General features: G+C 42.4%; 45 protein-coding genes, 1 tRNA gene, 2 pseudogenes and 1 other annotated feature. Of the genes and pseudogenes, 21 read left to right on the top strand and 27 right to left on the bottom strand.

Features of this window, described 5'->3' with window-relative positions:
- Positions 1–27: 27 nt before the first annotated feature.
- Positions 28–234 (bottom strand): annotated as a pseudogene (locus A9Y75_RS26075) (photosystem II D2 protein (photosystem q(a) protein)); the annotation flags it as partial.
- A 428-nt stretch (positions 235–662) separates the two neighbouring features.
- Here A9Y75_RS26075 and A9Y75_RS03425 point away from each other — a divergent pair.
- From A9Y75_RS03425 to A9Y75_RS03455, 7 genes are all read left to right on the top strand, one after another.
- Positions 663–1,232 carry a photosystem I assembly protein Ycf4 gene (locus A9Y75_RS03425; protein ID WP_071188805.1) on the top strand — a complete coding sequence of 190 codons (570 nt, stop codon included), beginning with the start codon at positions 663–665 and terminating at the stop codon, positions 1,230–1,232.
- Positions 1,233–1,367: 135 nt separating this feature from the next.
- Positions 1,368–2,126, top strand: coding sequence for a peptidylprolyl isomerase (locus A9Y75_RS03430; protein WP_071188164.1), 759 nt, complete (start codon positions 1,368–1,370; stop codon positions 2,124–2,126).
- An 88-nt stretch (positions 2,127–2,214) separates the two neighbouring features.
- Positions 2,215–3,357 (top strand): beta-ketoacyl-ACP synthase, encoded by a 1,143-nt coding sequence (locus A9Y75_RS03435; RefSeq protein WP_071188165.1) that lies wholly within the window; start codon positions 2,215–2,217, stop codon positions 3,355–3,357.
- 357 nt (positions 3,358–3,714) lie between these two features.
- Positions 3,715–4,461, top strand: a complete 747-nt coding sequence (locus tag A9Y75_RS03440; RefSeq protein ID WP_071188166.1) for a DUF928 domain-containing protein — start codon at positions 3,715–3,717, stop codon at positions 4,459–4,461.
- Between the two features lie 12 nt (positions 4,462–4,473).
- Positions 4,474–6,690 carry an adenylate/guanylate cyclase domain-containing protein gene (locus tag A9Y75_RS03445; protein WP_071188167.1) on the top strand — a complete coding sequence of 739 codons (2,217 nt, stop codon included), beginning with the start codon at positions 4,474–4,476 and terminating at the stop codon, positions 6,688–6,690.
- Between the two features lie 76 nt (positions 6,691–6,766).
- Complete coding sequence (locus A9Y75_RS03450) at positions 6,767–7,792, top strand: alcohol dehydrogenase catalytic domain-containing protein (protein WP_071188168.1); 1,026 nt, start codon at positions 6,767–6,769, stop codon at positions 7,790–7,792.
- Between the two features lie 107 nt (positions 7,793–7,899).
- The gene (locus tag A9Y75_RS03455; protein ID WP_071188169.1) at positions 7,900–8,511 is read left to right on the top strand and encodes a hypothetical protein; all 612 of its coding nucleotides are present in this window, start codon (positions 7,900–7,902) and stop codon (positions 8,509–8,511) included.
- A 48-nt stretch (positions 8,512–8,559) separates the two neighbouring features.
- On the opposite strand, the gene A9Y75_RS03460 is transcribed toward A9Y75_RS03455, so the two are convergent.
- The 5 genes and pseudogenes from A9Y75_RS03460 to A9Y75_RS26080 form a co-directional block, all read right to left on the bottom strand.
- Complete coding sequence (locus A9Y75_RS03460; protein ID WP_071188170.1) at positions 8,560–8,931, bottom strand: Dethiobiotin synthetase; 372 nt, start codon at positions 8,929–8,931, stop codon at positions 8,560–8,562.
- A 169-nt stretch (positions 8,932–9,100) separates the two neighbouring features.
- Positions 9,101–9,646 (bottom strand): GIY-YIG nuclease family protein, encoded by a 546-nt coding sequence (locus A9Y75_RS03465; protein WP_071188171.1) that lies wholly within the window; start codon positions 9,644–9,646, stop codon positions 9,101–9,103.
- Positions 9,647–9,727: 81 nt separating this feature from the next.
- Positions 9,728–10,051: a hypothetical protein gene (locus A9Y75_RS03470; protein WP_071188172.1), complete on the bottom strand. Its 324-nt coding sequence runs from the start codon at positions 10,049–10,051 to the stop codon at positions 9,728–9,730.
- A gap of 367 nt (positions 10,052–10,418) precedes the next feature.
- Positions 10,419–12,308: pseudogene (locus A9Y75_RS03475) on the bottom strand (DNA-directed RNA polymerase subunit beta''); the annotation flags it as partial.
- Entirely contained in the window at positions 12,239–15,394 is a 3,156-nt protein-coding gene (locus A9Y75_RS26080; RefSeq protein WP_236721318.1) for a DNA-directed RNA polymerase subunit beta'', read from the bottom strand. The gene A9Y75_RS26080 and the pseudogene A9Y75_RS03475, both read right to left, overlap by 70 nt.
- Before the next feature lie 20 nt (positions 15,395–15,414).
- Between A9Y75_RS26080 and A9Y75_RS26085 the strand changes: the two genes are divergently transcribed.
- A complete protein-coding gene (locus A9Y75_RS26085) occupies positions 15,415–15,774 on the top strand; it encodes a hypothetical protein (RefSeq protein WP_177176089.1) in 360 nt (119 codons plus the stop codon).
- 146 nt (positions 15,775–15,920) lie between these two features.
- Here A9Y75_RS26085 and A9Y75_RS03485 read toward each other — a convergent pair whose 3' ends face one another.
- The 4 genes from A9Y75_RS03485 to rpsT all read right to left on the bottom strand — a co-directional run bounded on the left by A9Y75_RS03485 (position 15,921) and on the right by rpsT (position 23,206).
- Entirely contained in the window at positions 15,921–17,798 is a 1,878-nt protein-coding gene (locus A9Y75_RS03485) for a DNA-directed RNA polymerase subunit gamma (RefSeq protein ID WP_071188173.1), read from the bottom strand.
- A 92-nt stretch (positions 17,799–17,890) separates the two neighbouring features.
- Positions 17,891–21,235, bottom strand: a complete 3,345-nt coding sequence (gene rpoB / locus A9Y75_RS03490) for a DNA-directed RNA polymerase subunit beta (protein WP_071188174.1) — start codon at positions 21,233–21,235, stop codon at positions 17,891–17,893.
- Between the two features lie 861 nt (positions 21,236–22,096).
- Complete coding sequence (locus A9Y75_RS03495; RefSeq protein ID WP_071188175.1) at positions 22,097–22,882, bottom strand: TatD family hydrolase; 786 nt, start codon at positions 22,880–22,882, stop codon at positions 22,097–22,099.
- A 36-nt stretch (positions 22,883–22,918) separates the two neighbouring features.
- Complete coding sequence (gene rpsT / locus A9Y75_RS03500; RefSeq protein WP_071188176.1) at positions 22,919–23,206, bottom strand: 30S ribosomal protein S20; 288 nt, start codon at positions 23,204–23,206, stop codon at positions 22,919–22,921.
- A gap of 658 nt (positions 23,207–23,864) precedes the next feature.
- Between rpsT and hisD the strand changes: the two genes are divergently transcribed.
- Complete coding sequence (gene hisD / locus A9Y75_RS03505) at positions 23,865–25,184, top strand: histidinol dehydrogenase (protein WP_071188177.1); 1,320 nt, start codon at positions 23,865–23,867, stop codon at positions 25,182–25,184.
- 180 nt (positions 25,185–25,364) lie between these two features.
- Complete coding sequence (locus A9Y75_RS03510) at positions 25,365–25,793, top strand: universal stress protein (protein WP_071188178.1); 429 nt, start codon at positions 25,365–25,367, stop codon at positions 25,791–25,793.
- 380 nt (positions 25,794–26,173) lie between these two features.
- Here the strand turns inward: A9Y75_RS03510 and A9Y75_RS03515 are convergent, their stop codons facing one another.
- From A9Y75_RS03515 to A9Y75_RS03525, 3 genes are all read right to left on the bottom strand, one after another.
- The gene (locus A9Y75_RS03515) at positions 26,174–26,764 is read right to left on the bottom strand and encodes a hypothetical protein (protein WP_143046350.1); all 591 of its coding nucleotides are present in this window, start codon (positions 26,762–26,764) and stop codon (positions 26,174–26,176) included.
- 156 nt (positions 26,765–26,920) lie between these two features.
- Positions 26,921–27,931 carry a ricin-type beta-trefoil lectin domain protein gene (locus A9Y75_RS03520; protein ID WP_071188180.1) on the bottom strand — a complete coding sequence of 337 codons (1,011 nt, stop codon included), beginning with the start codon at positions 27,929–27,931 and terminating at the stop codon, positions 26,921–26,923.
- 514 nt (positions 27,932–28,445) lie between these two features.
- The gene (locus A9Y75_RS03525) at positions 28,446–28,832 is read right to left on the bottom strand and encodes a hypothetical protein (protein ID WP_071188806.1); all 387 of its coding nucleotides are present in this window, start codon (positions 28,830–28,832) and stop codon (positions 28,446–28,448) included.
- 124 nt (positions 28,833–28,956) lie between these two features.
- On the opposite strand from A9Y75_RS03525, the gene hslO reads away from it, so the two are divergent.
- Together hslO and A9Y75_RS03535 are read left to right on the top strand one after the other, a co-directional pair.
- On the top strand, positions 28,957–29,856 hold the full coding sequence (gene hslO, locus A9Y75_RS03530) for an Hsp33 family molecular chaperone HslO (RefSeq protein WP_071188181.1): 900 nt from the start codon (positions 28,957–28,959) through the stop codon (positions 29,854–29,856).
- Between the two features lie 159 nt (positions 29,857–30,015).
- Positions 30,016–32,097, top strand: coding sequence for a chromosome segregation ATPase (locus tag A9Y75_RS03535; RefSeq protein WP_071188182.1), 2,082 nt, complete (start codon positions 30,016–30,018; stop codon positions 32,095–32,097).
- Between the two features lie 195 nt (positions 32,098–32,292).
- Here the strand turns inward: A9Y75_RS03535 and crtD are convergent, their stop codons facing one another.
- Positions 32,293–33,807: a C-3',4' desaturase CrtD gene (gene crtD / locus A9Y75_RS03540; RefSeq protein WP_071188183.1), complete on the bottom strand. Its 1,515-nt coding sequence runs from the start codon at positions 33,805–33,807 to the stop codon at positions 32,293–32,295.
- 158 nt (positions 33,808–33,965) lie between these two features.
- On the opposite strand from crtD, the gene A9Y75_RS03545 reads away from it, so the two are divergent.
- Together A9Y75_RS03545 and A9Y75_RS28195 are read left to right on the top strand one after the other, a co-directional pair.
- Positions 33,966–34,694, top strand: coding sequence for a hypothetical protein (locus tag A9Y75_RS03545; RefSeq protein ID WP_071188184.1), 729 nt, complete (start codon positions 33,966–33,968; stop codon positions 34,692–34,694).
- 305 nt (positions 34,695–34,999) lie between these two features.
- Positions 35,000–35,155: a hypothetical protein gene (locus tag A9Y75_RS28195; RefSeq protein WP_177176090.1), complete on the top strand. Its 156-nt coding sequence runs from the start codon at positions 35,000–35,002 to the stop codon at positions 35,153–35,155.
- A gap of 292 nt (positions 35,156–35,447) precedes the next feature.
- On the opposite strand, the gene A9Y75_RS03550 is transcribed toward A9Y75_RS28195, so the two are convergent.
- Entirely contained in the window at positions 35,448–36,311 is an 864-nt protein-coding gene (locus A9Y75_RS03550; RefSeq protein WP_071188185.1) for a DUF4388 domain-containing protein, read from the bottom strand.
- Between the two features lie 377 nt (positions 36,312–36,688).
- Here A9Y75_RS03550 and A9Y75_RS03555 point away from each other — a divergent pair, with 377 nt between their 5' ends.
- Together A9Y75_RS03555 and A9Y75_RS03560 are read left to right on the top strand one after the other, a co-directional pair.
- A complete protein-coding gene (locus A9Y75_RS03555; protein WP_071188186.1) occupies positions 36,689–37,966 on the top strand; it encodes a pitrilysin family protein in 1,278 nt (425 codons plus the stop codon).
- A 128-nt stretch (positions 37,967–38,094) separates the two neighbouring features.
- Entirely contained in the window at positions 38,095–38,964 is an 870-nt protein-coding gene (locus A9Y75_RS03560) for a fructosamine kinase family protein (RefSeq protein WP_177176091.1), read from the top strand.
- A gap of 20 nt (positions 38,965–38,984) precedes the next feature.
- Here A9Y75_RS03560 and A9Y75_RS28200 read toward each other — a convergent pair whose 3' ends face one another.
- Positions 38,985–39,458 carry a hypothetical protein gene (locus tag A9Y75_RS28200; protein WP_071188187.1) on the bottom strand — a complete coding sequence of 158 codons (474 nt, stop codon included), beginning with the start codon at positions 39,456–39,458 and terminating at the stop codon, positions 38,985–38,987.
- Between the two features lies 1 nt (position 39,459).
- Between A9Y75_RS28200 and A9Y75_RS03570 the strand changes: the two genes are divergently transcribed.
- Positions 39,460–40,080, top strand: coding sequence for a 2OG-Fe(II) oxygenase (locus tag A9Y75_RS03570; RefSeq protein WP_071188188.1), 621 nt, complete (start codon positions 39,460–39,462; stop codon positions 40,078–40,080).
- Positions 40,081–40,218: 138 nt separating this feature from the next.
- On the opposite strand, the gene A9Y75_RS03575 is transcribed toward A9Y75_RS03570, so the two are convergent.
- Positions 40,219–41,058: a hypothetical protein gene (locus A9Y75_RS03575; protein ID WP_083389481.1), complete on the bottom strand. Its 840-nt coding sequence runs from the start codon at positions 41,056–41,058 to the stop codon at positions 40,219–40,221.
- Between the two features lie 423 nt (positions 41,059–41,481).
- Between A9Y75_RS03575 and A9Y75_RS03580 the strand changes: the two genes are divergently transcribed.
- Positions 41,482–43,344, top strand: coding sequence for a serine/threonine-protein kinase (locus A9Y75_RS03580; RefSeq protein ID WP_071188189.1), 1,863 nt, complete (start codon positions 41,482–41,484; stop codon positions 43,342–43,344).
- 228 nt (positions 43,345–43,572) lie between these two features.
- Here the strand turns inward: A9Y75_RS03580 and rplL are convergent, their stop codons facing one another.
- The 8 genes from rplL to rplS all read right to left on the bottom strand — a co-directional run bounded on the left by rplL (position 43,573) and on the right by rplS (position 47,868).
- A complete protein-coding gene (gene rplL / locus A9Y75_RS03585; RefSeq protein WP_071188190.1) occupies positions 43,573–43,962 on the bottom strand; it encodes a 50S ribosomal protein L7/L12 in 390 nt (129 codons plus the stop codon).
- A 103-nt stretch (positions 43,963–44,065) separates the two neighbouring features.
- A complete protein-coding gene (gene rplJ / locus A9Y75_RS03590) occupies positions 44,066–44,653 on the bottom strand; it encodes a 50S ribosomal protein L10 (RefSeq protein WP_071188191.1) in 588 nt (195 codons plus the stop codon).
- 92 nt (positions 44,654–44,745) lie between these two features.
- Positions 44,746–44,913: a sequence feature (ribosomal protein L10 leader region), on the bottom strand.
- Between the two features lie 50 nt (positions 44,914–44,963).
- On the bottom strand, positions 44,964–45,680 hold the full coding sequence (gene rplA / locus A9Y75_RS03595) for a 50S ribosomal protein L1 (protein ID WP_071188192.1): 717 nt from the start codon (positions 45,678–45,680) through the stop codon (positions 44,964–44,966).
- 111 nt (positions 45,681–45,791) lie between these two features.
- Complete coding sequence (gene rplK, locus A9Y75_RS03600; RefSeq protein ID WP_016950740.1) at positions 45,792–46,217, bottom strand: 50S ribosomal protein L11; 426 nt, start codon at positions 46,215–46,217, stop codon at positions 45,792–45,794.
- A gap of 6 nt (positions 46,218–46,223) precedes the next feature.
- Positions 46,224–46,874: a transcription termination/antitermination protein NusG gene (gene nusG / locus A9Y75_RS03605; RefSeq protein ID WP_071188193.1), complete on the bottom strand. Its 651-nt coding sequence runs from the start codon at positions 46,872–46,874 to the stop codon at positions 46,224–46,226.
- Complete coding sequence (gene secE, locus A9Y75_RS03610) at positions 46,874–47,095, bottom strand: preprotein translocase subunit SecE (protein ID WP_071188194.1); 222 nt, start codon at positions 47,093–47,095, stop codon at positions 46,874–46,876. The genes nusG and secE overlap by 1 nt, the downstream gene beginning before the upstream one ends.
- A 187-nt stretch (positions 47,096–47,282) precedes the next feature.
- A tRNA-Trp gene (locus tag A9Y75_RS03615) sits at positions 47,283–47,355 on the bottom strand.
- Between the two features lie 150 nt (positions 47,356–47,505).
- The gene (rplS, locus tag A9Y75_RS03620) at positions 47,506–47,868 is read right to left on the bottom strand and encodes a 50S ribosomal protein L19 (protein ID WP_071188809.1); all 363 of its coding nucleotides are present in this window, start codon (positions 47,866–47,868) and stop codon (positions 47,506–47,508) included.
- A gap of 903 nt (positions 47,869–48,771) precedes the next feature.
- On the opposite strand from rplS, the gene A9Y75_RS03625 reads away from it, so the two are divergent.
- On the top strand, positions 48,772–49,827 hold the full coding sequence (locus A9Y75_RS03625) for a glycosyltransferase family 4 protein (RefSeq protein ID WP_071188195.1): 1,056 nt from the start codon (positions 48,772–48,774) through the stop codon (positions 49,825–49,827).
- Here A9Y75_RS03625 and A9Y75_RS03630 read toward each other — a convergent pair whose 3' ends face one another.
- Both A9Y75_RS03630 and A9Y75_RS03635 read right to left on the bottom strand, forming a co-directional pair.
- The gene (locus tag A9Y75_RS03630) at positions 49,828–53,043 is read right to left on the bottom strand and encodes an efflux RND transporter permease subunit (RefSeq protein ID WP_071188196.1); all 3,216 of its coding nucleotides are present in this window, start codon (positions 53,041–53,043) and stop codon (positions 49,828–49,830) included.
- A gap of 253 nt (positions 53,044–53,296) precedes the next feature.
- Complete coding sequence (locus A9Y75_RS03635) at positions 53,297–54,670, bottom strand: efflux RND transporter periplasmic adaptor subunit (protein ID WP_071188197.1); 1,374 nt, start codon at positions 54,668–54,670, stop codon at positions 53,297–53,299.
- A gap of 444 nt (positions 54,671–55,114) precedes the next feature.
- Between A9Y75_RS03635 and A9Y75_RS03640 the strand changes: the two genes are divergently transcribed.
- Both A9Y75_RS03640 and A9Y75_RS03645 read left to right on the top strand, forming a co-directional pair.
- Complete coding sequence (locus A9Y75_RS03640) at positions 55,115–55,657, top strand: phycobiliprotein lyase (protein ID WP_071188198.1); 543 nt, start codon at positions 55,115–55,117, stop codon at positions 55,655–55,657.
- Between the two features lie 680 nt (positions 55,658–56,337).
- On the top strand, positions 56,338–56,637 hold a 300-nt coding region (locus A9Y75_RS03645; protein ID WP_071188199.1), incomplete at its 3' end, for an RNA-binding protein.

Genomic DNA, 56,637 nt, shown 5'->3' on the forward strand with positions numbered 1-56,637 from the left:
CACTCGTCATTACGGTGGCACAGTAGCTCCTTCTAGGTAGGAGGATGCTAATCCGTGGGTATACCAGGATGTGACGAAGGTTGTACCGGTTAGCCAACCGCCTAGTGCGAGGAAGGCGCAGGGGAATAATAATATTCCTGACCAACCTACGAATACGAAGCGATCGCGCTTTAACCAGTCGTCTAATACGTCAAACCACCCTCTCGACGGGGCGCGTCCAACTGCGATGGTCATTGAACTACAATCCTCTTTTTTACTAAAATTGCCACGTTTTTAAGGCTGTGCAATCTTGGGATCAAATCCCATGAACGACTGCCGCGAGGAATTCAACGTTTTTTTTGACACACTTAGCCCTTTATAAGCGGCTAAAATGCTGAGAATTGACAACGTGAGTAGTTGGGTATTTCTCAGGATTATGCCATTATACGTACCAGTCACTAGTAATCTAGCTTGTAGTAACTTAATGATTCTTAACTTATCACATTAGTCAGAATTTGTGCTGTAGATGCGGAAGGTAATCAGATATTTCAAACTATATAAATATATGAATATCAGAAATTTAACAATTTGACACAGATTTTCTCATAATCTTACAACTTGCAATACACACTGCTCAAGTGGCAGACTTTGAGAGAGAATATCTCACAGGCCAAGGTAGTTCCATGACGGCATCAACAACGATTAATAAAGGCGATAGCCTCTTGCATCAAAACGTTCTCGGTTCTCGTCGGTTTAGCAACTACTGGTGGGCAACTATCGTTACTTTGGGAGCAAGTGGCTTTTTGCTGGCTGGTATCTCCAGCTATCTCAAAGTTAATTTACTCATAGTTACAGATGCAACTCAACTGATATTTGTCCCTCAAGGATTGGTGATGGGGTTATACGGCACAGCTGGAGTGCTATTAGCATCATACCTGTGGTTAGTGATTTTATGGGACGTTGGCGGCGGCTACAACGAATTTAATCAGGAAACTGGCAAATTCAAAATCTTCCGCTGGGGTTTTCCTGGTAAAAACCGCCAAATTGAGATTGAAAATCGCATCCAAGATGTGCAATCTGTACGTATCTCTATCAAGGAAGGTCTCAATCCCCAACGCGCTCTTTATCTAAGAGTTAAGGGACGAAGAGACATCCCCCTGACGCGGGTAGGTCAACCTTTATCTTTAGCTGATTTGGAAACTCAAGGTGCTGAATTGGCAAGATTTTTGGGAGTACCCTTAGAAGGACTCTAAGAATTGAGGCAGGGAGCAGGGAGGAGGGAGCAGGGGGTAGATTATCCATAACCTCTTCCCAGTCCCTGTTCTAAAATCCAAAATCTAAAATTGCGAAGAGAAGCTAAGATACTCTGGTTGAGTCAGTAACTGGCAATGCGATTAAAATTTTCACAATTTCTGGTTGCTCTGTTGATGATTGGTGGTCTGATGTTGGGGGGATGTTCAGCAGAAAACGTAGCTTCTAATACATCTCCCACTTCGACAGCTACCTCAAAAGCAACTGAGGTAAGCCCCAAGTCAACTACTGAAGCGACAACGGTATCAGAAACTAGCAATGAGAAGATTCCGGGAATAAAAGATTTACCACGGCTTGAAGGTCAAGCTACTGTGGTGATGACAGTTAAAGGCTCACCAATTACCATCGAAGTGGATGGTACTAATGCGCCAATAACTGCTGGTAACTTCGTTGATTTAGTACAGAAAGGTGTTTACAACGGGTTGGTATTTCATCGCGTTGTGCGTGAACCTCAACCGTTTGTGGCTCAAGGTGGTGATCCTAAAGGAAATGGAACTGGTGGCTATATAGACCCCAAAATTGGAACTGAACGCCGTATACCCTTAGAAATTAAGCCAAAAGGCGCGAAAGACCCAATTTATGGTAAGACTATTACTGAGCAGCCTGAATTACAGCATAAGCAAGGAGCGGTAGCAATGGCGCGATCGCAAACGCCTGATTCAGCTTCTTCTCAGTTTTACTTTGCTTTGGCTGATCAGGGATTCTTAGATGGTAGCTATGCTGTATTTGGCTATGTCACCGAAGGCTTTGATGTAGTTAACAAAATCGAGCAGGGCGATACCATCGATTCTGCTAAAGTTACCAAAGGTGCAGAAAACCTGAAAACTCCTCAGTAGTAAGTAGGGGCGTATTGCAATACGCCCTAAAAATTACGTTGGCGTAGCCTGCTGGAAGCACTATTAGGAACTACGAATTACGAATTGTGTGAAGGTTGTTGTTACTGGTATTGGTTTAGTTTCCGCTTTAGGCACAAGCTTAGAAGATAGCTGGCAAAATTTGTTAGCGGGTAAAACGGGCATTAAATTACATCAACTTTTTCCAGAACTGGGGATAATTCCTTTAGGCTTAATTGCTCAACAACCATCTGATTTGAATACGCTGACTCAGATGGTTGTTACTTCTGCTTTGCGAGATGCCCAACTAATCGCACCTCTACCTGACTGTGCTGTGGTAATTGGTTCTAGTCGTAGTTATCAAGCCGATTGGGAGTTATGGGCGCGGCAGATGTATGGTCAAAATGCCTGCCAAAAACCTTTAAATTTAGAAAATTGGTTGAATACCTTACCGCACATGAATGCGATCGCTGTAGCCAGAAAAATCGGGGCAACAGGGACAGTTTTAGCACCTATGGCGGCTTGTTCTACAGGAATTTGGGCAATTTCTCAAGCGGCTTTTGGGATTCAAACTGGGCAATATCAAAGAGCGATCGCTGGTGCAGTAGAAGCACCAATTACACCTCTCACCATCTCTGGATTTCAGCAAATGGGTGCTTTGGCAAAAACAGGCGCTTATCCTTTTGATTTACACCGAGAAGGCTTAGTACTAGGAGAAGGTGGGGCTGTGTTTGTTCTCGAATCTGCGGAATTGGCAAAGCAGCGCCAAGCGAAGATTTATGGGGAAATTCTCGGTTTTGGCTTGACAGCAGACGGATATCATGCTAACAAACCCGAACCAGAAGGTAAGAGTGCGATCGCAGCCATCAAGGAATGTTTAAAACGTAGTAGCTTAACACCAGCAGATATAGACTACATTCATGCTCATGGTACAGCTACTCTCCTCAATGACCATATAGAAAGCCAGATAATACAGCATTTATTTCCTCAAAAAGTAGCTATTAGTTCCACCAAAGGTGCTACAGGGCATACATTAGGCGCATCCGCAGCCTTGGGTGTGGCTTTTTCGCTTATGGGTTTAAAGTATAAAAAGTTTCCACCTTGTGTGGGATTGCAGCAACCAGAATTTGATTTAAATTTCGTTACAGCAGCAAGAAATAGTGAAATGCAGCGGTTGCTATGTTTGAGTTTTGGCTTTGGTGGACAAAATGCTGCGATCGCTTTAGGCAATTGAAATTTTGTTACTGAGTAATCAATTTGAGATTATAAGAGGGAACTCTTCCTCAGAAAATTTACGTCTGCAAGATTTTAACCTTTGTATATAAAAAATTATCAAATAATCCAAGCTGGTTCGTAAAACATTCAAAACACGCTGTATTCCATAGTATGCAGTTGGTGAAACTAGTGCAGAGTTATAGACTCTTAATGAGTTAAAAATACTTTCAAATCTAAGTAGCCATCATGAACTGCGTACACCAGGACACATGAAAAACTTCTTATTCCACTCCACGAAACAGCAGGGAGGGGTTAGGGGTGGGGTCTTATTTTCAAGTCAGGGGAGTAACAAACAATAATCAAGGGGTAAATAATCATGAAATGGCTCCAGGCATCTTTGTGTTTACTGATGGTTTCTTTAACTGCGTATACTACCACGGCATCAGTGTTAGCTCAGTCACACCCAACACCAAAAACTTGGCGAATTAGTCAGAAATTTAAGCCACAAAGAGGAAAAGATCCAAATCCCCCAACGGTGGGTGCTGCAACCCGTAGTGCCTCATGTCTCCAAGGCAAAAAAGAAATAACGCCCTTAATCCCTGCCGATAAATTAGGGCTGACTTTAAATGGGCATCCTACATTTTATTGGTCTGTGCCTACTCTCCCAGTCAGAACCGCCCAGTTTACTATCGAGATAAATGGAGATGAACAACCATTTTATGAAACAGACATAACGCTTCCTAAACAACCAGGAATTCTTAGCTTTACCCTCCCTAAAAATACACCTGAATTAGCAATAGGTAAAACTTACCGCTGGTATCTAACAATAATTTGTGATGGCGAAGACTCTAGCAACAATCCTTATGTAGCGGGTTTAGTAAAACGTACACAAGCAGACTTAACTTTATTAAATGCTTTAGCAAAAGCAACCGCATGGCAACTACCAAGTATCTACGCAGAATCCGGTATTTGGCATGAAGCACTAACTACTTCAGTAGAGTTACGCTGTACTCAGCCAAATGACTTAGTAATCAAGCTAAATTGGAGACAATTGTTAACATCAGTGGGATTAAATGACATCCTATCTGAGCCATTACTCGATTCTTGTCAGACCAAGAATTAATAACTGACTGTTATGTGGGAAAAGCTGAAACAGCGAATATGGGAATGGCGTGGGGTTGTAATAGCTGTTCCCAATGTCACATTGATTGTGATCGCCTTACGGTTGATTGGATTGCTTCAATCTCTAGAATTGACAGCCTTGGATCAATTTTTTCTGCTTCGTCCACAAGAGCCAGTTGATAACCGCATAGTTATAGTTGAAATTAATGAAGCAGATATCAAAAAACAGAAAAGTTGGCCTATTTCTGATGCAGTACTTGCCACCTTATTAAATAGGATTAAGCAACAACAACCCAAAGTGATCGGTTTAGACATTTATCGTAACTTAGTTGTCAATCCTGGTTATCAAGACTTGGTGAAAGTATTTGAGTCTACCCCCAACTTGATTGGAATCCAAAAAGTTCTTGAGAGCGTTGATAGTTCGCCCGTGGAACCACCACCTCTATTGAAGCAACGTCAGCAGGTAGGGGGAAATGACGTACCTGTAGATGGAGATGGTAGAGTTCGTCGAGGAATGCTCTACCTGTTTTCAGATGATGATAATTTCATAGAAAGTTTTAGTCTGAAACTAGCATTATCGTATTTAGCATCGGATGGGATTACAGAGAAAGAGGCTACCACTAACCCAAATTACTTACAATTGGGTAAGGGTATTTTTCCGAGATTCCAAGCTAATGATGGTGGTTATGTCGGGGTAAATGCTGGCAGCTACCAAGTACTATTAAACTACAGAGGACGGATAGATAAGTTTACCAAGGTTTCCCTCACCGCAGTTCTAGAAAACAGTATTGAACCAGATTTGATGCGGGGAAAGGTAGTAATAATTGGTTCAACTGCGGAGAGTTTGAGAGATACTTTTTTTACACCATATAGTAGTAAAGTATTTGCCGCACCTGAACGGATGGCAGGTGTAACAATTCATGCTAATTTAACCAGTCAAATTTTGAGTTCGGCTTTAGATGGTCGTCCATTAATTAAATCTGGAAATGAGCCTTTTGAATGGCTGTGGATTTTCCTGTGGTCAACTATTGGCGCTATATTATCTTGGCAGCAACGCCACAATATCTTTTTGATTATTGTCAGTATTTCTGTTGCTGGTACTGGTTTAATTGGCGGCTGCTTCTTAGCATTTTTAGTTGGATGGTGGATTCCTATAGTTCCACCAGCGTTAGGATTAGCAGGAGCGACCATAGCTATTACTCAGTATATTGCCCATAGTGCTGCCAGTCTGCAAAAAACCTTTGGGCGTTACCTCACAGAAGAAGTGGTCGCTAATTTAATAGAAACTCCTTCTGGTTTGAAGCTAGGGGGAGAACGTAGAAAAGTCACAATTCTAGTGTCTGATGTCAGAGGATTTTCAGCTATTTCTGAGGAATTTCCTCCTGAACAGGTGGTGAAAATTCTTAATCTTTATTTGGAAGTGATGACAGATATCATTAATCAGCATAAAGGTACGATTAATGATTTTATGGGCGATGGGATTTTGGTGATGTTTGGTGCGCCTATTAGTCGTGAAGATGATTCTCAAAGAGCGATCGCTTGTGCTGTGGCTATGCAATTGGCTATGCAACAGGTAAATGCAAAAAATCAACAAATGAATCTCCCAATTCTAGAAATGGGAATTGGCATTAATACAGGTGAAGTTGTAGCTGGAAATATTGGTTCCCAAAAACGCGCTGAATACACAGTTATTGGCAGTCATGTCAATTTAGCGGCTCGGATTGAATCATATTCAGTAGGAGGACAAATTCTCATTTCTGAGCATACTTGGAAAGATGCCAATATTGATTTAAGAATTGATAATCAATTGCAAGTGGAACCGAAAGGAATCAAACATCCGATCACTGTTTATGAAATAGGTGGTATTGGCGAAAAATATAATCTGTTTTTGCCAAAAATTAATGAAGATATAGATATTTTAAGTGAAGAATTACCTATTGAATTTATTGTTTTACATGGCAAACACGTAGATGGGAAAATATTTACAGGTGCAATCGTTGGACTTTCAGAGAACGGCGCACAACTACGCTCTAGCTTGGATTTACAGCTATTAAGTAATCTCAAACTTAAGTTATCAACAGAAACAGCACTGTCTACGGAAGCACCAGATATTTATGCCAAAGTCATGAAAAAATCGGCTGTTGAGGAAAATCATTTTTTGATTCGATTTACAGGAATTCTTCCCAAGGGGATGAAACGACTTAAGAAGGTAGGGCAAACATTGCCTTAGCGGACAGAGGAAAATTTCATAGTTGGCGCATTTTTTTGTAAAATCAGTTGGCAGCTTCATTCTTGGGTGAACAGCTTTGTTAGCAGCTTTACTTTATGGACAGGAAGATTTACGTCTAGAACAAGTCCCTGAACCAATTCCAGCAGAGGGGGAAGTAGTGATTCAGGTGGGGGCAGCTACTACTTGTGGTACGGATTTAAAGGTCTGGCGACGTGGTGGCCATGCGAAAATGTTGACTCCCCCTACGTTGTTTGGTCATGAGGCTGCGGGAACAATTGTGGCTGTGGGTACTGGTGTAACTAATTGGCAGATAGGCGCTCGCATTGTCGCTAATAATTCTGCACCTTGCATGAAATGTTTTTTTTGTCAACGTCAAGAATATTCTCTTTGTCCAAATTTGACATGGAATAATGGGACTTTTGCCGAATATCTGAAAATTCCCGCACCGATTGTACAGCAAAATATGTTGCGGCTTCCCAATGAGTTACCCTTTGAATTGGCAGCAATGACGGAACCTCTAGCCTGTGTATTGCATGGGGTAGCCCGTTCTCATGTTAAACCTCAAGACCGGGTAGTTGTTTTGGGAGATGGGGCAATTGGGCTGATGTTTGTGGCAGTTTTAGCGGCGAAAGTAGAGGTTTTGCTGTGGGGAGGGAATGACCAAAGGCTAGAAATTGGCAAAAAATTGGGTGCATCCCAAACTTTTAATTATCATCAAGTAGCGGATATTCCTGGTGTAGTCAAGAAATTAACTGAAAGCTGGGGTGCGGATGTGGTGATAGAGGCTACGGGAGTTCCGAGTGTATGGGAAATAGCGATCGCTTGCGCCCGTCCCGGTGCGACTGTAAATTTATTTGGTGGTTGTCCCAAAGATACGACAATTACCGTAAATACAGAAAAGCTACATTATAGTGAATTAACCCTAAAAGGCGTATTTCACAACACACCTGAATATGTACGGGCGGCGTTGTCACTAATAGCTAGTAGGAAGATTCCTTTTGAGTTACTAATCAGTGAACAGCGGTCATTAAAAGATTTAGAACAGGTGTTTGCTGATATGAAAGCACGTAAAGTGATCAAGGTGGCAATGTTACCCTCTTGAAAAGATTCAGATCCCCGACTTCTCAAAGAAGTCGGGGATCTATAAGTTTTCTATGGACAACACAGGGAAAACTATTTTTAATGGTGATGTTATTTCTAAATAGGAAAATGCTAAAAAAATCGCTGCTTAATTTTTTAATTTTGCCTTTTTCCCTAATTCCTTGGTTATCCGGGGAAATACTCTTAAATTCTCTAGCTAAGGCGTTACCAGGAGAAAGTACAGAGGAAGTAACAACCTGGATTCAAGCCCATCCGACGCTTCGTCCTAGAAGTGGGGAGCGATTGTTTGTGAGTAAAAGTGATACGGCCGCCCAAAGATTCACTTTTCAAGCGTCGGTATTACCTCCAGGTAAGGTGACATTTACTCCAGATCGCAGCACCATTCGTACTGAGCGCATGACTATGTATGATGGTGTTAATGGTGTGACACTTCAGCGTCTTGAAGAATCTTTGCGGGTAATTTATAGCTTGGATATTTATCAAGACTATAATCGCGCCCAGGTGGTTTACGAGTATCCTAACCAGAGTGCAATTAATCAGGCACGTTTGGCAAAAACCCCAATTCGAGAAGCATTAAAGGGACAATTACGGGTAGGCGATCGCTATGCCTATTGGGTAGAAATTGCTCAACCCAGGCAAGGTAAGGCTTTGAGCGGTCAAATAACAGTTTTTCTTAAATCTGATTTGGATAAGTTACAAGCAGAACTGAGAACCCGTTAATAATAACTAAGGGTGTAGGTTTTGTAATTTTGAATTTTGAATTTCGCATCATCCTTCATCCTTTAGCTTGCTTCCAGCGGGTAGGGTTTCCCATGTGCCGGAAAATATACTTTCTGCTGCTAGAGAAATGCGTTGCAAATCTTCTTTAAGTAGTGGTGGCCAGTCAACACCTGCTTTGCGTCCGGCAGCAAAGAACTGCAAAGCTTTAATACCTAATTTATATAAGGCAAATGCAAGTTCTTTATCTAAGCTAGAAGTTTCTTTCAGGTTTTCAAACACCACTTTCAAGGCTAATAATATTGAGGTAATTTGACCTGGTATAGGGAGTTTTCCTTGTTTTAGATGATTTAACAACGCATCTGATGTTTCTTCATCTGTTGTTTGGTCTATGAGTAGTTTACGTGCTATTTCGTAGTTCATGCATCCAGCTTACCGTAGTTTATCTGGTATTGGCAGCCAAGACCCTCATAAAAATCCTAACTTCGCTTAATTTAAATTGGCTTAATTTAAATTGGCTTAATTTAAATTGTTCATTTTTGAAAATATTCGGAATTCACCCCAATTTGAATTTATTCTTATTTCAAAATTCTTATTTCAAATCCAGCAACCCTTGTTCTTTTAATTTAGGATTAAAGCGAATTTGCGTTTTTACACCTCGTGATGCTAATACGAATAAAATTTCTGCCTCAACACGCCGCGCCACATTCTTAATCAGTTTTATTTTATCTAAATCATCAATTAGTTGATTTTGATAATTAGTCTGTTCTTCAGTTGTCATTACTTCCTTAGCATTAATAGGATTAGTCCATTTTTCTTTATTTTCTACATTTCTCAAATCAAGACTACCATTTTCATCAATCCAAGCATTTTCAATATTTTCTAAAATTGTGCGGTTGGGACGGTCAATAGTTTGTACTTTTACCCAATAACATTGTTTTGGCTGACGGACTAAATGCTGCTTAAGACTAAGATAAACATCGCGGGAATAACTTACAAATTGGAGATTTTTTTCTTGATCGAAAATAGCGTAAACTCCTATTTGTCCAGTAAAATTTTCTGGTAATTCACCATTCTCATCGATGTAAGTCACATATTCTAAACTGGCTAAAGCAGGAATATTTGTTTCAGTAGTCATAATGAAAATTCAAAATTTACAAAAAAGGGAAGAGGGAACAGGGAACTCTTAATCAGAAAACATATTTTCATGATTGCTTTGTTAAGCAATTTTTCGGTAAACTGCACAAAGGCGGCTAGGGTGAAAAATTTTCGCATTAAACATAAAATTGGGTGGTACATTGATGATTGTGTATTCACTAGATGCATGATATTGTTCAAATTCTGCTGGCATCCCTTTAGGTGTATCTAAACTGTAAGGATTTGGCTGAAAAAGCAGTTCTGTAAATTCTACTTTTTCCCATTGCAAATTTTGACAGATTTGGCTTAAGAATGATTCCCCCATTAATAATTTAAACAGAGTTTCTTTAGCTTCAGGTGCGAGTGTAAAACTACTATCAAAGTTCTGAACAATTTTTAGACGCATTTTTCGTTACAGATTGTTATGGAAGACTGAGTGATGATTAAGTGTAAGAAGATTCTGCACGTTGTCACGTTGATAATCATCCTAACATCTCTAAATTTTACCCCTAAGCTCACTTGCAAAAGTTTAGTAAAGTTTACATTAGGGTGGAATAGGTCTTAAATCTGACGTTTGTGTAAAATGACCACTTGAGAATAGCCTATTGGATTATGGGACTTATGTCACTCGATTTTGGATTTACGATTTTGGATTTTGGTCATATTTTATAATAACAATTCAAAATTCATAGGGGTAGTGGTAAACAAAGGTGAAGATAAAAAAAAGGCAAAAGATGAATTTCTCTTGCCTTATCAAAGATTATATTCTGGTTTTATTCTTCATCGAAATCATCATCATCATCATCATCTTCTTCTTCGTAGTCTTCCTCTTCTTCTTCTTCTACCAAATCACTGACTTCATCAGCAATCAAATCATCATCATCATCATCTAATACCGGCTTTTGCTCTCTTCTGCCTCCATAACTACCATCCCCCAAACTAGGAGCATCAAGGCTATAGAGCTTGGCTGTACGGTCATCCAACACCATGTCTAAGGAATCATCAACTTCATCTAAGACTCCTGTGCCTAGGTCAGTTCCATAGTCGTCAATGGTGGTAGTCTCTTCATAGGTGTTGTAGCCAGTACCAGCCGGAATCAACCGCCCAATGATCACGTTTTCTTTTAAGCCTCGCAGCCAGTCAGATTTGCCCTCAATGGCGGCTTCAGTTAAGACTCTGGTGGTTTCTTGGAACGATGCAGCGGAGATGAAACTATCAGTGTTGAGAGATGCCTTGGTGATACCCAACAATACGGGAGTATACTGTGCCTTTGCTCCACCGGTGATAGACATGGCTTCGTTGACTTGTTCTACTTGGCGCAGTTCTACCAGTTCTCCAGGTAACATGGTGGTGTCACCGCCGTCATCGATACGGACTTTGTTGGTCATCTGCCGGACAATTACTTCTATGTGTTTGTCAGCAATATCAATGCCTTGGGACTGATAAACCATCTGCACTTCGTTAACCAAGAAGCTCTGTACCTTTTGCAAGGCATGACTAGCACAGGCATAGATACCATCTTCGGAACCGAGACTAAAGAATATTTCTAAGATCTCGTGGGGGTTGGAGGGTCCATCTGTCAGGGGTTGACCGGCTAGGACTTGAGCGCCGTCGGGAACCATGAGGTTTTGTCCAGGTCCGAGAGGATAGTCGGTGATGACTCCGTTAGATTCTACAACTTTGATGGCGTAAGCTTCACGGGTGATGCTGGTGATTTCATCACCGTCTCCATACACCACTTTCACCAATCCTGGACGACGGCATAATATACAGGCTTCCTTGGGTTTGCGGGCTTCTAATAGTTCTTCAATCCGGGGCAGACCTTGAATAATGTCTCCGGTTTTCGCCCGTTCAAACACCAATAACACCAGGTTGTCTCCCCGTTGTACCAAGTCCCCATCTTCTATTTGCAATACTGCTCCAGGACTGACTCGGTAAGGACGACCAACGCGCAGCGTGATGGTGTAAGGTGTGGGGTGTGGGGTGTGGGGCAGGGGAGAAGAGGACGCGGTGATGGGGAGACGCGGTGACGCGGAGAGATTGTCCCCCTGTCCCCCTGTCCCCGTGTCTCCGTGTCCTTCTTTGCTGTCACCTGTCACCTGTAACCTGTCACCTGCTTTTACTGATACCACTTGTCCAGATTCGGAAACTAAAACACCGGGGGCGATTTCTGTTCCTTCTACTAACAAGTCGCCTTTTTTGACTTTGGGTGGGGTGGTGGTGGAGATGGAGATCATGTCGTTGTCACGCAAGACTAAGCAGCGGCGCACTGCTTCTGCGTCTTTCCTTACTCCTCTGACTATGCCGCCTTCTTTACACAATATCTGCGTCCGTGCTACTACTGAGCCAGGGACAATGCTTAACCCATCTTCAACTTCTAGGGTGGTTTGGGTTGCTCCTTGGGTGGCATCAGCGGCAATGTCTCGGCGAATCACCAAAGACTCTAATATCACCAACTGCAACCGCTGAAGTTCAGGGTTTTCTAAGTCGGGGACTAGTTCAATGTCTGCTGCCAAGGGTGAAGAACTATGATCTTGTTCTCCTTCTTGCTCAATTTCTAACACTAATTGAGTCCGCAGCAGTTCTACTCCTTCTACAGATTTGACTCGTTCTGAATCTTTGTAGGGTAGGCGTTGCACGGCTCGGAGTTGAATTGAGCGTCCGTGATGGGGAGACGCGGTGACGCGGAGAGATTGTCCCCCTGTCCCCCTGTCCCCGTGTCTCCGTGTCCTTCTTTGCTGTCACCTGTCACCTGTAACCTGTCACCTGCTTTTACTGATACCACTTGTCCAGATTCGGAAACTAAAACACCGGGGGCGATTTCTGTTCCTTCTACTAACAAGTCGCCTTTTTTGACTTTGGGTGGGGTGGTGGTGGAGATGGAGATCATGTCGTTGTCACGCAAGACTAAGCAGCGGCGCACTGCTTCTGCGTCTTTCCTTACTCCTCTGACTATGCCGCCTTCTTTACACAATATCTGCGTCCGTGCTACTACTGAGCCAGGGACAATGCTTAACCCATCTTCAACTTCTAGGGTGGTTTGGGTTGCTCCTTGGGTGGCATCAGCGGCAATGTCTCGGCGAATCACCAAAGACTCTAATATCACCAACTGCAACCGCTGAAGTTCAGGGTTTTCTAAGTCGGGGACTAGTTCAATGTCTGCTGCCAAGGGTGAAGAACTATGATCTTGTTCTCCTTCTTGCTCAATTTCTAACACTAATTGAGTCCGCAGCAGTTCTACTCCTTCTACAGATTTGACTCGTTCTGAATCTTTGTAGGGTAGGCGTTGCACGGCTCGGAGTTGAATTGAGCGTCCGGTTTGTTGGCTAACTGATGTGGTGGAGGGCAGGTCTGGGTTACTGGGAACTGCAAATTCAATTACAGGACGACTCAACAGGGCGGGGCCTTCGGGAGATTCTATATATTGAATGTAGCGCAGTTCGGTGGCGACTGTTCCTAGGAGTTCTTCTCCGGGTTGAAGAAAGGTGTTGTCGCGCCCCATGATTGATTCTGGGTCATCGACCATCAACAGTTCCCCTGGCTTAATCACTACTTCTCTCAAGATGTCGTTCTTTTGAGTAACTTCTATGACTCCGCTGGTTTGACAGAAGATGTCTTTGACGACTTCGGTTCCGGCTTCGACAAACTGCCCATCTTCTACTATCAACAAGGAAATGTCTTTGTTGACTTCGTGGGTTTCTTCGGGAATCCACAACATTGTGCCACCGGTGACTACCTCATATCCGAGTTTGGCTTTGCCTTTTTTCTGAACTTCTACGCCGGCGAATTTCAAAAATCCTCCGGTGGTGGTGCGATAACGGTCATCAATTAGCTCGGCAACTACCTGACCATTCTGTACTTTTGTCCCTGGGGTGGCACGGAGATTGAAAGTCTGGGAGGAAGGTGACGGGTGACAGGTGACAGGTGACAGAGAAGAAGAATTTTCTATTGTCTCTTCTCTACTCCCTTCTTCCCTGTTCCCGCTCTCACCTGCCGCCTGTTCTCTGTAACCTTCTCCTGTATGCACTAAATAATTATTCCGTCCTTGGGAACTATGGACTGTGACTGTGGCTTGGTCTAGAACTACTGAGGCGGTGATGATTTCTATTTCTCTGGTGGCTTTGCCGGGGATGATTTCTGGCAGCCGGACTACTCCACCATGCACGCTGGTGAGTTTGGTTTCAGCTAAGACACCGTTGGTTTCTATGCTGTCGCCGTTTTTGACTACTAATTCTGCTCCTGGGGGCAGGTTATACACTTCTCCAGAAAGAATCCAAATCAATCCTCCTCTAGAGGCAGTGGTGGTGGTGTTGCCCTGACGGTCGGTTTTTTGTTCAGAAACTACATCAGCAAACTGCACTTCTCCCGCTAAGTCTGAGGCTACGTCTTTGACGGCTTTTTCGGTGTTGGTGCGGGTGGTTCTGCCTCCTAGGGCAACCTCTGCTAATAATTGCCCTAATTTGACCTTTTGCCCTTCATGTATATAGAGGGTGGAACCTTGGGTAACATGAATTTCCTGTTGCTTGCCTTCTATGGGGGCGCTCTCAGGGTCTGCACTCTTGGATTTGGGGTTTTGGATTTCTAAGATGCCGTTGGTTTCGGCATAGAGTGCGTCTTCACCGTGACGGGTACGATAAGGACGGGTTTTGAGTTTGCGAGAGATTTTGACTGTGCCGTCAATTTTGGAGCGGACTTGTTGGGCAACTTCGCCGGTGAATACGCCTCCGGTGTGGAAAGTCCGCATGGTAAGCTGGGTTCCCGGTTCACCGATGCTCTGAGCGGCAATGATGCCCACTGCTTCTCCTAAGTCTACCATTTTGGCGTGTGCCAAGCTCCAGCCGTAACAGTGCTGACAGACTGAACGGGCTGCTTCACAGGTGAGAGGACTCCGCACTAAAACTTCTTTGACTTGGGCGGCTTGAATGACTGCGGCGAGGTCGTCGGAGATGGGGGTGTTGCGGGGGGCGATGATTTCGCCGGTGGTGGGGTGAATTACGTCTTCTCCTACTACTCGCCCCATGAGTCTGGTGCCAATGGGGATGAGGACTTTTGCGCCTTCGGTCATGTCCCGTAGGGGTATGCCTCTGGTGGTGCCACAGTCAAATTCCCGAATGATTACGTCTTGGGATACATCTACTAGTCGGCGGGTGAGATATCCTGAGTCGGCGGTGCGGAGTGCGGTGTCTACTAATCCCTTTCTGGCTCCATAACTGGAGATGATATATTCAGTGACGGTCAGTCCTTCTCGGAAGTTGGTTTTGATGGGTAAATCTATAATTTCCCCTTGGGGGTCTGCCATTAGTCCCCGCATTCCCACTAATTGGCGGACTTGGGAGATGTTACCTCTGGCTCCAGAGAAAGCCATCATGTAAACTGAGTTGAGTGGGTCCGTGGCTTTGAAGTGGGCGACTACTTCGTCCTTGAGGCTTTCGCTGGTTCCGTTCCAGGTGTCGATAACTTTTTGGAAACGTTCAACTTCGGTGATTTCCCCCCGTTTAAACCGAGCTTCGGTGCTGAGAATTTCTTCTTCGGCGGCTTCTAGGAGCGATCGCTTGGAGGGCGGAACCATGAGATCATCAACACTGATGGAAACTCCGGCTTTGGTGGCATAACGAAACCCTAAGTCTTTGAGTTTGTCTGCCATGACGGCGGTGCGGGCGGTTCCATAGTGGGTAAATGCCCAAGATATTAAGTTTCTCAGCTGACTTTTGTTAACAACAACGTTACGAAAAATCATTTTTTCAGTCATTAGTCATTAGTCCTTAGTCATTGGTCATTAGTCATTGGTCATTGGTCATTAGTCATTGGTCATTGGTCATTAGTCATTGGTCATTGGTCATTAGTCATTGGTCATTGGTCATTAGTCATTGGTCATTGGTCATTAGTCATTGGTCATTGGTCATTAGTCATTGGTCATTGGTCATTAGTCATTGGTCATTGGTCATTAGTCATTGGTCATTGGTCATTAGTCATTGGTCATTGGTCATTAGTCATTGGTCATTGGTCATTAGTCATTGGTCATTGGTCATTAGTCATTGGTCATTGGTCATTAGTCATTGGTCATTGGTCATTAGTCATTGGTCATTGGTCATTAGTCATTGGTCATTAGTCATTGGTCATTGGTTTTAAGCCATTAGCTATTAGTTTGCTCAAAGCTTTAGGTGCTAACAGTTCTAGTCACTATTTGCTTTATGTTAGTAATTAATCATCCCCTTGGATCTAATAACTAATGACTAATGACTAATGACTAATGACTAATGACTAATAACTAATAACTAACTTGCCAGGGCTTCTTGAATGGCTTTGTTATAAATTACTCGACCAGGGGTGGTGTAGATATACTGAGAAATCAATTTCCCTTGGGCATCTTGGCGAACGCGGCGGAATTTATACAACAATGTCTGGGTGCCATCGTTGTTTTCTATGACTTCTAATGGTTCGGTGTCTGGTTGGCTGGTTTCCATTTCGCCGTCGAACCGGACATATATATAGGCATGGAGTTCTACTTGGTCTTGGTGATATGCCATGATCACATCATCGAGGGAAGCGAAATATCCACCTGCACCTTTAGTGGCGGCGGGATTTTCGGCGGTTAAATAATACGCTCCCAATACCATGTCTTGGCTGGGGGTGACGATGGGTTTGCCTGTGGCAGGTGAAAGAATGTTGTTAGAAGCTAACATCAACAGTCTGGCTTCGGCTTGACTTTCCAATGACAGGGGGACGTGAACTGCCATTTGGTCGCCGTCAAAGTCGGCGTTAAAGGCTGGACAGACGAGAGGATGGAGTTGGATGGCTCTGCCTTCGACTAATATGGGTTCAAAGGCTTGAATTCCTAAACGGTGCAGGGTGGGGGCGCGGTTTAACATCACCGGATGCCCTTCTATGACTTCTTCTAATACGTCCCAAACGCTGGGGTCGTTGCGAGAGATGAGTTTTTTGGCGGCTTTGATGTTGTTGACCATGCCAGAACGAATCAACCGGTTGATGACGAAGGGTTGAAATAGTTCTATGGCCATTTCTCTGGGTAGTCCACATTGGTGGATTTTCAGCTTGGGACCGACGACTATGACTGAGCGTCCGGAATAGTCAACTCGTTTGCCTAGGAGGTTTTGGCGGAAGCGTCCTTGTTTTCCCTCAATAATATCGGAGAGGGATTTGAGGGGGCGGTTGTTTGCACCTACTACTGTCCGTCCGCGCCGACCGTTGTCTATGAGGGCATCGACGGCTTCTTGCAACATCCGTTTTTCGTTACGGACGATGATTTCTGGAGCTAATATTTCTTGCAGTCTAGCTAGACGGTTGTTGCGGTTAATCACCCGACGGTATAAGTCGTTGAGGTCGCTGGTGGCGAATCTGCCGCCGTCGAGTTGCACCATTGGGCGCAGGTCGGGAGGAATGACGGGAATGACTGCCATGACCATCCATTCTGGTTTGGAACCGGTGGCGATGAAGTTATCGATTACCCGCAGACGTTTGATGAGTTTGGCGCGTTTTTGTCCTTTGGCGTTGCCGATTTCTTCTCTGAGGTTTTCGGCTTCTTGTTCGAGGTTGATATCTGCCAATAGTCGTAGCAGTGCTTCTGCCCCAATGCCGACTTCGACTCCGACGAGGAGAGAATCTTCGCTATAGATTGCGTCTTCGATTTCTAACCACTGGTCTTCGCTGAGGAGTTGTTTGTAGGTGAGGGTGTCGGCGTTGCCGGGGGCGAGTACTACATAGGAGTTGAAGTAGACGATTTGTTCAACATCCCGCAGGGGCATATCTAGGAGAATAGCAATATAACTAGGAATGCCTTTGAGATACCACACATGAGCTACTGGGGCTGCGAGTTTAATAAAGCCCATGCGGTGTCGGCGCACACGAGACTCTGTGACTTCTACTCCACAGCGTTCACAAACTATGCCTCTATGACGAACACGTTTATATTTACCACAATGGCACTCCCAGTCTTTCGCTGGTCCAAAGATGCGCTCACAGAATAAGCCGTCCATTTCTGGCTTGAGAGTGCGGTAATTAATAGTTTCTGGCTTGGTGACTTCACCCACAACTTGACCGTTGGGCAAAGTGCGCTCACCCCAGGCTCGAATTCTTTCTGGAGAAGCCAGTCCGATTTTTACGTAGTCAAACTGATTAGTTTGGGGAGATCTCATGAGAATTAAAAATGAAAAATTTAAAATTAAAAAAAGAAATTGGTGATGGGTAAAAAACTCTTATCCATTACCCATCACCTATTACCCATTACCTATTCGTCATCTTCTAATGACTCACGAGAGAGTGACTCATAGGTGGGTCTGGGTGGGGTGCGGCGAGTGGCTTGGTCTGCCATTAAATCGACTTCTACATCTAGGGAACTGCCGTCGGCTTGGGTTTCGACTTTATGGACGGCGATATCTAAACCCAGTGACTGTAACTCGCGCATCAATACCTTAAAGGATTCTGGGGTTCCCGGGCGGGGGATGGCTTTGCCCTTAACAATGGCGTTGAGGGCTTCATTTCGTCCTTGCATATCATCAGACTTGACAGTTAGCAACTCCTGCAAGGTGTAAGCTGCACCAAAAGCCTCCAGCGCCCACACTTCCATTTCTCCAAATCTTTGACCACCTTGTTGAGCTTTGCCACCCAGAGGCTGTTGAGTCACTAGAGAGTAAGGTCCTGTGGAACGAGCATGGATTTTGTCATCGACCAAATGCACCAACTTGAGCATATAAGCTACACCCACGGTGATGGCACGGTCAAAGGGTTCCCCAGTGCGTCCGTCATAAACCATGATTTTGCCGGCATTGTCGGGGTTATAAACCCAATCCTTGCCGGTTTCGTCTCTGGCTTCTTGGAGTTTGCCATGAACAATGCGGCGGGAAGATTCTTCGCCATACATTTCATCAAAAGGAGTAATCTTAAACCGGACTCCGAGATTATGTCCTGCCCAACCTAATAAACATTCAAACACCTGACCGACATTCATCCGGCTGGGTACACCCAAGGGATTGAGGACTATATCTACCGGGGAACCATCGGGTAAGTAGGGCATATCTTCGGCGGGGAGAATGCGAGAAATGATGCCTTTGTTGCCATGTCGTCCTGCCATTTTGTCGCCGACTTGGATTTTGCGCTTCTGTGCCACATATACCCGCACCACCATATTGGCTCCTGGGGGTAGTTCATCACCTTGTTCTCTGGTGAACAACCGCACATCTACGACCCGACCTTTTTCACCGTTGGGAACTCGCAGGGAGTTGTCGCGGACATCACGGGCTTTTTCACCAAAGATAGCTCGGAGGAGTTTTTCTTCTGGGGGTTGGTCAGATTCACCTTTGGGCGTGACTTTTCCCACGAGAATATCTCCAGCTTCTACCCATGCACCAATGCGAATTATGCCTTGTTCATCTAACTGTCTGAGGGCATCTTCACCGACGTTGGGAATTTCTCTGGTGATTTCCTCTGGTCCCAGCTTGGTTTGTCGAGCTTCGATTTCATATTTTTCGATATGAATAGAAGTATAGATATCGTCTTGCACCAAGCGTTCGGAAATCAAAATCGCGTCTTCGTAGTTGTAGCCTTCCCAAGGCATATAAGCCACGACGATGTTTTGTCCTAATGCCAGTTCTCCTCCTTCTGTGGAAGAACCATCAGCCAAAACCTGACCGGCTACGACTTTTTCGCCGGTTCTCACCAATGGTTTTTGGTTCAGGCAGGTATCTTGGTTAGAGCGTTGGTATTTGGAAAGAACGTATCTAATCTCTTTGGGAGGGGAAGAAGAGGCAGGGCTTGTGGAGGATATGCTCAGAGCCTGCGGTTCCCTGATTCGGACTCGAATTTCTGCGGCATCGACATAGACAACGTCGCCATCAGTGCGGGAAACTATCACCATACCGGAGTCTCTCGCGCCCTGGGCTTCTAAGCCTGTGCCAACAAGGGGGCGTTCTGGTTTGAGCAGGGGGACAGCTTGGCGTTGCATATTGGAACCCATCAGCGCCCGGTTCGCGTCGTCGTGTTCCAAGAAGGGAATCATGCTGGTGGCGACTGAGACTATCTGCACTGGGGAAACTGCCACATAGTCTACTTGTTCGGGGGTGGTGGTTGCCCAATCTTGGCGATAGCGAACTGGAACTTGGGGTCCCTTGATGTAGCCGTTTTCATCTAGGGGGATATCACCTGTGGCTGTTCTCAGGTCGTCTTCTTCGTCGGCGGTCATGTATACCGGCTGGACATCAAACCGCACTCGACCGTTTTCTACTGGTCTAAAAGGTGTTTCTAAAAAGCCGTATAAATTAACACGGGCATGGGTAGCTAGGGAACCAATCAGTCCGGCGTTGGGACCTTCTGGAGTTTCAATGGGGCAGATGCGGCCGTAGTGGCTGGGGTGAATATCTCGGACTGCGAAGCCGGCTCTTTCTCTGGTTAATCCTCCTGGTCCTAGGGCGCTGAGTCGGCGTTTGTGGGTCAGTTCTGCTAGGGGGTTGGTCTGATCCATAAACTGGCTGAGTTGGCTAGAGCCAAAGAATTCTTTGATGGCTGCTACTAGGGGCTTGGGGTTGACCAGGGAGGCGGGGGTGAGAACTTCGGCATCTGATACGGTCATCCGTTCGCGAATGATGCGTTCTAGGCGATTCAACCCGACTCGGACTTGGTTCTGGAGCAGTTCGCCGACGCTTCTAACTCGGCGATTTCCCAGGTGGTCGATGTCGTCTATGTTGCCGATGTCATATTCGAGGTTAATGAGATAATCAACGGCGGCTAAGATATCCCCAGGTGTCAACACGCGCATGGTGTCGGGGACTGATAGACGCAATTTTTTGTTGAGTTTGTAGCGACCAACTCGTCCTAGGTCATAGCGTTTGGGGTCAAAGAAGCGAGAGTCGAGGAGTTGTTGCCCACCCAGGACTGTTGGTGGTTCACCCGGACGCAGTTTGCGATACAATTCCATCAGAGCTTCTTCTTCGGAGAACTGCCCTTCTTTTTCGATGGTTTTTTGGAAATATTCTGGGTGACGCAGGGCATCAAAGATTTCGTTGTCTGATAAACCTAAAGCTTTGAGCAGTACTTGTGCCGACAGTTTGCGGGTTTTGTCGATGCGAACCCACACCAAATCGTTACGGTCTGTTTCAAATTTCAGCCATGCACCTCGGTTAGGAATTAAGCTGGCTGAATATGTTCTTCGTCCGTTTTTATCAATTTCTGATTTGTAGTAAACTCCAGGACTCCGCACTATTTGGTTGACGATGACTCGTTCTGCGCCGTTGATAATAAACGTACCGCGATCGGTCATCAGGGGCAAGTCGCCAATGAATACTTCTTGTTCTTTGATATCTCCGGTTTCTTTGTTCAGCAAGCGTGTGGGGACATACATCTGTACAGCGTAGGTGCTATCCCGGCGTTTGGATTCTTCGACGCTGTACTTGGGTTCTTTGAGTTTGTAGCTGTTTCCTAAAAAGTGCAGTTCCAGTTTGCCAGTGTAGTCTGTAATTGGGCTAAAGGAGTTTAGCTCTTCTATTAACCCTTCTTCTAAAAACCAGCGGAAGCTTGAACGCTGGATTTCAATCAAGTCGGGTAACAGAAAGGCTGGTTCCATATATGTTTCGTTAGTCATGCCTCTACCTTTGTCAACCTGGTTAAACTATCCCTTGAACACTGCTATTGATCATGTTCTAGACCATAGCTCGTGTCGTTAGCTGTTGGGGAAATCTTCTTCACATCACCTACTACTGTTAACAGGTGAAAAAGCAACCGCAGCGATTAAATCTGGAATGGGCGATTAAAAACGGAGGTAATCGCCCTTGATTCGGAAGCAAGGAACGCTAAAATACATAAAGAATGAATTATTTCAACGATGATAGTTGAGATATTCCTGACTTTGATTTGCATATCCTCACTTCCTCTCCAAATAAAGCGTTAATTAATCTACGCTGTCACACTGTTGTGTCTTTATAAGACCTAATCTATACTCACAGTGAGGTCCCAAATCTGAATAATCCGCGAGATACAGATCCGAATCGGGATGGATTTATTTGGCTGGATTTTACTCACAAGGCTATTACGTTTAAGAATTTTCTATCTATAGGTTCAATACACAAAAATCCACTTCTGCACGAAAGTCCCGATTAACTTTTAGGTAGCCTCGGTTGGTTATCTACTGAGAGCATCCGCTTGTAGAGATAGATATATGACCATGTAATTCTGGTTTTTATCTGAAAAAAAGCTCACAAATCTCCTATCACGACGGTCAACTTAGTAACAGCGTTGAATAATGAGGTCTCTGAGAATTTGCAAATTCCTCCATTTACCATTATGGCGCAAGCAAAATGTTTTAGAGGGAATAATATTAGCACATTTTTGCCCTCCTCAGTCTTATGTTTTATCAGACTGCTACAAAACAGTCAGAAGAAAGCAGGGGGATTGCTTTCTTTAATGCTGAATCAGCCAAGGGCTACACACCTAATTTGATCGTACTTTATAAGGACAGACCGAATAGTTGGCAAGCATTTTTGGTGGTTTGATGTGCAATTGTTTCTACAGTTTCCCCCCGCAACTTAGCTACTTGCTCCGCTACATAACGGACATAGGCGGGTTCATTGCGTTTTTCACCTCGTTTGGGTACGGGAGCCAGAAAAGGGCAATCTGTTTCAATTAATAGGCGATCGCTACTCACCATAGCCGCGGATGCTTGTATGGATTTAGCTTTATTAAAGGTTACTGTCCCACTAAAGCTAATGTAGAAGCCTAAATCGAGGAACCATTGGGTTTCTTCTGGCGTTCCACCCCAACAATGCATCACACCTCGCACCCTTTCTCCTTGACTATTGCGCCATTTTTGCAAGACTTCTTTCATCGCCACTGCTGCGTCACGACAATGGATGATCACTGGTAAATTCAGTTCGGATGCGATCGCCAGTTGCTCCTCAAATACCATGATCTGTTGCTCATAGTTATTTGCTTTGTAAAAATCAAGTCCCATTTCCCCTATTGCTACCACTTTGGCATCTGAACCTGCCAGAAATTTGATTTTCTCGGCTGTTTGTTGGTGCCATTTGACAGCATCTAAAGGATGTAAGCCTACTGCAAAACTGAGTTCAGGAAACTGAGCGGCTATGGCTTGAATACTGGCAAACTCTTCAGGATGAACACAGGAGTGTACTAACCGTACTACTCCTGCTTCTTGCCAACGCGATCGCACGGTTGCTAAATCTGGCTGAAAAAGGTCAAAGTTAAGATGTACGTGGGTGTCTATCAGTTGCATGGTTTGTCAGTTGTCAGTTTGCTACTGAACTATTGACTAAACGTTGAGTGGTTTGAGTCGGTGAGCTAATGTGGACTTTTTCCTAGACCCATTATTGGGATGAAGCACACCGCGCTTTACAGCTTTATCAATTTTGCTGTAAGCCTCGGACATCCGATCATCCACAGCTTTTTTTGATTCTGGGGTAGGATTAGCTTTATAGAGTTCAACAGCACTAAAGTACTTTTTCATCAGCGTCTTTACTGCTGATTTGTATGCTTTATTACGCAGTCGGTTACGTTCTGCGATTTCGGCGCGCTTAAGAGCAGATTTTGTATTCGCCACAGTCAATTCCAAAAAGACTATTAATATGTACACACACTACTAGGCTTACTAGTATAGCATCCAAATTGCCAATGTTATAATTTCTGCAAAAAATCTCACAAACAATTACAAATTGCCATAAACTCTAGCAGCGACAAGGAAAAGGTTGAAGAAGACACGGGGAAAGAGGGACACGGGGACACGGGGACGCGGGGATAATCTCACCGCGTCTCTCCATCACCGCGTCACCGCGTCCTCTTCCTCCCCCTTCACCGACAAAGATTGGGAGACAGGAAAAAACCCTAAACCTCATAGGCAGATTCTGGGTTAAAAAATTCACAAAATATTTAACTATAGCGCCTTTTGAACCTTTTAAAGATGTAGGGAAAAAAGCAGATAACTACTTTTGAGTGCCGTGATAAAATGGTTATTGTATAAATACCAAGGGATAGAAGGGCTGTGAAAAGAGTCAGACAAGCTCCCTAGCGCTAGACTAACAAGCTGGCAGGAATAAAAAAATAGCTTTTGAGCAAATCATCTGTTGGCAAATCTGGGAGTATCAAAAAAATCCAGGTTAAGCTAAAGAAGAGGGTTAGAATAAGCTTTATCTCCTAATGGGTCAAGAGCAACACTAATTCTCAACCAGAAATATTTATAGTTTTGGCATTGTCCTTACTCCATGCTGCGAATTATTACTCAGCAGGCAGACGTTAGCGCAGAACTGCAACGTATCTGTGAACGTCTCCGACGCGCCGAAGGCGATCGCACCCCTGATGAACAATTGCTTCACAAAGAAGCAACGGTGCGGGAAGTGTTGCAAGCAGTGAAACGCCAAGGCGACAAAGCTGTATTGCATTACACTGCCGAATTTGACAACCAAACCCTGAACCCTGAAGAATTAAGGGTTACAGGTTCAGAACTGGATGCAGCCTACCAACAGGTATCGAAGGATTTGCTCCAGGCGATTCGGCTGGCCAGCAGTCAAATTGAAGCATTTCACCGACAGCGAGTACCAAAAAGCTGGGTACATTTTGGTGACGATGAAGTAGTGCTAGGTAAACGCTATACCCCTGTAGACAGGGCGGGTTTATACGTGCCTGGAGGTCGCGCCAGCTACCCAAGTACAGTACTGATGAATGCGATTCCAGCCAAAGTAGCTGGAGTACCCCGTGTGGTGATGGTAACACCACCCGGCGCAGGCAAGGCGATTAATCCAGCAGTGTTAGTGGCAGCCCAAGAAGCAGGGGTACAAGAAATTTATCGCGTGGGAGGCGCTCAAGCGATCGCAGCTTTAGCTTATGGCACAGAAACGATTCCCAAAGTGAATGTGATTACTGGGCCTGGTAACATCTATGTCACCTTAGCCAAAAAATTAGTCTATGGAACAGTGGGTATTGATTCATTAGCAGGACCTAGCGAAGTGCTGGTTATTGCTGATGAAACAGCTAATCCTGCACACGTAGCAGCAGATTTATTGGCGCAGGCTGAACATGATCCAATGGCGGCGGCGATTTTGTTGACAACAGATGCTGGGTTGGCGAAAAAAGTCCAATTAGCTGTGGATAGACAATTAGTAGATCACCCCCGCAGGATAGACACAGAAAAAGCGATCGCTCACTATGGCTTAATTGTTGTAGTCGAATCCCTAGAAGCAGCAGCAGAACTCTCAAATGAATTTGCTCCTGAACACCTAGAATTAGAAGTTAAAGATCCTTGGTCTTTAATGTCTCAGATTCGCCATGCTGGCGCTATCTTCCTCGGTTACTCAACACCAGAAGCCGTAGGTGACTATTTGGCTGGGCCTAACCACACCTTACCAACTTCTGGTGCTGCCCGTTACGCTTCTGCTTTGGGTGTTGAAACTTTCCTTAAGCATTCTAGTATAATACAATACTCGCATACTGCATTGCAAAACGTTGCCAGTGCAATTGACGTACTAGCTAATGTTGAAGGTTTGCCTTCCCATGCTGATTCAGTAAGACGACGAGTTGAAGAGTGATTTAGAAGGCATATTTTTTCTTAAAGCACTTGACACAAGTTACTCCCTAGTTTAATTTAGTGAGTTTGTGACTTTAATAAACTAAAGTAAAGATCACATTTGGGAAATTAGGTGGTGTTAACACCAATTAAAATCCCTAGGTGATAGTTTTAGGGGTCTACTTTTGAGGAGACAAAAGCGGTGTTAAAGACTATTTTAGTAGCTCTGGATGGCTCGGAAATTGCAGATAGAGTAATCCAGACTTTAGATGATTTGGTGCTGTCATCAAACACCAAAGTTATTCTTTGTCATGTATTTCCTACAGCAGAGTCAGAAATAGAATTACCCGCTGATCTTCCTCTCCCAGAGTCAACTAATGTTTCTTATTTCCATATTGAAAAGCAACTGCAATCCTACCAAGAAAAGTTATCAGTAAAAAGTGAACTAGAACTAGTCAGCGGTGATCCTGCTGATGAAATTGTCCGACTAGCTAATATTTATAAAGCCGATTTAGTTTTAATTGGTAGTCGTGGTTTAACTGGGATGAAGAGAATTGTTCTAGGTTCTGTTAGCACTCAAGTCATGGAAGAAGCTAATTGTTCGGTATTGGTGGTGAAAGCAGGTAAGTAATTGATAATTGATAATATTGCAGAATTCAGGTAGGGGTTTAGCAATCCTAAACCCTGGAATGTCCTAACCACCTTGGCTGTTGTTATAATAAACCCACATTCCGCACTTCAAAATATATTATCGCTCTTTTTAAGAATTATTCCTAATAATGGTCATAATATTAAGTATTAATATTTAAATATACTGGTAATTTGTGTTATTTATTTAACTATATTACATGGTGAGGTGCGGAAAGTAGGACAATAAGAAACTATTCATATACCTTTGCCACTTGAAGGAATTTTTTAGGACTTATTGTTTTTGCTAAGTTTCAGAGAAAACGGAGTTCATACATCAACTCAGCCTCGTAAATTTGCGAAGGTATTATCAACATAACGATACTAGCCGCAGCTAGGATGAAGTAAGGTTTTGTAATCGACATTCCAAATCCGAGCTAGTCCTTTAGCATTTAGTTCTGCTCTTATTAGGTCTTTGGCTTGACAAGCATCGGCAATTATCTTAATGTAATTACTCGTAATTTCACTTTCACTTCTTTGTTTTTGAATATCTACTAATTGACGATTAGTTTCAGCATTTGTTTGATCGGGTGAGCTAAAGGAATGAATTACACCAATAACTCCTTCAATTTGATTGCCTCCTGTACCATTAAGATTATTAGTGGGAGTAGTACGCATAATGGCAAAACTACAAGTACCGCCACAGTTTGGATAGTTTAGCGATCCTGTATTAGAGTTGACGTTTGCATAATTATTTGAGCCTGTTTGTAGTAGTGTGGTAGGAGTGACAGTGAGTGATCCAGCACTTTGGGTAGCAGAAGAGGTAACAGAAGCTTGTTCTGTTGTAGATTGAGTTGCATCTCCTCCACCTGATAATGCTTTATCTACATTCATTGGTAAGTAAAAAAGACTTGTCAATACAGTAACTAATATTTTATTTTTTGATCTATTTTTATTATTGATAAGTGTTTGCATAATTGTTTCTAGTGATTTCAATCTATAAAAAGAAGTGGCGATGCCTACGGCGAGCGAAGCTATCTCTATCCATAGAAAAAATGCGATAGCGAAGCGCTCCGTAGGCATCGCCAGACTTCAACGTAAGAGTCATCCACCTATCAACCAATAAAACACTTATGGACGAGTAAGCGCTCTTTTGAAATGAGTGAGTTTGCCTACTAAATCCCCAACATTCTCAAGCTGAAATCCGTTAGCTGCGGTCAGAGGTACTGAAGAACCGGGGGTACATCTAGAACTCCTGCGCCCCTCTAAGTGGATGTGAGAAAAATAACCATTTGCTGCTCTTTGCGAAGATGTAGTACCCAAAACTTGACCACGATTAACAGTTGCTCCATTCTGAACAGAGCGATTTATGTGACCAATTAGCATACTCCGATTGCTATCTATTGATAGACAAACTAAGTCTGAGTTAATGTAGTAGATCTTTCCGGCCGCAGGAGCAAGAACTTGACGATTAGCAGAACGATTTTGCTGCCCCCAACAAGCATTATTGCTACCAAAATCTTGACCCACTGATAAATCTAGGGCAAAAGAGTTTTGATGAGATACAGAACCTCGATATCCTTGACATACATACCAAGTTTCTCCTCGGTTAAAGGGTAAGATAACTTGACCTTGAGGGGGTGGTGGTGGTGGCGTTGATCCGTTCTTAAATCGTTGATTGGGATTGTTGGGATCGCATTGCCATACATGGACTGTACCACCATTGTTACGGGTGGGGCTGTCTACACAAAGATTTGTGCCTGTACGCTGGATTTGAGAGAAGCCATTACCCAAAGAGATAATGTTAAAATTCTGGTCAGGATCGCTAGGATCGCAAGGCCAAGTATTAACTACACCTCCATTTGTCAGATAATGTGAATTTAGACATTTGCCAGTAGAATTATGTCGAAGGAGAGTGCCGCCACGATTACCTGATATGCGATCAAATTGTTGATCCCGATCAGTAGAACTGAAGTCCCAAATTGACATCACAGGATTTCCATCAACTCTGCGAAAATTGTTGTTGGTATTGAGAGCCTTGTTACCATCAACAATAAAGTTTTCCGCTAAAGCGGCAGAACTACCAATCGTTATACCAATTGCAGTGCCTAGAACTAATACAGAAAGGTTAAGCTTGTTCATGATTTATCTCTTAAATTGACTGAATTTCACTTTCTTTAGCTCTGTTGTTGTGGTTAATTACTCTACAGGTGTCTAGTTGAATCTCATTGAGTAGTTACAATTGATTCGCTTATATCTAGCATCACTTGTTTGTAAAAAAAAACACCAGCGTTTGCACTGATGTTTTTCCCAACCCAAAATCATCTAATTTTCATCAAAATGGCAAATTTATGAAATTATGGTGAAATTGAACAGCTACTATCAATTAGATAAAAAAGTAAAATTAATGACAAGTAAGCACCACATACTATCACAAGTACAAAGCTGTTAATAACCAGTAAAGGTTGGCTTTTGAGCAGAATTTCGTCAAAATATTATTTAGCATAAAAACAAGTATCGCTTTTAACAATATTTAGCCATTTACTGCATAATTACGTAAAAGCGAAACAAATCCAAAGACCTACGTTAAAATACTGATAAAAACCTCAGCGAACCTCCGCGCTACCTCCGCGCCCCTCTGCGTTAAAAAACTCTTCTACCCTCCTTTATTCCTTAGAAACTCCCGCAAGCTCAACAAACTCAGCGTTTGACCTAACTTCAAAGGTAACATTGACACACCTTCTAAGCGCGATTGTACCCAACCTTCCCCCCAGTACCACTCGTGAAAACCATCAATACCGTTACTGAGTAGCAAGCGCAGACAATTGGGTTTTGCCACATCAACATGATGATGTATTTGAATTAACCCAGTAGAAGTAGTAAAATCAAATCCAGTTTGCAGTTCTGCGGGCATTCCGGGGGAAAAACTTTGTCCTAAGAGCCATTTTTGTAGTTGTGCCGGTTGCAGTATACTATCGTGAATGGCATTGACTGAAGCTGCAATTTCGATGCGTATTTGGCTTTGTTGAAAAGTACCGAGCATAATGATTTGGTAATTGGTAATTGGTAATTGGTAATTGGGGAAGAGGTGTTCATCTCCCCACCGTCTAGTCCCCAGAAAACTTACAATAGATAAAGTCATCTTGTTAAGAATTGTAAGGTTTTTCATGGCGGATCAATTAATTCGGGCGACAGCAGCCGATGGAGGAATTCGTGCGGTAGGTGTGATTACCACACGCTTAACAGAAGAAGCACGAGTGCGACATAAACTTTCTTATGTGGCTACAGCAGCCCTAGGGAGAACTATGTCAGCGGGTTTGTTGATGGCTTCTAGTATGAAGCGTGTTGGATCTAGGGTGAATGTGCGAGTGAAGGGCGATGGACCTTTAGGTGGTATATTGGTGGATGCAGGCTTAGATGGCACGGTACGCGGCTATGTGGGAAATCCAACCATAGAATTACCTCCTAATGCAAAAGGTAAGCTAGATGTTGGCGGTGCTGTTGGTAGTGGCTACCTGTATGTTGTTCGAGATATTGGCTATGGTTATCCTTACTCTAGTACAGTAGAACTTGTTTCTGGTGAAATTGGCGATGATGTTGCTCATTACCTGGTAACTTCAGAACAAACTCCCTCAGCTTTGGTTTTAGGTGTTTTTGTGGGATTAGGTGGCGTTACAGCATCTGGAGGCATACTAGTACAAGTATTACCCAAAGCTGCTAGAGATGAAGCTTTAGTCGCAAAACTAGAATCAAGGGTTTCGGCATTATCAGGGTTTACGCCATTATTGCAAGCTGGAAAGACGTTAACGGAAATTTTGGGTGATTTACTGGGAGATATGGGTTTGAACATATTTCCAGAAAGTCAGATGCTACGCTTTCACTGTGGTTGCTCCTTTGATAGGGTGCTAAGGGCGCTGAAGATATTGGGAGAAGCGGAACTGCAAGACATGATTATTAAAGATGATGGTGCAGAAGCAACTTGTGATTTTTGTGGCAAAGTTTACCAAGCCAGTAGCGATCATCTAGCTCAACTAATTGTTGATTTGCAGACTGAATCCTCTAATTAAATCAGTATAAAATGATACGGTGTTTACTCATTGTAAATGGTATCTGTGAGGATAGATCTCGAAAAAATAGCTTTTTAATGACGCTAAAGAAAGCTACTATGGCAAAAATGGAATTATCGGTCTAACGCAGACCGCTATTCAATTACTTTGGTGTGAGAGATGACAGAGCGAGATATTCCAGACAGTTGGTCTCCAGCCAGAGCAAAAAAGCCAGAGCAAAAAAGAAAACTATCCCGAAATTCACAAGTCGGGGAAACTCAAGCATCTGGTGTCCCAGCTACTGGTTCTAACTCTAAGTCAGTGAAGCAGCGAAAAGAGAACGATACCGAAGGATTACCTAAAATCAACCATTCAGACGAAACTTTTAACTTCAGTAATCTGACTGAGAAAATGCCTCCCTGGATGAGAGGCTGGGTATTTTGGTCAGTGTTGCTAACGTTAATTCCTGGTAGTGTGGCGTTTTTGTCAATAGCGATGCTACTGAAGTTACCATCAGCACCAAACTGCCCAAAAATTTTCTGGCCTTTGGCGAGTGCGTCAGTACGCTTACATTGCGGTCAGTTAGCGGCTTCTAAGCAAACTATAAATGACTTGCTACAAGCGATCGCTTTGGTGAAGGAACTGCCACAGAATCACCCCCTCAGGGGACAAATTAATACTTTTTTAGAAGAATGGTCGCGAGATATTTTACAACTTGCTGATCAGAATTTCCAAGAGGGGAATTTAGAGGAAGCGATCGCTACTGCTCGTCAAATTCCCGAAGACTTGCAAGCTCGTAAACTAGTAGAAGAGCAAATTACCAAATGGCAGTCTATCTGGTCAAAGGCAGAAGCAATCTACCAAGAATCGGAAAAAGAACTGCGCCAAAGGAATTGGCAATCAGCTTTTATGCTGTCTTCTAAACTGTTGCGTGTTAACAATAAATATTGGGCGAGTACCAAGTACGACCAATTAAATAACATCATTGTGACAGCGCGGGAAGATGGCGATAAGCTCTATAAAGCTGAAAATCTAGCAGCCAAGCGCTCAGTCAATGACTTACTAGCAGCTATTAAATTGGCTGAGTCGATTAAGCCAGATAGTTACTTGCATCAAAAAGCCCAGGAATTGATTCCTGAATTTGGACGCAAGATTCTGAATTTGGCAAAAGCGAGAATGGAGAAGCGAGATGCTGATACAGCCCTAGATATAGTCAGACAAATTCCGCCAATTGCTTCATTACAAACTGAAATCGATGATTTTATTGTTTTGGGTGAAGCACAAAGAAGTGCTTGGATAGGTACTGTTTCTGGTTTAGAGGTAGCCATTTCCCAAGCGCAACAAATTGATGCTTCTAGAGAAAATTATGATCAAGCCCAACAACTAATAGCTCGTTGGCAATTAGAAATTGAAGATGTTTCTCGTTTAGAAAAAGCTCGAAACTTAGCTAGTCAAGGCACAATTAACGAGTTAACTGCGGCAATTTCTGAAGTACAGATGATTCCCGATAGCAACCCCCGCGCTAACGAAGCTAGGCAGGAAATGGGACGTTGGCGTGGACAAGTGGAGTCTATTGAAGACCGACCTTATTTAGACCGTGCTGAACAAATAGCTTTATTAGAGGATGTTAGCTCCTTACAAGCTGCGATCGCAGAAGCAAGTCAAATCCGATCTGGTCGTTCTTTATATCCAGAAGCACGGAAAAAAATTCGGACTTGGACAGCCACGATTCAGCGAATTCAAGATCAACCTTATCTAGATCAAGCCCGCATCATCGCTGACAGTGGTGATTTAAATACTGCTGTTAAGGAAGCACAAAAAATTGCTTCATCAGGACGTGCGCTTGCAGGTGAAGCCCAAATATCTATTGATACTTGGCAAGAGCAAATCCGTGCTAGAGAAAACTGGCAAAAAGCGCGAGAAGTGGCAATTACTGGCACACCAGAAGCTTTAGCTGAGGCAATACGGTTAGCTGATCGAGTTTCAAACCGTAACGTCTTACGTATGGATGCGAACGTGGCTATTGATCAATGGAGTCAACAATTGTTGCAAATGGCACGCTCTCAAAGCGAGGTTGATGTTGCTAGAAGTATTCAAACCGCTCGGTTGATTCCACGGGGTAGTGCTGCTTACAGAGATGCCCAAGAACAAATTAGAACTTGGCGACAATTTATTCTGCCTGAGCCTTCACCTGAGTTATCGTCTGAGCCTTCACCACGAATTGAGCAATCTCAGCCATCTCCAACTAGTGATGGGTTGTAATGGGTAATTGGAAAAAGGGGACTGTGTGAAATCAGCCCCTTTTTCTTGTTTATGTTTAATAGTTAGTAAATTATCAACAAAAAGATCCCCGACTTCTTTAAGAAGTCGGGGATCTTAGCCTCTTAGTGTTCGCTAGGATTGCTGCGGAAAAATAATTCTCCGCGCCTCTGCGCCTCTGCGTGAAAAAAAAGAATTCTACCCTTGAGCTTGAATTTGCCTAACTACTGTCAAAGCCGAATAACTCACCCCCGCAGTTCCTTCACCTGGATGAGTAGAATCACCAACTAACCATAAATTATTAATAGGTGTACGATTAGCAAAACCAAAGGGGCCAAAAGTAGGAATTCTTTGACCAATACCGCCAACAATACCGCTTTCTCTGCCGGTAAAATGAGCAAAAGTTTTAGGTGTGGCAGCTTCTACATAAATGATGGTTTCTGGCTTTAAATAAAAATATTGTGAAAGTTTAGATATTGCATCTTGGGTAAATTTTTGTTTTAACCCTTCATAATCTTGAGTCTGCCACCAGGGAGTAAAATCAACAAAGGAAGAAGCAATAATTGTGGCTTTTCCGGCTGGTGCGCGGCCATCTCCTTCATGACTCACAGATACAAACAGGGAATTATTTTCACCAATAGGTTTATTAGCATCATATAAAAATTGTAGATGAGGCGGACAATCAGCAGGAATCGCACTCTTCTCTACACCTAAATAAACTACAAATGCACCAGAAGCTGGTGGTAGTTTGGCTACTCTTTGTTTATATCCAGATGGGGCATTTTCTCCTAATAACTCTACCAAATTTTGGACAGTGACATTAGCAACTACATGATCTGCCGATTCTGTCCAAACTTCGCCGGTTTTCTGATTTTTAATAACTACAGCGTTAGCTTTGCCATTTTCAACCTTGATTTTTTCGACGGTGTGGCGCATTAATAACTTACCACCGTCTCGTTCTAAGGCAAATAGTAAGCGATCGCTCAAAACTTGCATACTACCCTGAAGGTGAAACAATCCTTGGGGTAATTGGGAAACACTCAAAGCTGTTGCAGCATAAAGCAAAGCCGTCTCTTCGGCGCTAACTTGAGAATACAACTTGAGTTGTAAATCCAAAAATGTCCGCAGTCGGTAATCATTCCCTAAACCACATAACCGTAAAGCATCACCCACAGTAAATAATGTGAAAGGTGCAGTTATGAAAGTACTCGGACGCACTGCTTTTATTAATTGTCCTAAATCCCATAAATTACGGGGTGGTAAAACAGGATCACGTCCTTGAAATTCCCAACTAGCATTAAATAAAGTTGCTAATAATTGCCAAAAAGGTTCACTACCAGGAAACTGTTTTTGGCGTTCTTCTTGCCATTTTTGAGAATCACGCCAGACATTAATAGGTGTAGACTCCCCAGGGAGATAAACCGCACAAGCAGGGTCACAAGGCGTTGCTTCTGGCAAATCTATATTTAATTCTGAGAAAATACGGTGATGAATTCCCCCAGGTTCTAAACCTGCAACTTGAGTTGCACCGACATCAAAAGTAAAGCCTTGACGTTTGAATGTGGAAGCGCAACCACCTGGAACTAAAGCCTGATCGAGAATTAAGACGCTATAACCTCTATGGGCTAATAATGCGCCGGTGGTAAGTCCACCTATACCCGCACCAACGACAATAACGCGGGATTGATTTTTGTTAAGAGAAAGACTAGGCATTGATACTTAATTTTACAATTATTAATATTACTACTCATAATTTTAAATTAAATCGGCAGTGGGGAGGGAGAAATAGGGAGAATCAATTTTAGGAAATAATTTATTTATACTTATGTTTGGTTATACAGTATTAGTAATGTCAAAAAGCACATAGGTTTATGAGCCAAAATTTTGAAATCCAAGAATTAGCGATCGTTATTATCGCCAAAAATCTCAATCCCACCGTTTTGACTCCTGATTTCTTGAAATACACAGGAGTTATTCCCGCAGATTGGGAGTTAGCAAAACAACCAGCTTATACCAATGGTGTAGTCCAGATTTTCTTTACCAATGGCTTGGGAATCGTTGCCCAGCCTAACAGCGTAACGTTGTTGGAGAATATAGGAACCAAACACCCGGAAGAAGTACTAGTACCTAAAATTACTCAAAACCTGATAGACAAACTATCCCAAGTAGAGTATCAAACAGTGGGGATTAACCCTAGAGGATTTACCACCTTTGACTCGGAAGCTGATGCATATCAGTACCTGAGCGGTAAACTTTTAGCACCAGGCTCATGGCAGCAATTTGGAGAAGGAAAAGTGAATGCTACCTTGCAGTTAAGTTATCCTTTAAAACGGGGAACACTCAACTTGGGTATCAGCCAAGTAAATGTTCAGTTTCCTGACAAACAAGCTGCTGCTATTTTATTTTCTGGTAACTTCAATTATCCTCTTGCTGGTAACACCCCAGCAGAAAAAATACAGGACTTGCAACAACTAGTTCAGAATTGGCAAGATTCTTTAAATACTTACCAACAATTGTTGGTGGAGAAATTCTTACCATCAACTGAAGCACCTGAAGTACCAAGAAGCATTTCTGTTTTTCCACCAATGGCAAAAAGTTGATAAAAAGTTAATGCTGTAGTTTTTGTGTTGTGGGTTATCAATAACATAACCCACCATAAAACTGCTATTTAGATACAGCAGAATTCAGGAGACGCTTCGCAGACCTATGGCTTACGCCACGCTGCGCTATCGGTTCAGGAGTCAGGAGTAAAACTGGCGAATGTGTCTAGGTTTCAATTTTGATTCTGTACCTCATTGATCTGCAGTCTGCTGTAATTTGTGGAAATAAATTAGGTTGATATAGATAAATCTATACAGCGGATTCCTTTGTTATAAGGTTTGCTAGAAGTATTCAAACCGCTCGGTTGATTCCACGGGGTAGTGCTGCTTACAGAGATGCCCAAGAACAAATTAGAACTTGGCGACAATTTATTCTGCCTGAGCCTTCACCTGAGTTATCGTCTGAGCCTTCACCACGAATTGAGCAATCTCAGCCATCTCCAACTAGTGATGGGTTGTAATGGGTAATTGGAAAAAGGGGACTGTGTGAAATCAGCCCCTTTTTCTTGTTTATGTTTAATAGTTAGTAAATTATCAACAAAAAGATCCCCGACTTCTTTAAGAAGTCGGGGATCTTAGCCTCTTAGTGTTCGCTAGGATTGCTGCGGAAAAATAATTCTCCGCGCCTCTGCGCCTCTGCGTGAAAAAAAAGAATTCTACCCGCAACGTTGGCTAACACCAGGCTATGCGAACCCGAAAATAAAATTGGAATTCAACGTCATCGATAGAGTAAAAGTATTTTTGATTTAAAATCTAAACCTTTTTCTTGAGAAAACTAACTAGGTTTTTGAGAAAAGACTTAGTTACAGGAGCTTCAGGTTTGCTTGGCTCAAATTCTACTTCAAGCCTAGTGGATTCTCGTTCAGATATTTGCTCTCGCACTTCTAAATTAATGGGAACTTCTTCTATCAGACCAACAAGGATGAGTCGAAATGCGACTTGTTGAATTTTTACTACAGGTATCCCCAACTGTTCTGCGATCTCTCTAATTGAGACTGTTCCTTTGGTAAATTCCCAAATTTGCCATTCTAGTTGATTTAATCGCAATTGCGGCTTGTCATTGATTGTGCTGACTAAAGCACTAATAGGATTTGGTAATTTGTCTTCTAACATATTCCATTTCCAATTACGCATAGCCCTGAGACTCATGAGTATCACTTCTTTGGGTATCCCCACCAGACCTGTCATTTCTGAAATAGGTAAAATCGTTTCAGCATCAAACTGAAACCATCCATCTTCCAACTCAAATAGTCTACAAACTTGAGTCAAAACTTGATAATTAAATAATATTTTTAATTGTTCTGCTTCCAAGACTCCTTGAGATTTGAGACACAAACCCGCTGGTTGATTAGTGGCACAAACATCTGTAATTCTAGTCGCAGAACGCATACTGAGCCAACCTTTTTGTTGGATGATGGATAACAATCCTATACCATCCAATCTATCAGCAGCTGCTACAATCTTGCCCTGCTTAAACCAAACATAAAAGTTTTTACCTTGCTGAGACGAATGAGGTAATTGTGATTTAATTGTTAGCCGTCCGGTTTTATTGCCTTGCTCCAGTAGTTGAAAAATTTCTGAGAGGGAGAGTTCAGAGAGGAAGCCTGAGATAGCCATATTTTACCCTTTTTTGCTGCGTAGCACATTCAACAACATAAAGACAGAATGTGAAAAACTTGTGGAAAATGTATGATTGGATTAAAACTGTTACAAAAGTACAAAAATCAGGAATTTTATTTTGAGCATAAAGCAGAGAGATCAGAATATCACAAATGTTTTACTCTGCTGAAGCTGACAATTTAAGCAGGAAGTCTATTGATATAAATAGGGTTTTGAGGATAATTCTGATGATTATTGCTAATACAAAGTTTCTATGAAGTTGCACATAAGATTTAAATGTAGAGAGATTTGATGAAACGTCTCCATAAGGTTTACACCATCAAGGGGGTTGTAAGATATGAGAAGTAACCTAGCTCTTCACCTCACCACAACCAATGACATCAACTTTACTGAAATTTCCTCGCCTGAACGCGCCAAAACTGCACCATTTACCTAATGGTTTAACCATCATCGCCGAACAAATGCCGGTGGAAGCAGTTAACCTCAGCTTATGGGTAAAAATTGGCTCTGCTGTAGAGTCAGACGCTATTAACGGCATGGCGCACTTTTTAGAGCATATGATTTTTAAAGGAACACAGCAATTAGTTAGTGGCGAGTTTGAACGACGAATTGAAGAACGAGGTGCTGTTACTAATGCGGCTACGAGCCAAGATTACACTCATTACTATATAAATACGGCTCCTCAAGACTTTGCAGAACTCGCTCCCCTACAAATGGATGTTGTATTTAATGCAAGTATTCCTGATGATGCCTTTGAACGGGAACGTTTGGTAGTTCTGGAAGAAATTAGGCGTTCAGAAGATAATCCCCGTCGTCGTACTTTTCGCCGGGTAATGGAAACTGCTTTTGATTCTTTACCCTACCGTCGTCCGGTACTGGGGCCAGAAGAGGTGGTTTCTCAAGTTAAACCGCAACAAATGCGGGATTTTCATGCTCATTGGTATCAACCGCAATCAATTACTGCGGTAGCTGTGGGTAATTTACCTGTAGAAGAATTAGTAAATATTGTGGCTGAGGGATTGGGTAAAAATAGGGAAATCTTAACTGTGAAGGGGGAACGGGAAACAATTATTCCTGAACCAGCTTTTACAGAAATTGTCCGTGGGGAATTTATTGATGAAAGCCTCCAGCAAGCCAGGTTGGTGATGATTTGGCGAGTACCTGGTTTGATGGAGTTAAATGACACTTATGCACTAGACGTTGTTGCGGGAATTTTAGGACATGGACGCACATCAAGATTAGTGCAGGATTTACGAGAAGAACGGGGATTGGTATCTTCAATTTCTGTGAGTAATATGAGTAATTTGTTGCAAGGTGTCTTTACTATTTCCGCAAAGTGTGATGTAGAAAATTTAGCAGTAGTAGAGGAAGCGATCGCACAACATCTGCATATACTACAAACAGAGATGGTCAAAGAGTCGGAAATTGCCCGTGTGCGGCGACGTGTGGCGAATAGATATGTTTTTGGAAATGAAACTCCAAGCGATCGCGCCGGCTTATATGGTTATTATCAATCTTTAATTGGTGATTTAGAACCAGCATTTAACTACCCAGATTATATTCAAGCCCAGGATGCAAATCATCTTCTGCAAGCAGCACAACAATATCTTTCCCCCAATGCTTATGGTGTAGTTGTTATCAAACCAGCTTAGTTATGAGGATATAGATCCCCGACTTCTCTCAGAAGTCGGGGATCTGGGTAGCATTTTTTATTCCTTATTCCCTATTCCCTGTCCTCACAGATATTATAAGTATTCAAATGAACACGATATAACAAACTATGATTTGGCAAGAAATTGATACTCATATTAGCCAAGTGACTGGCCAAAAATTCCAAACTCAGCAACATTTATCCGTAAGCGGTGGGTGTATTAATCAAGGTTATGCTGTGAGTGATGGTAAGCTGACTTACTTTGTTAAGCTTAACCAAGCATCCCAAGCGACGATGTTTGAAGCCGAAATGCTGGGTTTACAGCAAATGCATCACACAAATACTATCCTTGTTCCTCAACCTTTATGTTGGGGAACTGCGAACAATTCTAGTTATATTGTGTTGCAATGGCTAGAAATGCGAGATAGTGATAGCAAATCTTGGCAAGAAATGGGACGTAAATTAGCAGCAATGCACAAAGTTACCAGTCAAAAGGGTTTTGGCTGGGATATGAATAATACTATTGGTTCAACACCACAAATTAATACTTGGACTGATAATTGGGCAGAATTTTATACTAAATATCGCTTAAGTTATCAATTTCAGTTAGCAACGCGACGTGGTGGAAGTTTCCCCCTGCAAGATAAGTTATTAGCTGCTATCCCAGAATTGTTAGCAGATCATCATCTCCAACCATCTTTAGTACATGGTGATTTATGGGGAGGAAATGCAGGTTGTACTGTTGATGGGGAACCAGTGATTTTTGATCCGGCGACTTATTTTGGTGATCGAGAAGTTGATATAGCAATGACAGAACTTTTTGGTGGGTTTCCACCGACTTTTTATCAAGGTTATAAAGAGGTGTTTCCCTTAAATTCAGGATATGAAAACCGCAAAACTATTTATAATCTTTATCACGTTTTAAATCATTTTAATTTGTTTGGTGGTGGTTATGCTTCTCAAGCAAATGGGATGATTGAGCGAATTTTGCGTGGTTAATCACAATTTTATTGATCTCACTAAGTAGGTGAATGGAAAAAACCGTAGACGCGGAGCGGCTTCTCGAAGAGTAATATGTAACGAACTCCTGACTCCTGACTCCTGACTCCTGACTCCTGACTCCTGACTCCTGACTCCTGACTCCTGACTCCTGACTCCTGACTCCTGACTCCTGACTCCTGACTCCTGACTCCTGACTCCTGACTCCTGACTCCTGACTCCTGACTCCTGACTCCTGACTCCTGACTCCTGACTCCTGACTCCTGACTCCTGACTCCTGACTCCTGACTCCTGACTCCTGACTCCTGACTCCTGACTCCTGACTCCTGACTCCTGACTCCTGACTCCTGACTCCTGACTCCTGACTCCTGACTCCTGACTCCTGACTCCTGACTCCTGACTCCTGACTCCTGACTCCTGACTCCTGACTCCTGACTCCTGACTCCTGACTCCTGACTCCTGCTGTAAATACTGAAATATCCTTTTCTATTCATCGTGAAATACTATCAACTACAAACAAGCGTTTTACCTAATAATTACCTTAATGATTTGTGGGGAGAAATCCAAGCTAGTCCTTATTTTGCTATCAACAACCTCAACCGCGATTTTATCAATACCAAAGGCTTTTCTGTGGTATTTCAGCGTCAGGGATTAAAAACAGTTGAACAAAAATTTCCTTTTTTTAAACCTTATTTGGATTTAGCAATCCAGCCTAACTGTAATGCATTTTATCTAAATCCTTTACTGCTAAAAGAAGGCTCTCGTGTTGATCCACATATAGATCGTTCCTTACGTTCTTACTGCAAAACCATTGAACCACCTAACATTGTCAGTGTTCTCTATGTGCGTGTACCAGAAAACATGGAGGGAGGAGAATTGGTGCTAAAATCACCTAAACGCCAAATTGGGCAAATTAAACCTCAAAGCAATACACTGGTTTACTTTCAAGGTGATTTAACCCACTCTGTTAATGCAGTGACCACTCCTGGAAATCGCTTAAGTTTGGTTTGTGAACAGTATAATTTAAGTGAAGATGAACTTGAGGAAATCCCAGAATTTACCTTAGAATCAAGGGCTGCTCAATCTACAAATAAGAAACGAAAGTATGGCTATTAGAGATATCGGATATAAATAGGCCATATCGCCAAATATCAAGACTGTTATAACCTGAAATATTTGAGGAAATAAGGTTGTTTATCAATAACAAATAATGCTCTGATGATCCTTCCTTATTCCCTGTTTCTTGTTACATCTTTAAAATGGTGAGATAGAAAGAGATCTTACTTTTTTTACCCCTGCTGGTGGTGTAAAAGTGAAAGTTTGAGCGTCTATAGCTGGAGCGGTTGTTCTTTGCAATATTTTTTCTGTTATCACAATATCCAATCCTGCGATTTTACCCCTCATTTCTAGTTGCTTGAGGTTTGCAGTTTGTGGTTGAATGAAACCACTAAAGGTAAAACCCTCTCTTGAATCTTTATAAGTATAGATAGATAACTCCTCACCATCAACTCTACGTTGTTCCTGTTGTAATTCCTTTAGGTTAGTCAAGCCAAATTCTTCTACAATGAATTTGCTGTTCTCAGATTGAGCAATGGATTGTCTAACATCTTCTGGAATTTCTACAAAAGTCAACGATGATAGACCTATTAAAAATGATTCCTCGAAAGCAGCATAGGAAGTTACAGCATATTGTTTCAAATCAGGTCGGTAAATCCAAACTTGTTTCCCATCAGAAATTACTAACCTAGTAGACTTTTCTTTATCTCCCTGTTCTGTAAAAGTAATTTCCGAGCGAAATTTTCTACCAGACTGTGTGATAGTTTTAGTTTTAATGTTAAATGATAAATCAGTACCTTGCATCTTAGCATTGAAAAGGTATTCAGATTCAGTGAGATAGCTACTGCTCTGCAAAAAGTCCCTTATAGTTTTAGCTAGTAACTCAAGATCCGTTTTTGTCTCAGTTTGAGCAATGGTTGTAGCTGGGTAATTAGCGATCTGTAAAGGTGATTCTGTTATGGCACTTACTTTCCCTGCTAGTAGGGTGATTAAGCTAACAGATGAGATGATGGTTAGTGTAAGTTTGATGGGGTACATTTTCATTTAGGTTTGGTTAGATACTTGGAAAAACAAAAAGTAAGTAAGTGGGCGTTAAAAAATATAATATAAACCTAACCCCCAACCCCCTTCCCTACCAGGGAAGGGGGAGTCAAAGCCTCTCCCCTGGTAGGGGAGAGGTTTGGAGAGAGGTTTTATATTTAATTGTGCCAAGCTACTTATCTACTCTCATCCCGCCTTGATATTGCTGTTTGAGCAGGGGAAAATAAATCACAACAGTGATTATACAGTGAGCAGATGGTTTTAATACAAACCATCCTCAGCAAGTTGAGACTAAATCTTTCTTCTCGGTACAGTTAATAAGCGACAATTTTTCCAAATGTCTCGTATCGGATACATCCTATCGCTACATCGTCAAAGTACCTGGTATACATTGGGAAGGGTTGTCGTTTGTAACCGAACATGACACAAACACTGCTAAACAATCGCTATCAAGTTATTCAGGTACTCGGTGCTGGTGGGTTTGGTGAAACCTTTCTAGCAGAAGATACTCATATGCCTTCTCTTCGTCGGTGCGTTATCAAGCAACTCAAACCGATTAGCAATGATGCAAAAACCTATCAAATAATTCAAGACAGGTTTAAACGAGAAGCTGCTACCTTGGAACATCTAGGTGAAGCTAGTGACCAAATTCCTAAACTCTACGCTTACTTTCCTGAAAATGGGCAGTTTTATTTAGTTCAAGAATGGATTCAAGGTCAAACCCTAACCCAGATGATTGAAGCTAAAGGATATATAGCTGAAACCACTGTTCGGGAAATTCTTTTAAGCTTGCTGTCAGTTTTAGATTATGTCCACAGCAAAGGCATTATTCATCGAGATATCAAGCCAGATAATATTATCCTTCGCCCTCAAGATAACAAACCAGTTTTAATTGATTTCGGTGCAGTTAAGGAAACTATCCGTACTGTCATTAATCCTTCAGGACAGCCTCTGCAATCCCTCGTCATAGGGACACCTGGGTATATGCCCAGTGAGCAAGCCATCGGTCGTCCAGTTTATGCTACAGATATCTATAGTTTAGCCTTGACGGCGATTTATCTACTCACTGGTAAACAACCTCAAGAATTAGAAACTCACCCGCAGACGGGGCAAATACTGTGGCAACAATACGCTGCTGGCATATCCCCAGCAATGGTGAAGATACTCACTCAAGCAATTGAACCACGTCCGAGCGATCGCTATAGCACTGCCAGTAAAATGCTATACGCCTTACAATCTCTCAGTTTTATCCCCTCACAGTCTCCTATTACTAAGGCTACAATCAGCCTCAGTCCCCCCCCGGCTCATATCCAGTCCACTCAGCCAGTATCTTCATCTGCCAAAATTCCCATTATCAGAAAAGTTAACAATTCTGAAAATTGGCAAAAACCAGCTTTGATTGTCGGTAGTTTGTTGGTGGTAAGTTTAATCACGAATGCAGCGATTTCTAGCATTAACCGTCAGCAAGAACCCGCTGTCCCCATTGCTACTAATCCCACTGTCTCACCAGAACCGCCAACTCCTACTGTTTTACCCACAAATTCTCCTGTTTTTGAGCAACCTTCCCCAACTCCAATTGCTCCTCAACCCTCAACGCAGCAGCAAATTATTTCTAATCCTACGCCGGAGGACACTGCTTCAGAGGCATTGACACCAATACCAGTCGAAGAACCTGTTAGTCAAGCTACTCCTACCCCGACAGTCATCTCAACACCACTACCAGAAACAGAAGATAATCAGGTTCAACCGGAAGCAGTCCCCACAGTAGATGTATCTACCGATTCCCGGAAAAAACCAGATCAGAAAAAACAAGATTTAAGTAATCAATTAAATGCTACTAATATCAGTCAAACTGTGCCAGCATTTCCTACAGGTACATCAAGAAGCACCATAGAAGCAAAACTGGGAAAGAAAAAAGATTTAAGAGGCTTGTGGAGTAATACTCGTGCAGTCACCTATAAGGTAGTACCAAACCAAATTGATTTAGGCTACTTATTTGACCGTAAATCTGGAGTTTTGCGGCAAACTGAGGCAGCTTTTGCCGAAACAGTAAACCCCCAACTCATGCAGTCAACATTGAATGGAATGTTAGGTGGACAAGCAACAGGAGAAATTCAGCAAGGACTAAAACAGGTACAACAGCGTCAGTTAGATAATTTTCAGTTTAGTCAAGGTTCTGTTAAAGGTCAGATAGTCCGGCAAAACTGTGATTTTATTTACATTAGTATTTGGGATGCAGATTTACATGATTTTGTGAATCCGGCGAACGCAAAACAATGTTAAATTCTGAATCAAGATTTACAGCATTTAATGTAGTTATCTTCACTGGTTTTTTTCATCTTTATCCTCTGAATTAGGATTTACAGGATTAAATGTAGTTATCTTCACTGGTTTTTTTCATCCTCTACATCCTTAAATCCTGAGCATCCTGATTCAGACATTTATCAATAAAAAAAGGAGCCTGAATCAGACTCCTCACTCAAAAAAGATTAAGTAATTTATAATTACGAATTACTTAATACTGACTTTACCACCAGCTTCTTCAATACGCTTCTTGATATCTTCAGCAGCTTCCTTAGCTACAGCTTCCTTAACGGACTTGGGAGCAGCTTCTACCAAGTCTTTAGCTTCTTTCAGACCCAAACCAGTGATTTCACGGACAATCTTCAGGACAGCAATCTTCTTATCAGCTGGAACTGACTCTAAAATTGCATCAAACTCGGTTTTTTCTTCTACTACTTCAGCAGCAGCAGCACCAGGAGCAGCCATCATCATCATTCCACCAGCGGCTGGAGCAGCACTTACTCCAAAAGCTTCTTCAATTTGCTTAACTAATTCAGAAGCTTCCAGCAAAGTCAAGGATTTCAATTGTTCTAAAATTTGTTCGGTTGCAGCAGACATTGATATAACTCCTGTAATGTTTGATTAGTTATTAGTCATTAGTTATCATTCATTGGTCATTAGTCATTACTCTTGACCATGATCTATAACCTAATGAAGTATTTTACTCAGCAGCACTTTCGGCAGCACTCTCAGTAGTACTTTCGGCAGCACTCTCAGTAGCACCACTTTCTTCTTTCTCAGCCACTGCCTGCAAAGCACGAGCCAAAGAACTGGGAACTTCGTTGATACCCACAGCAACTTTGGTAGCCAAAGCGTTGATAGCTCCAGCAATTTGCGCCATGAGTTGTTCCTTAGATGGCAAGTCTCCTAAAGCCTTGACATCAGTTTCTTTCAGCAGGCGACCGTCCATAACGCCACCACGAAGTTCTGTCTTCTTGGTAACTTTTTGGAACTCTTGGTAACTCTTAATTGCAGATGAGAAATCTTCTTTGACTAGCAAAAAAGCAGAAGAACCTTTGAGTAATTCCGACAATGGCTGCCATTTTTCTTGATCTTGAATGGCAATGCCCATAAAGGTGTTTTTAGTCACCTTACAAACTGTGCCACTAGGACGTAAACGCCGCCTTAAGTCAGTGATTTCAGCAACTGTTAAACCCTGATAATCAATTACCAGCGCCAAAGTTGATTCACTCAAAGTCTCTTTGAGATCAGCGACAATCTCTTTTTTATTTTCTAAAGTTCGACCCATACTTTTTTCACCTCCAAGGGCAAAATTTTATCAGTTATCAGTTCTCAGTTATTAATATTTACTGTTCACTGTTTACTGTTTTTTACTGACCAACCGAAAACAATTAACCCCAGCTATCTTAGCCGGGGTTTCACAGTAGTACTTTTAATGCCGCAGTTATCATACATATGTTGATAAAACGTCAGGCAATCAAAGCATCAACCTAGGCAGGATATTAAGCTGTTAGCACCTGCTGTCTCCGGCTTTGCCTATTTAATTTTGGTAATTGGTAATTAGGTAATTGGTATTTCCGCGATTACCCATTATCCAATTAAGCTAGTTCGTTCAGTTTTAAATCTCGTAGGGCGCTGATATCGATCTTAATCGATGGTCCCATAGTGGCAGAGACGTAAAATGTACGCCAATAACGACCTTTGGCTCCTGAAGGACGGTTACGGTCAATTGTCTCTTGCAACGCTTTGAGGTTGACTAACAAATCTTCAGGGGCAAAGGATGCCTTTCCAAACATAACATGGACAATCCCAGTTCGATCAGCACGGAATTCTAATTTACCAGCTTTGAATTCTGCGATCGCACTTGCTACGTCAAATGTCACAGTTCCACCCTTAGGTGAGGGCATCAAACCACGGGGACCTAGCAACTTACCAAGCTTTGCTACTTGTGGCATCACATCTGGTGTAGCAATCAGCTTGTCAAAATCCATCCGGCCTTTTTGGATTTCGTCAATTAATTCTTCTGAACCAGCAATATCAGCACCAGCATTTGTAGCTTCGTTGACTTTTTCACCTCTAGCAATCACTGCTACCCGGACGATTTGTCCAGTACCCTTAGGCAGTGCTACTGTTGTCCGCAACTGTTGGTCTGTATATTTTGGGTCAATTCCTAGCCGGATATGTGCTTCTGCGGCTTCGGCGAATTTAGCTGTTGCTGTCTCTTTTAATAGAGCTAAAGCCTCTACAGGTGTATAGTCCCTGTCTTCTACTTTGTCTTGCAACGCCTCTAATCGGCGTGATATTTTCTTTCCCATTTTTTGCTCCTGGGGTGATATCGAAGTTGCGCTTCTCCCCCAATTAAATTTTAGATTTTTAGATTTTGGATTGAAGCTGAGTTTTTAACTGCCAATACCAAAAATTCAAAATTAGTCTGCTACAGTCACGCCCATGTTCTTGGCGGTTCCTTCCACAATATTCATTGCCGCGTCGATATCGTTGGCATTGAGGTCAGGAAGTTTGGTTTGAGCAATTTCTCTCAACTGCGCTCTGGTAATGCTCCCAACTTTCTTTTTGTTAGGTTCATTAGACCCGCGCTCAATTTTCGCTGCCTTGCGAATCAATACTGATGCTGGAGGTGTTTTGAGTACAAATGTAAAACTTCGGTCTTCAAAAACCGAAATTTCTACAGGTATTACCATCCCAGCTTGGTCTGCTGTTTTGGCATTGTACTCTTTGCAGAACATCATGATGTTAACGCCATGTTGACCCAATGCTGGGCCTACTGGCGGTGCTGGATTGGCTTTTCCAGCATTCAGGGCCAGTTTAATGACCGCTACTACTTTCTTCGCCATTTGGATTTAGCTCTGTTTTTCTACCTGATTAAATTCCAATTCTACTGGTGTATCTCGCCCAAAAATCGAGAGTAGAGCTTTTAGCTTACTCCGTTCTGGCGAAACTTCAATCACCTCACCTTCAAAGTCTTTAAATGGACCAGAAAGTACAATGATCTTATCACCTGTAGCCATGTCAATTTTGACTAATGGCTCTTGTTCACTGGTTTGTTTGAATATACGTTCTACTTCTGAATTGCTCAGGGGTACTGGTTTTACGTGTCCGCGACCCTTGCCGGTACCACGTTTTTGTTCTGCTCCCACAAAATTAATGACGTGAGAGGTATTTCGTACCACCTGCCAAGTATCATCGGGAATTTGCTTAGTTGCCGGATCTAAGATTAACCGCACTAGCACATAACCAGGAAAAACCTTTTCTTCTGTATGCTGGCGGCTACCATCTTTACGGATTTTCACCGCTGGCGTGTGTGGAATTTCCACCTGAATGATTTTGTCAGCGACATCAAAGGTTTGGATGCGCTGCTCTAAGTTTGTCTTCACGCGCTTCTCACAGCCTGAGGCTACTTGCACTGCATACCAGCGTGCTTCCTTCATCGCTGTTTCTAGTGCTTCCTCTGACTGCAACGTATCCAGTGGTTCGTCTGTTGCAGAAGTCATCAGAATACCTGTTTTGCTGCCCAAGCAAACAATCCATCGACCAAATATATTAAAGATGCGGAGAGTGTCACCATTAACAAGACAGCTGCTGATTCGCTCACCAACTGCTGCCGACTGGGCCAAACTACTTTTTCAAGTTCTTCTTTTGTTCCTTGGAAGAAATTGTTTAAGCTAAACCCATTTCCGGTTTCTGGCATTTCTGCTTCACTTTTTTTGGCCACGGTCGTTATCCCCCCCGTTTCTTACATAGCTACACCTTGCTAGTTTTCGTCAAGGTTCACTGCTTCGACCCTATTTCATGAAAACAAATAAGCTGCAAGCAAAAATAATTGTACCCGAAATATTCAACGCTGACTGCCATTTTAGCAGATGCGTTTTCGTTTCGGGCTATATTTTTTTGCTCTTAAGCGCGCCCTGGAGGACTTGAACCCCCGACATCAGGTTTTGGAGACCTGCGTTCTACCAACTGAACTAAGAGCGCACAAGCTGTCTTTGTTCCAGTCATTGCGCTGAACTTTTTTAGTTTAACGCAATTTCGACTTTGATCATAACTTATTTTTGTTAGGAAAGCAAGTGAGCGGCAGATGCCGCTTGGAGGCTGAGATTTCTCTCCTCGCTTTGGCGGTTTGAATCACAAAGAGCGGTCAAACCGTTGTTTAATCCGGGTGGCTTTGCCGACGCGATCGCGCAGATAATATAGTTTAGCGCGTCTTACCTTACCACGTCGCAGTACTTTGATACTGTCAATTCGAGGAGAATGCAACAAAAATACACGCTCAACGCCGACACCTTGGAAAACCTTGCGGACGGTAATAGTTTCATTAATTCCGCCATTGCGTCTAGCGATTACCACGCCTTCATAAGGTTGGACGCGGAATTTCTCGCCTTCTTTAATTTTTACTCCTACCTTGACTGTGTCGCCTACATAAATTACGGGCAAATCGGATCTTAGTTGCTCCGCTTCTATAGAGCGGATAATCTCTTGAGCGTTCATAGTTTCTCCAATTTTCTGAAAAAAACTCACGATCATTAATCATAAATCCATAACTGCCTGACAGTCCAGCTATTTCAGATTATTAATGTTGGTTGCTGTTGAAAATGCCGAACAAAGTATCTTTTTGTAGGAAGGAGAGGTATTTTGGTAAAGTTTATGACTTTCCAAAGATTTTCTTCATTGTCCAAGGTATATATTTATACATTTATAAATGAATTTTAGCACATTTTGGTGCATTTTCCCATTCCTGTAAATAGTGATTTACGAAGCAACAGGAGCAAATCTTGATATTTATCATCTTATTTTGTGCGCTTAATCCACTCTATCAAGCTGTAGCAATCTCCGTCCGCAAGATACATAAACGTTTCTCTATTATTGCCATGAAATAGTTTTTACAGTTTGCAGTATCAGAGAATCTTGGGTTGAGTTCAATTACATTATAAAAATATAAAAAATCAAATCAGGCTGTATATAATCGAGCAGAAATAAAGATTGCAATCACATAAAACTGATAAAGAACATAGAGTTTTCCAGAAAATGAGGATGCTTGTTTTCTTTTCTATTGTTCTTCTTTAGTTGAGATAAGCAACCCCCATAAATCACGTACAAATTTGTATGTAACAGCTTTATGATCAATTTTTTAGTTTGATTCTCCCTAAAAGTAGGGTGGGTTTATTTCCTCCATTAAATATTAATGCATATTTAATTATGCTATAAAGGTTCCTAGTCTCACCAAAGATAGAACCCATCCCCCAGGGTACCTCTCTTCCGTAGGGGTGATGCCTAAAACTTGGTTTTTGTATTATTAAAAAGTCAGGTTATTCGGCGTTTTGAGCATACATAGTTATCTCTATTTGTGCCTTTCTACTTAATTAAAAATTTTCAACACCAATTTTCTAGATTATGCGAATCATACATATATTGAATCATGTTCAAGAAATAGGTAATGGGATCGTCAATGTAGCTGTAGATCTGGCCTGTTTACAAGCAGAAAATGGTAATGATGTGGCAGTAATTTCAGGTGGGGGAGAATACGAAGAATTATTAGATAAATTTGGTGTCAAACACTACGAAATAGACCAAAGTCGGAACCCAGTAAATATTATTAAAGCAGGGGTAGCTTATCGGCACATTGTGCAAGAGTTTCAGCCTGATATTGTTCATGCCCATATGATGACTGGGATAGTTTTAGCAAGTATCTTGAGACTAAAAAATAGGTATGCTTTAATTTCTACAGTCCACAATGAATTCCAGCGTTCTAGCTTGTTAATGGGTTTAGCAGATAGGGTAATAGCTGTTAGTCAGGCTGTGCAAACTTCAATGGTGCGACGTGGTATTCCTGAGAATAAGTTACGGGTAATACGCAATGGGACTTTGGGGAGTCCTCGGACTCGAAAAATATCAGATTATCAACCTTTAAATTTACAACGTCCTGCGATCGCAACGGTAGCGGGAATGTATACACGTAAAGGTATCAGCGAGTTAATTTCAGCCTTTGAGCAAATTGTTCCAGCGTTTCCCGAAGCGCATCTTTATTTAGTGGGAAATGGTCCGGATAGAGAGATGTTTGCAGCCCAAGCACAAGCAACTCCTGTCAGCAATCATATCCATTTTGAAGGATTTCAACCGGAACCGCAACGTTATCTCCTGGCTTGTGATATTTTTGTTTTGGCTTCCCACCGAGATCCTTGTCCTCTGGTACTTTCAGAAGCAAGAGAAGCTGGGGTGGCTATTGTCGCTACAGAGGTAGACGGCATCCCGGAAGCATTAGACAATGGGAAAGCTGGAATTTTAGTACCAGCTAAAGATAGTCAAGCCTTAGCTGGAGAATTAGTCAAATTATTGAGTAACCCAGATACACTTCAAGAATGGAAATATAAGGCCAAGCAAAACCTCGATTGGCTGAATATTGCTCGTGTTCATGAGGAAACATTAGCAGTGTATCGAGAAGTGAATTGATCATTGGAATTTTTTCTTCCAAATTCGCAATTTGATAAATACAGGTTTTGCCCAACGTCCACCGATTAAATCGTGTAGCAAAGTATAAAAACAGGGAATTATAAACAGTGTTAGCAACGTTGCTAAAGACAAACCAGAAAATACGACTACACCCAATGGTTGGAGAAATTCTGAACCTTCTCCAATTCCCAAAGCTAGGGGGAACATACCTAAAACAGTCGTAATGGTTGTCATCAAAATAGGGCGTAAACGTTGGGGTGCGGCTTTTAAAATTGCGGTTTTGCGGTCAATGTGTTCTCGTTCCCGAAGTTGATTAGCTAGTTCCACCATAATAATGGCGTTGTTAACCACAATACCTACTAACAAGACCGCACCAACAACTACTGTTGCGCCAATGGCGGTTTCAGTAATATAAAGCCCAAAAATACCCCCAGCTAATGCTAGAGGAATGGTAAACAAAATTACTAAAGGGTCTACGAGGGAATTGTATTGTACAGCCATGACGACAAAAACCAAGAAGATGGCTAATCCTCCTAACACTTGCAGCGAGTTTTGTAGTTCTTTATTAGATTCAGCTGTCGCACTGGGTAAAAGACTCACACCTTGGGGAAAATTTGCACTGTTGAGGACTTGATCTACCTGTTCTAGCGCTTGAGTTAGACTTGCGCCTTCTGCCAAATTACCAGCTATTAGGAAGACTTGACGCTGATTAATCCGTTGAATTTCTCCTGGTGCTTGAGCTTCAGCAATTTTTGCTACATCACTCAAGCGGATTTGTTGATTACCTTCCACAAATAGAGGTAATCTCTCTAACTGAGAAGTTGATTGTACAGAAGTTTCGTTTAACTGTACCCGGACATCAACTAAACGGTTATTGCGTTGTAGCTGGGTGGGTATACTACCTTCAATTGCGGTCTGGATTGTGTCTCCAATATCTTTGGTATTTAAACCAACTTTTGCAACTCGTTCCCAGTCGGGTAATATCTGAATTTCTGGTTGACGCGCATCTGCGTCAGGACGGAAACGGACTGCGGTGGCTTTTTGTTCTAAATTTGCTAATAATTCCCGACCGGCTTGTTCCAAAGTGTCGGAGTCATTTCCTTGGAGAATGATGTCAACATCAGCATTGCGGATTGGGGAGTTGTTGAGAATTAAACCCCGCACTTGACCAGGGTTGAGACGGAGACGAATATCTACTAAGTTCAGTTTGCTAAACTCTTTGGTGACACGTTCAACATAAGTCTCTATATTTGTGTCTGGTTTAAGGGTAATAGTACTGGAACTTCGCAGAGGGTTAGCACTGCTATTGTTACCAAAAAGAAAACCGCCAACTGTAGAAAATACATATTCCGTTTCTGGCTGTTGACGGAGAATGTCATCTACAGCTTTCATGACTTTTTGGTTAGTTTCTAAGGGTATACCAGGGGGAAACTGGGCAATTAAGTTGACTTGTCCGGTATTGATGCGGGGGAGAATTTCTTGGGGAATTTGAGGTGCTATCCACCAACTACCACCACCTAATGCAATAATAGCGATCGCAATTGTCAACAATCTCCAGCGCAATATACCGCCTAAAAAACTACTATAAGCTCTTGTTGCTGCCTCAAAACGGCTATTAAATACCCGCAATGGCCAAAAATTATTGAGGGAACTGGAAAAGGGTAAACTTAATAAGCGCGATGTCAGCATAGGAACAACGGTAACGGCGATTAAAATTGAAGCCGCTACGGAAAAGCTGATGGTGAGAATTAACTCGTTGAAGAGTAATGAGATAAAACCACCAATTAATAAAAATGGCAATACTGCAACTAAATTAGTACTGGTGGAAGCAACTAAGGCTGATTCTACTTCTCGGCTGCTGTCTTCAGATTGTTGAATAATTGATGCAGCCGATAATTTTGAGTCTTGATTGCGAATTTTTGATTGATTAATTCCCTCAGCTATGTTTTCTAACATGACGATGGAATTATCAACCACAATTCCCACGCCTAATGCTAAACCACCTAAGCTGAAAACATTAAGTGACAAGCCAAATAAACCCATTAAAATAATTGCTGTCAAAGATGCGAGGGGAATGGCGACAACAATAATAAAGGTTTGACGTAGAGAACCCAAAAAGAGTAAAACTGCGATCGCCGCTAAACCTGAGCCAATTAACCCAGAAGTAGTCACATTCGCTATAGAATTACGGATAAATTTTGATTCATCTAAGGTAGCTGTGAGAATTGCTTCTTGAGGAATTACACCCCCTTTTTGCAGTTCTGCTAGGCGTTTTTTCACGCCATCAACGACATTGATGGTGTTAGCATCTGGCTGTTTTTGAACGCTGACTTTTACTGCTTCTTCGCCGTTGAGTAAAACATAGACTCGCTGTTTTTCTGATCCATCAATAACTTCAGCAAAGTCTCGCAAGTAAACACGGTTTTTGATAGTAGAATTTGGCGCGGATACTTCAAAGGAAAGATTATTAAGTTCATCGGCACTTTGGAAGCGTCCCACAGTCCGGGTTAAAGCTTCTGAATTTGTTCCTAAAATCCGACCACCGGAAATATCTTGATTGCGGTTTTGGAGTTCATTGAGTACATCTGTCAAACCCACACCAACGGCTTGGAGGCGGTCTAAATCAATATTTACCCTGACTTCTTCTTTCACTCCTCCCGATACACTGACCCCGGCAACTCCCTCTACCACACCCAATTCACGGGCTAGTTCTTCTTCGGCAAAAACTCGTAAATCAACACCTTTAAGGGTGGGTGAAGTGATTGCAAATTCATAAACAGGTAATTGAGAAGGATCTATTTTAAATACCCGTGCTTCTCCAATATTATCTGGTAATCGGTTTCTAGCCCGGTTAAAGGATGCTGTGGCATCATTAAGGGCTTGGTCAATATTTCCTCCCGGTCGAAAGTATAAATCCAAACTAATTTGACCTTCACGGGTTTGGGAAAAAACCTGAATTACACCTTCAGTCGCGGAAAAGGCTTCTTCTAAACGTTTGGTGACTTCATCAACTGCTACTTCTGGAGAAATTCCTGGGGCTTCTATCCGCACTCCAATGCGGGGATAGGTAATAGATGGAAGTAAATCTACGGGTAAACGAATGATGAAAAATACACCCATGACAATCACAGCCAAGGTGAGCATGAGTGTGCCGATGTGTTGGCGGATAGAAATAGCGCTAATACTAAATCCGCTACTATTGTTTGTTTGTTGCATCTTTAAAAATGGAAAAATGAACTACTTTTGGCAGAGGATATTTTCTCAACGCAATTTACAAATTCTTACAAAAAAAGGGAACAGGGAATAGGGAATAGGGAACAGGGAATAGATAAGAAACTTTAGTTCTGAGTTTAAAGCTCAGTCAAAAAAAAAGATGTTTTTTGAAGGAGATAAACGAAAAAAAACATTGTCATTATTTCAATCTCATGTTTTTAAACATGAGTTTTTTCTGTTAAGAGTTGCCCGTTCCCTATTCCCTCTGAATTTTTGTTTTTTGTGGTGCTTTCAATTCTGGTTCTGACAAAATAGATAAATTCACAGTTTCACCATCTTTTAAAGGTTTGCTACTGCGAAGAACATAACTTTCTCCTGGTTGCAAGCCAGAGAGAATTTCTACTTTGCCGTCGGATGCTGTCCCTAAAGTTACAGAGCGTTCTTTTACCTGGGATTTACCCTCTGTCTTTTCTAAAACAAATACCTTGCCATTCTTGTTTTCTGTCTGGTTGCCATTAATAGCTGTTTCTGGAACCACTACTCGCTGTGGTGTTTCGGTGTCAAAATTAACTCGTGCTAGTAGTCCACTGCCAATTTTTCCCCCGCTGTTGGGAATTACTACTTCTATCGGTACTAAACGGGCTGTAGGATCGGCGGTTGGAGAAATGCGAGTAACTCTACCAACTATTTTTTGCTCAGGGAAGGCATCTAAACGCACTTGTACCGATTGCCCAACCTGAATTTTTGCTAGTTCTAATTCAGAAACTTGGACTGCGACTTTGACACGACTAAAGTCGCCAATTTTTAAGACTTCGTTTCCAGGTTGCAGAAGATTACCAGGTTCTGTGACTTTTTCTGTGACTATGCCGGTGATGGGAGAAATTAAGCGAGCATAGGAACGGCGTTCTTTGGCGGCACTAACTACTGCTTGCTGGACAATTACTCGACCTTGGGCGGCGGCGACAGCTTCCTTTTCTGTACGCACTTGCTCAATGGTCGCTTGTAGGGCTTGTTGGGAGGTTTGGGCTTTTGTTTGGGCTTGTTGGGCGGTTTGTTCGGCGATCGCTCCTTCTTTATATAATTTTTGCTGTCTTTGGGAATCTGCTTTCGCTTGGAATACTTCTAACCGCGCTTTTTCTACTTCAGCACTAGCATTACTTACCTGATTTTTGGCTCTAGCAACTTCTGATTTACGGGCTGCTAGTTCGGCTTCGGCTTGCTGTAATCCTGTCACGAGAATGACATCATCTAACTGGCTGATAATTTGCCCCCGTTTGACTGTATCTCCCACATCTAGGTTTAATGCTAGTAGTCGCCCTTCTACTTGCGATCGCACTGATACTATCCGAAAGGGTGTGGTGTTACCTATATACTCTGCTGAGGGACGTAATAAGTTTGTCCGCGCGATCGCTACATCTACAGCAGTTTTACTATTAGGGCGTTCTCGTCCACCAGTCCGTTGAGATTGGGCTTCGGCTGATTCTTTTGGTAGTGATCCACAACTCCCTGTCAGCAATGCCAGTCCCAACATACAAGTCATTAATAATGTCTGGCTGTTCATGACTGGGTTGGTAATTAAGGTCGTTGGTATTTTTACCTGTTTTGGCGGCTTTTTTCCATCCAAAATCATGAATTTTTCTCCTATTTGGGAGTTTTTACAGTTAAACAATCGTGTATGAGCAAACTATTTTGAATAAAATAAATCACAGAAAAATAGATAATATTTAATCTTTTTTTCGGCAATTTTTGTATTTAAAATCACTATTTTTGCTCAACAAAACTGTCAAAATCGCTATTTATATAGAATCATAAAATTAGTATAAATACTTTTCTGAAAATGGGTAATAGGAAATTAGTCATGGTTAAAACGAGTCAGAGGCCAGGTAATTCTGAATTCTTTCCCTTTTTCCCTATCTGCCCAATCCACAAATTTGTCTCCAAGGCTAGTATTTCTAGGGTTTTGAGTATATATTAAGAATATTAAACAAAGGTTGATTTTTGCGCCATTGTACTCATGGCTGGATTTCTGGACAGATTGAGAGTACAGCGACTATTTATGTAAGGAAGGTAAAGAGTGGCATCATCCCTGAAAATTGTCCAAACTACCAATGAAGAGCAGATTGCGGAATTTTTCCAAGCATCAGTAGGTCAGTGGCAATCTGAACGGCGATATTACACCCTGCCCCAGGGAGAAACCAAAGAAGTAGAGAGTCTAATCACCATCCGGTTTTTACAACAGGGCTGTCAGGAATTGCAAAACCTGGCTCAGTTACATGATTTGTCCAAGTTAGAGATTTTGACCTGTGGTGCCCAAGTGAGTTGGAACAGTACTGATGTACTAAAATCCGGGAAAGAATCGAAGGGCTGCACGCTGTTTGGTGCTTTGGGAAATATCTTGTACCGCGATCGCGGTTTCGCTACAACCAAACCAGTCACGGCTGAATATTATTTCTCCAATTTCCAAACCCTGTCTTTGCGAACCGAGTACAACAGTTCCGTCTTTGAGGAAGAAATCAAGCTCATTGGCAGCAAATACCGCACCAGACAGAGTATTATTTCCCGTGCTGGTGAGCAGTTGATGATTGGTCAATATTTAGAAAAGCGAATAAGTAGGTAAGTAGGTGGGCGTTAAAAATTGTCGTTATGACAAGGGAACAGGGAACAGGGAACAGGGAAGAGGTTTTGAGCCAATTTTACTTTTCGTTACATATTTCTGTTTTTCCCCGTCCACCTACTTACCTTTAAATTTTTCTGTTAACCTACTTAGACAGAATTAAATGTAAGATAAAATTTTTGTTGTAGTGAGCGATTTATCGCTCTCTTGCTAGGTTTGATAGGGCTAAAGCCCTTACTACTAACTTTTCTTTTATTCAGTCTTACTACTTAGAAAGTTGTATCAATTCTCTAGATTAAAGCTACAAATTGTATCAACCTGAAAGTGAAACAGTATTAGTAGTTGCGGCCGACGCGAGTTGAGCTTGATACTGTGTTGACTCAAACACATTACCTTTAGCAACCAGGAGGAGCAAACCGGGAAGAGGAATGGGCAGGTTTTGCCTACAATAATGATGCAACTGATAGGCGAGAGAGCTTCTCAAGAGGGGAAATAATTTTTTACAAAAAATTTACAATAATTTTCACCAAATTTCTGGCTGGTGTGTCATTATAGGAAGGTGAGACTTGATTTGGCGGCAGTGTGTGTTGTTAGTATTGATAGGTTTTTCCCTTTTGGTATTTACAGACTTCTCTCCAAAATCTAAATCTCTACACCCGATGGTTTTGGACACAAAGTAATCTATGTCAGTTTACGTAGGCAATCTTTCTTACGAAGTTACACAAGAAGCTCTAACAGCTGTATTCGCAGAATATGGTACTGTTAAGCGCGTGCAGATTCCCACCGACCGGGAAACTGGCCGCGTTCGCGGTTTTGCTTTCGTAGAAATGGGTACAGATGCAGAAGAAACAGCAGCCATCGAAGCTCTCGACGGTGCTGAATGGATGGGACGAGATTTGAAAGTTAATAAAGCCAAGCCTAAGGAAGACCGTGGTGGTTCCTTCGGTGGTGGTGGTGGCGGCGGCGGACGCGGCGGCTACGGT

It is taken from the genome of Trichormus sp. NMC-1 (assembly GCF_001858025.1).
Classification (GTDB): domain Bacteria; phylum Cyanobacteriota; class Cyanobacteriia; order Cyanobacteriales; family Nostocaceae; genus Anabaena.

Bases quoted from the DNA above. Each gene is read 5' to 3' on its own strand.
- A9Y75_RS03425 (WP_071188805.1), top strand. From the start codon at position 663: ATGACGGCATCAACAACGATTAATAAAGGCGATAGCCTCTTGCATCAA.
- A9Y75_RS03430 (WP_071188164.1), top strand. From the start codon at position 1,368: ATGCGATTAAAATTTTCACAATTTCTGGTTGCTCTGTTGATGATTGGT.
- A9Y75_RS03440 (WP_071188166.1), top strand. From the start codon at position 3,715: ATGAAATGGCTCCAGGCATCTTTGTGTTTACTGATGGTTTCTTTAACT.
- A9Y75_RS03445 (WP_071188167.1), top strand. From the start codon at position 4,474: ATGTGGGAAAAGCTGAAACAGCGAATATGGGAATGGCGTGGGGTTGTA.
- A9Y75_RS03455 (WP_071188169.1), top strand. From the start codon at position 7,900: ATGCTAAAAAAATCGCTGCTTAATTTTTTAATTTTGCCTTTTTCCCTA.
- A9Y75_RS03460 (WP_071188170.1), bottom strand. From the start codon at position 8,931: ATGAACTACGAAATAGCACGTAAACTACTCATAGACCAAACAACAGAT.
- A9Y75_RS03465 (WP_071188171.1), bottom strand. From the start codon at position 9,646: ATGACTACTGAAACAAATATTCCTGCTTTAGCCAGTTTAGAATATGTG.
- A9Y75_RS03470 (WP_071188172.1), bottom strand. From the start codon at position 10,051: ATGCGTCTAAAAATTGTTCAGAACTTTGATAGTAGTTTTACACTCGCA.
- A9Y75_RS26080 (WP_236721318.1), bottom strand. From the start codon at position 15,394: ATGACTGAAAAAATGATTTTTCGTAACGTTGTTGTTAACAAAAGTCAG.
- A9Y75_RS03485 (WP_071188173.1), bottom strand. From the start codon at position 17,798: ATGAGATCTCCCCAAACTAATCAGTTTGACTACGTAAAAATCGGACTG.
- rpoB (WP_071188174.1), bottom strand. From the start codon at position 21,235: ATGACTAACGAAACATATATGGAACCAGCCTTTCTGTTACCCGACTTG.
- A9Y75_RS03495 (WP_071188175.1), bottom strand. From the start codon at position 22,882: ATGCAACTGATAGACACCCACGTACATCTTAACTTTGACCTTTTTCAG.
- hisD (WP_071188177.1), top strand. From the start codon at position 23,865: ATGCTGCGAATTATTACTCAGCAGGCAGACGTTAGCGCAGAACTGCAA.
- A9Y75_RS03515 (WP_143046350.1), bottom strand. From the start codon at position 26,764: ATGCAAACACTTATCAATAATAAAAATAGATCAAAAAATAAAATATTA.
- A9Y75_RS03520 (WP_071188180.1), bottom strand. From the start codon at position 27,931: ATGAACAAGCTTAACCTTTCTGTATTAGTTCTAGGCACTGCAATTGGT.
- A9Y75_RS03525 (WP_071188806.1), bottom strand. From the start codon at position 28,832: ATGCTCGGTACTTTTCAACAAAGCCAAATACGCATCGAAATTGCAGCT.
- hslO (WP_071188181.1), top strand. From the start codon at position 28,957: ATGGCGGATCAATTAATTCGGGCGACAGCAGCCGATGGAGGAATTCGT.
- A9Y75_RS03535 (WP_071188182.1), top strand. From the start codon at position 30,016: ATGACAGAGCGAGATATTCCAGACAGTTGGTCTCCAGCCAGAGCAAAA.
- crtD (WP_071188183.1), bottom strand. From the start codon at position 33,807: ATGCCTAGTCTTTCTCTTAACAAAAATCAATCCCGCGTTATTGTCGTT.
- A9Y75_RS03545 (WP_071188184.1), top strand. From the start codon at position 33,966: ATGAGCCAAAATTTTGAAATCCAAGAATTAGCGATCGTTATTATCGCC.
- A9Y75_RS03550 (WP_071188185.1), bottom strand. From the start codon at position 36,311: ATGGCTATCTCAGGCTTCCTCTCTGAACTCTCCCTCTCAGAAATTTTT.
- A9Y75_RS03555 (WP_071188186.1), top strand. From the start codon at position 36,689: ATGACATCAACTTTACTGAAATTTCCTCGCCTGAACGCGCCAAAACTG.
- A9Y75_RS03560 (WP_177176091.1), top strand. From the start codon at position 38,095: ATGATTTGGCAAGAAATTGATACTCATATTAGCCAAGTGACTGGCCAA.
- A9Y75_RS28200 (WP_071188187.1), bottom strand. From the start codon at position 39,458: ATGAATAGAAAAGGATATTTCAGTATTTACAGCAGGAGTCAGGAGTCA.
- A9Y75_RS03575 (WP_083389481.1), bottom strand. From the start codon at position 41,058: ATGTACCCCATCAAACTTACACTAACCATCATCTCATCTGTTAGCTTA.
- A9Y75_RS03580 (WP_071188189.1), top strand. From the start codon at position 41,482: ATGACACAAACACTGCTAAACAATCGCTATCAAGTTATTCAGGTACTC.
- rplL (WP_071188190.1), bottom strand. From the start codon at position 43,962: ATGTCTGCTGCAACCGAACAAATTTTAGAACAATTGAAATCCTTGACT.
- rplJ (WP_071188191.1), bottom strand. From the start codon at position 44,653: ATGGGTCGAACTTTAGAAAATAAAAAAGAGATTGTCGCTGATCTCAAA.
- rplA (WP_071188192.1), bottom strand. From the start codon at position 45,680: ATGGGAAAGAAAATATCACGCCGATTAGAGGCGTTGCAAGACAAAGTA.
- rplK (WP_016950740.1), bottom strand. From the start codon at position 46,217: ATGGCGAAGAAAGTAGTAGCGGTCATTAAACTGGCCCTGAATGCTGGA.
- nusG (WP_071188193.1), bottom strand. From the start codon at position 46,874: ATGACTTCTGCAACAGACGAACCACTGGATACGTTGCAGTCAGAGGAA.
- rplS (WP_071188809.1), bottom strand. From the start codon at position 47,868: ATGAACGCTCAAGAGATTATCCGCTCTATAGAAGCGGAGCAACTAAGA.
- A9Y75_RS03625 (WP_071188195.1), top strand. From the start codon at position 48,772: ATGCGAATCATACATATATTGAATCATGTTCAAGAAATAGGTAATGGG.
- A9Y75_RS03630 (WP_071188196.1), bottom strand. From the start codon at position 53,043: ATGCAACAAACAAACAATAGTAGCGGATTTAGTATTAGCGCTATTTCT.
- A9Y75_RS03635 (WP_071188197.1), bottom strand. From the start codon at position 54,670: ATGATTTTGGATGGAAAAAAGCCGCCAAAACAGGTAAAAATACCAACG.